The sequence below is a fragment of the Pseudomonas sp. BSw22131 genome (assembly GCF_026810445.1).
GTDB classification, from domain to species: domain Bacteria; phylum Pseudomonadota; class Gammaproteobacteria; order Pseudomonadales; family Pseudomonadaceae; genus Aquipseudomonas; species Aquipseudomonas huanghezhanensis.
Genome location: NZ_CP113949.1, coordinates 1,203,211 through 1,260,881, shown reverse-complemented (window position 1 = coordinate 1,260,881; position 57,671 = coordinate 1,203,211). Strand labels below are relative to the sequence as shown.

Below are 57,671 nucleotides of genomic sequence, written 5' to 3'. Positions count from 1 at the left end.
GGATCTGCTGATTTCCAGTACGGTGATTTCAGTGAACCGACTAAGGAAGTTCTCAAGCGGAATCGAGCTCCACGGCCGCCCACCCATCAACGAACCAGGCTCACCCTGTGCAACGATGTTCGAAAGCTGCAGACGCTCGACCCGTGAGTAGAAAAACCCTGGCAGTTGCTCAGGAAAATCACTCAACCGGGCTGATTCCAGACGTAAAGCGACGTTCGCTGGGACACCCGGCAAGCTGGTTGCCTGCCAATGTTGCAGGATCGCCTCACCGATCCGCGCCCTGCTGTTCATTCGGGATTCGCTGGGGGCCAGTATCTCGCTCGACGCCATGGCCCATTGATCCAGACTGGTGCGCAATGCCTGGCGCTCATCCTGCAACACATCCAGACGCGCGTTGATATCAGCATTGGACATCCCCTCAAGACGCAGACTGGTCAGCACGTCCTGGGCCGTGACATCAATCAGTTCCAGCAAGCCGATGCGGGTCAGCAGATGATCCTCGCTGATAAAGCCAAGCAGTTGGCCCATGCCGCTGAGCGCATACCCCATACGCCCCTGTTTCATGCGTTCAGGCTTATTGAATTTCAGCCGGCCATCGCGAATGCCTAAAAGGCGCGACGCACGGGCGCGATCGCCCGTGGCCAATGTTGCCAGCGCCGTATTGAGTTGCGGGCCTTGGGACACATGGGAAAAACCCAGCGCGCTGCGATGTGCGTCTGGCAGCGCATGCAGAATCGAAGCGCACAGATTGTTACCCGCTTTGGGCACGCTGTTGAGTTCGTTGCCCTGCGCATCGAACGCCTGGTACTGGCCATTGGACTTGACCAGCACCTTATGGACCGTGGCTTCAGGGACGCCGATGCTGTCGAGCAGGCTGCCTTCGGTTGAGCCCAGGCGCACTTCAAGGCGCACTTGATCGGACCAACCCGGCAGTTTTTCCAGCAAACGCAGGCTGAGGATTTCGGTGTCCGCGTTGCTGACGGACTTCAAATAAAAACCCTCGAATGCACGGTTTAGCCGAGTTTGCCGTTGCTGCCAGACGGCCGCTTCGCTGACGCGCAGAGGGAGGCGAGCGTTGTCCAGAATTTGCAGCGTTTGCGCCGATGTCAGGGTGCTGGCCAAGTCCTCTGCCACTGCGGTAGATACGCCGGGGAAATCTCGGCGAATCAGTTGCACCAGCGGATCAGACGACACTTCACTGGCCTCGTACTGCTGCCGGAACTGCTCGGCTCGCTGGCTGCCAGACGTTGCGATAGCCGCATTATCCAGGGCTGTGTCCAACTGAAAGCGTTTGACCGTATCGCGCAACTGCCCTGGCGGAACGGCATTTTCCACATGCACTTGGCGCAACAGCGATTCGTCGACGTCGGTCACGCGCAGAATTTGCTCAGCGGACGATTCCGACAGTCCCGACACCGTATGGCCGAGGCGCTTGAACAACTTAACCTTCGACCACTGCTGCGGCCTCTCACCCTCATGTCGGAAAGCGCCCACACCGTTGTGCTCCAGAACAGGCGAAAACTTCGCGTCTGGATGGGGGTGTCCGAGCTGCCATTTATTCAGGTCTTTTCGATGAATCACTTCGTACTGCTGCCCGTCGAGGGTCAGGTACTTTTTCCCTTCGCGCTCAAACACACCGCTGAGCTCAGCGCTGGTGTCTTGCGGGACATCAATGTTGACCTGAAAAGGCTCAAGGTCGGGCTTCCACAGGCGTGCCTGACCATTGGCCAGCTTGATGGGCACCACCTTCCCCACAAAGTTATTGCTGGCAAGCGGCGGCGGCTCTTTGGGCGATACGCCGTGCGCGGTCGTAGCCAACGCCGCCATGAAGGCGATGTTGGCACCTGCGCTGACAAGATGATCGAAACCCTCTTCCAGGTCGCCATGACTGAGGTCTTCCAGACCGTGATACACCTCGCTGACTAATTCCACACTGGCATACACCATCATCAGTTGGCCCAGAACAGGGACAAAGAATGAGGCGACATTGGCGATGTTCATGCCCACGTCGAACCAGGCCTGAAGTCGCTCACTGCGGCTTTTCGCATCTTCGTCTTCAGTAGGGACTGCCAGGAATCGAGCGTTGTCTTTGATCACCGCGATCTGCTGCTGGTGCATCCTCTGGAACAGCTCGGTGTCGATCGGTGCGCTCTGCAAACGCAGATCGGCGCGATGATCAGGCGTGTTGTGCCACAGCCCTTTGGTAAACCAACTGCCATCAACAGGTGCCAAAGGGAACAAGTGCCGGTTCAATTGACCGAAGAACTGCGCCCTTCCCCGCTCACCAATCAGCCGTGCAAAAAACGCTTGATACGCCTGACTCATCAATCGGCTTCGCAAGTCGTCTTCCAGCTCGCTCAGCGTGGCGAATTCCTTGAACGGCGTCACTGGGTCCTGCGGCACGTACAACACCAGCGGCACCTGCGTGAACGTCCAGGTTGCCAACGGCTTGATAATGACGACGCGAGGTATTTCGACACCCAACAGGGACAAGGACTCGAACGCGACGGGCAGACCGTTGAACATTGGACTGGCACGTCGCGTCACCACGTCCAGCACTGCCGCCAGTGCTTGTTCACTGATGTCCTTGCGCAGCGCTGCGGCTCGGGCATACAGCTCCATATCAGCCAGGTCGTTGGTAATGAAGATAGCGCGCGCGTTAAGCCGGGCAGCGTTGGGTGCATCGCCCGGCAGGGACATCGGCTCCAGCACATCCTTGAGATGGTCCTGATATTTACTGCCGATATTGAGGTGTCGGCAAACGTCAGCAAATTGGTCGGGGGGGATGTTTTTCGGGTGCGGGCCGTCGAGCCCCTTATCGACAGACGCAGAACGCAGAAACCCGCCTTTGATTGCTTCCTTACGCTCGAAGTTGTGCAGTGCGGCTTCGAGCAACGTCAGCTGGCTGGCCGAGCCTGTCGCACCGCTGGGCCTGAGCGTGGGGTGAAACAGCGTGTCGACCTTGGGCTCAAGCCCCGGTCCAAAGCGGGTATCCAGGGCCTGACGCAACAGCGGCTCGGCAAAATCGGACAGGCCTTTGAGCGGTTTGAGCAGAGTCTTCAGCGCATGGCGGGCGGATTTGCTGGCCAGCAGCGCACGCCGATAGTCTTGCTGCTGTTGCGTAGACGCGGCGCTGAAGGCTTTGGGCAGTTGGTGATGAATGACGCGCAGGACCGGGTCCTCGCTGAAGCGTTGCTGCAATTGAGTCAGGCTCGGCGGCTCGCTCGCCTGGGGAGTGTGTAACCTGGACGACAGAATGGTCATCGGGCAATTTCCTTATTGCTGAAAGATAAGGAAATGACGTTACACAGTGGTTTTCTGGCTGAAGCATAAATAGATATCGCGACCAAAATAACCTAGGGGCAATGGCCGGCTTTCGGCCGCCGGCAAACGTCAAGCCCCGCCGGCGGCACAAGGACTCACTCAGTCAGTCAGTCAGTCAGTCAGTCAGTCATGGCCGAGCCCCGCCCGGTGAGTAAGCCGCCTGATCAGGTCCAGGTCTTTTTCCTGTTTCTGATCAAGCAGCCGTTTGGCCTGCTCCAGGTATTGGTCGTTGAGCTCCGGGAAGTCGTCCTCAAGGCGTGAGCGCTGTTGATCGAAGGTCGCTTGCAACTCCTCAAACTGCGACGCGTACGTCTCTCGAAGCCAGTCGGTCCAGAAATCCCTGTTGGCCGCGTAATCCAGCAGCCCAGGTCCGTTTTGGCCTGCCATCACCTCACCCTGCACGCCAGCCAGCTCTTCGGACGTTACCCCGGCGATGGTTCGATACAACATGCTCGATGGCGCAAGCGGCAGATCGAGACGTTCGGCAAGCCCCAGTCGATAGGCCAGACGCACCTCGGCCTGATCCCGCCCGCGAGTGTTGGCAACCGCCAGACGATCCACCTCGCTCAGGCGGAATAGACGTCGCATCAGCTCATACAGGGTGGGGCCTCGCTCGCCGTCCGCCACGTTTAGCAGTGAACGACGGGTGAACACCTGAACCTCCATCTGGTTGAACTCCAGACGTACGCCGTCGGCGCAGGTTGGATTGCCGATGTCTTCGTCCTGCGCCATGCCATTGAGCAGCGCCCGCAACTCGGGGTCCTGCTCTGCCGCCTCCAACACATGCCAGACCCGTGGCGTCAGCGTAGCGCGCGCCCTGAGAAAATCCGCCGACTCGCGCAGGCGGTCAACCAAGGCCATCAGTTGCGGGGCATCGGCGGCCGTTTCAAGGCGCTCCCAGATCCCACGACGGGAAAACAACTCATCGGCTGTGCCTGTCAACCACGGGTCAACCAGCGGCCTTCGCGAGCTGACCCCGACCCGGCCGTGACCATGGACGGGCGAATCGGGCGAGTACTCAAGATCAGAGTCAGAGTCGGTATCAAAACTGTCACCCTCTCGCCGTTCCACAGGCATCGCGCGTATGTCCTCAGGCAAGTCCATGTAGAAACTGAAGGATGTATTGTTGCCGTGATCGCGGACGTGCATGGCAATCATCGACTCGCGTGACAACGGATTGCCTTCCAGCGAGATTTCCGTGTGTGCCAGTTCGTTACGAGGGTTCTCCATGATCTCGGCCGGCAGCGCAGTCAGTTGATTGCGGTTGAGCGACAGGGAATTGATGTGGGCAGGAAGCAGCTCGCTGAGCCATTCGGGCCAACTGGTCATGCCCACGTTATCCAGGGTCAGCGAACGCAGAGAACGCGCCGCCAACAAGGTCGTGTCCGAGATAATCCCGAGGCGATTGCCACTCACATTCAAGTGCTCCAGCCGGGGCAGTCGGGCGTAAAAATCCATGGCGCTTTGGTCCAGGGTCATTCCCTGATTAGTGATGTCCAGCTCCCTGAGGTTGCCCAGCTCGGTCAGCACCTGAGGCGGTACAACTAGCGCAGGGGAAAGCTCGGCCAGTTCCAGACTGGAAACTTGGCCAAACCTGCGCAAAAACTCCTCCAGCTGTAACGGTTCAACCCCCACCTCGCTCAAGGACAAACTGCTGACATTGCGATAAAAGCTGTCCGGCAGCGTGTGAGGGAAAACTGTTAGCGGCGAGGCCTCTACCGCCACCGCCAGCGGCGCGCGTCCCGACACCGCTCGCCCCCAGTGAGTGAGGAGCAACTCACTGGTTTCTCGTCGGGCCTGCGCGCGACTTTCATCTACAGACTCGGTTGATCCTGGTGCCTCGCTCCAGTCGCGCAATGCGTTCTGCAGCTCAGCCTGTTCACCCAAGAGCACATCGATGCGGGCTTGAAGCTCCGGCGCCGGCTCACAATCGAAGCTGACCGCACTGTCAGGCCGGGCCTCGTCCAGTTGCATTTCTATGAGGACGCTGCGGGGCAGTTGATTGCCTCTCAGCGAAATATGCGTTCGGGCAGGCGTACCGATGCCATTGCTCACCAAGCGCTCAGGCAACGCCGAGATACGGTTGTCGTTGAGCGAAAGTTCGCCGATACCTCCGGGCAGACGATCATTGAGCCAAGCGGGCCAGCTAATACCGGTGCGATCAAGCCCCAGGCGCTGAAGGCGGCGCTGGATAGGGAATTGCGTGGCGTCGGAAAAGCCTTGTAGCTGGCTGCCGCTCACGTCCAGCCGCTCCAGATCCTCAAGGCCATTGAGTGGAGCGAGGGTTATGGGGGTAATGATCAAATCCTGATTGATCATATTCAGCGTTCTGAGGCGGGGCAGTCGGATTGCTGCGATACGCGGCAGTTCGAAATATCCGGGTGACCGATAGCCGGCACTGGCCGTCCGGCCCACTTCAAGCGATGTGATATGGGCAAACCGGCTCAAGAATCCATCCAGCACCTGCTCCACTCGATCCCACGTAAGCCTTGGATTTGAGTGCAGTGTGCGAAACGTGTCGTGCAACTGGAGGCTGTTGACCCGGCGGTAAAAGAAAGCGGGCAACGGTTCGGGAAAGTCCACCAGCGCCACGTTTTCCAGACGCAAGACTGTGGCGGTTTCCTCAAGTACCAGGAGACTGCTGGCCTGCCAGTGACGCAAGATCGCCTCTGCGATGCGCGCTCGACCGGCGGCGCGGATTACGTTCAATTCCTGCAACGCGCTGGAGGCCAGTGCCCACTGATCAATGCTGGCACGCAGTGCCTGATATTCATCCTGCAATACATCCAGGCGAGCATTGATGTCGGGGTTGGATAATCCCTGAGCGCGCAGGCTGGTGAGTACGTCCATCGCAGAGACATCTTGCAGCTCAAGCAGACTGATCCGGTCCAACAGATGATCGTCGCTGACAAAATCCGGTAATCGGCCGACACCGCTCAGGGGATAACCGAGTCGCCCCCACTTCAGCCGCTCAGGCGTGTTGAATGTCAGGGTGGCATTGCTTATCCCCAGAATGCGTGATGATTGCGCCCGATCACCCATAGCCTGTTTTGCCAGCGCCGTATTCAGTTCAGCGCTCTGTGAGGCGTTAGGGAAACCGAGGGCACGACGAGGGTCGTCCGGTAGCGCGTGCAGGATCGAGGCGCACAAATTATTGCCCTCCCTCGGCACGCCATTGAGCTCGTTACCCTCGGCATCAAACGCCTGATATTGGCCATTGGATTTGACCAGCACCTTGAGCTTCGTTGCGTTAGGCCTACCGATGCTCTGGAGTAGCGTGCCCCTATAGGTATGCTGACGCACCTCAAGGCGCACATGCTCCGACCAGCCCGGAAGTTTTTCCAGCCAATGCAGGCTGAGGATTTCGGTGTCCGGTGAGCTGACCGCGTTCAGGAAAAAACCCTCGAACGCTCGGTTCAGGCGGGTCTGGCGCTGTTGCCAGGCTGCCGCTTCACCGACGCGCAACGGAATGCGACCGCTGTCGAGCATCTGCTGTTTTTCCGATGGCGTCAGCGTCGTGAGCAAATCCTCGGCGACTGCTTCAGGAACCGTCGGGAAGTCGCGTTGAATCAGTTGCACCCCTGGATCTTCCGAGCGCTCGCTGGCGACATACTCTTGATTGAACTGCTCGGCACGGCTGGTCGTGAGCCTTTCGGTCGAAGCGCTTTCGAGGGCCGCATCCAGCTGGAAGCGCTTGACCGTGTCACGCAACTGACCGGGCGCAACGGCGTTTTGCACATGCACCTGGCGCAGCAGCGACTCATCGACGTCGGCAACACCGAGTATCTGCTCGGCAGACGATTCCGATAGGCCAGCGACCGAATGCCCGAGGCGTTTGAACAGTTTGTTCTTGGCCCATTGTTGCGGCAGTTCACCCTCATGGCGGAAAGCCCCCGCGCCGTTGTGCTCCAGCACAGGGGAGAACGGATGGTTGTCACGGGGATGCCTGACCACCCACTTGTTGCGGTCGGGATCGTGTTGCACTTCATAACGCCGATCGTCGATATCCAGATACTTTTTCCCGTCATGTTCGACCACGCCGTTGATGTCCGCAGTGGCGCCAACGGGCAGCGCATGGGTTGACTGAAACGGCGTAAGGTCCGGCTTCCAGAGCCGCGTCTCCCCGGTGTTGAGCTTGATGGGAATCAGTTGCCCTACAAAATGGTTGCTCAGGATTTGAGGCGGCTCCGGTATTTGATGCCCCGCCACAAGCAGCGCCATGAACGCCAGCTGTTCGGTCACCGAAAGCAGGTGCTCAAGCCCTTCTTGCAGATCACCGTGACTCAAGTCCAGCAGGCCGTAATAGACCTCACCTACCAGTTCCACGGTGGACTCAAGCATCATCAACGCGCCCAGCGCCGGAACCGCGAATGAGGCGACATTGAGAATGTTCATACCGATATTCATCCAGTACGCCAACCGTTCCTGACGGCTTTTTGCGTCCTCCACTTCGGTGGGCACGGCCAGGAACTGTGCGTTGTCCTTGAGCAGGAAAAGTTGCTGGCGATGCATTCTGCTGAACAGGGATTCTCTGATCGGGTCGCAGTCGAGCACCAGATTGGCCTTGGGATCGGCGCGGTGATGCCACAACCCTTTGCTGAACAGTTTTGCGTCATCCGGCATCAGGGGGAAAAGGTGCTTGTTCAGGCGATTGAACACTTGCGCCCGAAGGCGCTCACCGATGAGTTGCGCAAAAAACGCCTGATAGGATTTGTCGGTCAGCCGCTGCCGAAGGTCGTCTTCAAGCTCAGTCATGGAGCCAAATTCTTTAATGGGGCTGACCGGGTCGTGCGGGATGTACAGGACAAGGGGCACCGGGGTCGTGGTCCAGGTGCGCGTCGGCGAAATCAACAATGCGCGCTGAATTTCCACGCCAAATATCGTCAGCCGCTGCAGCAATATGGGCTTGCCGTCGAATAACGGCTTTGGCTGTTGTTGCGCCAGCGCCAGCAAGGCGTGGCCGGCAGTTTCGCCCAGGGTCTTTTTGATCATCGCGGCGCGAACGCTGAGCTCCATCTCGGCTTTGTCGGCGGCGATGAATTTGGCTCGCGTGTTGAATCGGGCAACGTCCGAAGTGTCGCCAGGCGCGGTGTCAGGCTCCAGCGTTTCGCGCAGATGGTCAAAATACTTGAGCCCCAGATTCAAGTGCCGGCAAACGTCAGCAAATTGCTCCGGCGTTATGCCCACGGGGTGAACATCGCCCTGTTTGTCCAGGATCGCCGCGCTCTTCAGGAATCCCCCCGCAACCGTTTCCTTGCGCTCGAAGTTATGCAGCGCGGATTCCAGGAGCGTCAGTTGCGTGAACGGGCCGGTCGCGCCATCGGCGGTGAGCGTGGGGTTAAACAACGTGTCGTTGGTAACGTCCAGGCCAGGGCCGAACTTCGCCCGTAGCGCTTCGCTCAGCAACGGCTCAGCAAATTCAGCAATGCCCTTGAGCGGCTTGAACACCTGTTTCAGTTCTTCGCGGGCCAGCCGGCTTCTCAACAGCGAAGCGCAGTAGTCCTTGCGCGCTTGAGACGAAGCCTCAACGAACGCCGCAGGCAGATGGTTGTGGATGACTTTCAGAACGGGGTCGTGCATGAAACGCTGTCGCACCTGGTCGTACATGGCGGTAGACAACGGCGACATAATCGGTGGAACGGTAGGTATGGAAGACACGGTGCAACATCCTTATTGCAGAGAATAAGGATGCGACGTTATCGGGCACGCCCCGGAAAAAGGCCTAGATAGTTATTTAGAGGGGAGGACTTTCACTGGCTGGCCTGAAATGCCTTGAGCCCCTTGTGAGCCTGGGCACGGATGGCGTTTTGCACCATCGGCGTCCAGCCAAGCAAGGCACCCTTGGCGCCGAGGGCCTGTCGTGACCAGCGCCACAGGTCAAAGCTGTCGTGGTGCTCGCAGATCTTGCCGTCTCGAAAGACGAAACGTGCCTGGATGTCGTCGACCACGGTGCGGCCGGTCTGGGTGAACAGATACCTCGCGACCCAGTGAGCCGCGCCCGTACGCTCATCGGCGCGGATTTGATCGAAGGTGACCGAGAACTCTTTGGCGCGGGATGTGAGCATGCGCCACATGTCCCCCGCCTGGCGGCCGCGCAACTCACCGAAGACCGGATCGCTGAACAGCACGTCCTCGGTGTAGCAGGCCGCCATCGCTTCGGCGTCCAGTCGACTGAACGCCTCATAGAAGCGGGCAATCAGGTCAGCGTTTTCGTAACTCGGCGTTGTTTCGCTCATGCGTGCAGCGTCCTTGGGCAGTCGTTCAGAAGCCGAACGATAAGCGCCTATGAGCATCTTTACCACGGGCATTCGCGGCGCAAATATCGGCACTCACAGCTTTTCGCTGGTGACCTGTACGTAAAGCGATCGGCCGGCGCCAAGCCCGGCAAGGGTCGCGGCCACGCCAATCACACCGAAGATCCAGCCCAAGGCACTCCATCCCCCCGTCACGTCGTGAACGATGCCCACGGCAAACGGCCCCATGGAAGCGAGCGTGTAACCCACGCCTTGCGCCATGCTCGACAGGTTCGCGGCAACGTGAGAGTCCCGCGAGCGCAACACGATCAGGGTCAACGCCAGACTGAACGTGCCGCCCTGCCCCAACCCAAGCACAATCGCCCAGCCCCACAGCCCTTCAATCGGTGCGTACAGGCAGCCGAACAAACCCGTCAGCGTCAGGGCCATGACGATCACGATCGACAGGCGTTGGTCTTTACCACGGGTTGCGAGCCAGGGCGCGCTCAAGGAGCTGATGAGCTGAACCATGATCGAGCCGGACAGCAGCAGCCCCGCATCAACGGGCGTCAGACCTCGACTGATGAGGATCGACGGCAACCAGCCGAACACGATGTAGGCCAGTGACGATTGCAGGCCCATATAAAGAGTGACTTGCCAGGCGAGCGGATCTCGAAACAGTCCGCGCACACGGTAAGCCGCTTGATGCAGGCCATGGCCCTGTCGCGCTTGAGGAAACCAGAAGATGGCGGCCAGGATTGCAGGCACGATCCAGAAGCCCAGCCCCATTTGCCAACTGTCCCCGAACACGTGGCTTAACGGGACCGTGGCGCCTGCCGCGACGGCCGCACCCAGACACAACGCCATCGTGTAAACGCCGGTCATGGCACCGGCCTGTTTAGCGAAATCGCGCTTGACGATGCCCGGCAACAAGACACCAATGATGCCAATGCAGGCGCCGGCCAGGATGCTGCCGGCGAAGAGTCCGGCTTCGCCGAACAGGCTGCGCACCACGATACCGCTTGCCAGCACCAGCAGAACGCCCAGCACCACCCGCTCACTGCCGAAACGTCGGGCCAAAATCGGCGCCAGTGGCGCAAACAGGCCAAGGCACAACACCGGCAAGGTGGTCAGCAGCCCGGCCCTGGCGGCGGACAGACCCAGCCCGCTCGACACCTCGCTAAGCAACGGCGCCATGCTCGACAACGCCGGACGCAGGTTCAACGCCACGAACACCAGGCCCAGCAACAACAACCACGGGCGTTTCAACACCGGATGCGCCTGCTGCACCTGATTGTCGTCAGCTTCGCAGTCAATCAGCAATTCATCGATGTCGTGAGGGTGAACGGGTTTATTCCGGGTGTCGCTCGCCGTTGGCGCCTTGGTCGTCATGGGATTCTCGTGGGAGCAGGAGGTGTAACAGCGCATTGCGCAAAGAAGGCATCCTGTTGGAGAACAGCATGGAACACAAGTTTTGGGGCGGATTGGGTACAGCTTTAAGACCCGCAGAATTGCTTCTGCCCGAAGGGCGTTGGAGCGCACATACGCAATGCTGTAGGAGCGCGCTTGCCCGCGAAGACCTGGGTACGTCCAAACTGTCGTCATGGCCTGACAGATTTTTCGCGGGCAAGCGCGCGCCTACAGGGCAATCAACAGGCATAAAAAAACCCGGACCTGAGTCCGGGTTTTCTATGCGGTCATTTCAACCGATCAATGCAGGATCTGGCTAAGGAACAAGCGCGTGCGGTCGCTTTGCGGGTTATCGAAGAAGTCATTTGGCGCGGCCTCTTCGACGATTTCGCCTTTGTCCATGAAGATCACCCGGTTCGCCACGGTGCGGGCAAAGCCCATCTCGTGGGTCACGCAGAGCATGGTCATGCCTTCTTCTGCCAGGCCGACCATGGTGTCGAGCACTTCCTTCACCATCTCCGGGTCCAGCGCCGAGGTCGGCTCATCGAACAGCATGATTTTCGGCTTCATGCACAACGCGCGGGCAATCGCCACACGCTGTTGCTGACCGCCGGAAAGCTGCCCCGGAAACTTGTGCGCCTGCTCTGGAATGCGTACGCGCTCCAGGTAGTGCATGGCGATTTCTTCGGCCTTCTTCTTCGGCAGCTTGCGCACCCACATCGGCGCCAGCGTGCAGTTCTGCAGGATGGTCAGGTGCGGGAACAGGTTGAAGTGCTGGAATACCATGCCGACTTCGCGGCGGATAGTTTCGATCTGCTTCAAGTCCGACGTCAGCTCGGTACCATCGACGACGATGCGACCTTGCTGGTGCTCTTCCAGACGGTTCAGGCAGCGAATGGTGGTCGACTTGCCCGAACCCGAAGGACCACACAATACGATGCGCTCGCCCTGACGCACGTTCAGGTTGATGTCTTTCAGAACGTGGAACTGGCCGTACCACTTGTGTACGCCTTCCATCCGGATCATGCCTTCGGCGCCCAGAGGCTTGGTGATAACTTCACTCATGTCAAAACTCCTAACGCTTGTGGCCTGTGTCCAGCTTACGTTCCAAATGCATGGAATAGCGGGACATACCGAAACAGAAGATCCAGAACACCAGGGCCGCGAACACGTAGCCCTCGGTGGCCATACCGAGCCATTTAGGATCGGCGGCAGCTTGTTTGACGCTGTTGAGCAAGTCGAACAGACCGATGATGATCACCAGACTGGTGTCTTTGAACAGCGCGATCACTGTGTTGACGAGGCCGGGGATAACCATCTTCAAGGCCTGCGGGAGAATCACCAGCCCCATCCGGCGCCAGTAACCCAGCCCCATGGCAGCAGCAGCTTCGTACTGCCCCTTTGGAATGGCCTGCATACCCCCGCGCACCACTTCGGCCACATAGGCTGACTGGAAAAGAATCACACCAATCAAGGCGCGCAGCAGCTTGTCGAAGTTCATGCCTTCAGGCAGGAACAGCGGCAGCATCACCGACGACATGAACAGCACAGTGATTAATGGGACCCCTCGCCAGAACTCGATGAAGGTCACGCAGATCACGCGAATCGCCGGCATCTCGGAACGACGACCGAGGGCCAGCACCACGCCCAGCGGCAACGCGCCTGCGATGCCGACGGTGGCGATTACCAGCGTGAGCATCAGACCGCCCCACTGACTGGTGGCCACGTTTTCCATGCCGAAGATCCCGCCATGCAGCAGGAAATACGCCACGATCGGGTAGATCACCAGAAAGCTGAGACCGTAGGTAGCCTTGCGCGGCATCATCTTGATGAACAACGGTGCAGCACCGATGATCGCCAGCCAGACCGTCAGGTCGACCCTCCAGCGCAGTGCCTGAGGGTAGTAGCCGTACATGAACTGGCCGAAGCGCTGCTCGATGAACACCCAGCAAGCGCCAGCCTTGGTGCAGTCCTGTTGCGTTGTGCCGACCCAGTTGGCATTGAAGATCGACCAGCTCAACAACGGCGGTACGACCAGCCAGACCAGGTAAATAGCGAACAGCGTGAGAACGGTGTTCCACCAGTTGGCGAACAGGTTCTGGCGCATCCATGCCACGGGGCCGAACACTTTGCTCGGCGGCGGCATATCGGGTTTGAAAGTATGAGTCGTCATGCGCGTTTCCTCACTGCTCGATCAGCGCAATGCGCTTGTTGTACCAGTTCATCAGCAGAGAAATGCTGATACTGATCGCCAGGTACACACTCATGGTGATGGCAATGACTTCAATTGCCTGGCCTGTCTGGTTGAGCACAGTACCGGCGAACAGCGACACCATTTCCGGATAACCGATACCGGCCGCCAGCGAGGAGTTCTTCGCCAGGTTCAGGTATTGGCTGGTCAATGGCGGAATGATCACACGCATGGCCTGCGGAATGATGACTTTACGCAGCGTCGGGCCGGAACGCAGGCCCAGCGACCGAGCCGCCTCGGTCTGGCCGTGAGCAACCGACTTGATGCCTGATCGCACGATCTCGGCGATGAACGCCGCGGTATACACGCTCAAGGCCAGGGTCAACGCGAGCAACTCAGGGATCAACACCCATCCGCCGACGAAGTTGAAGCCCTTGAGCTCAGGCACTTCCCAATGCACTGGCGAGCCGAAGATCAGCGCGCAGAGTGCCGGAATCACAATGATCAGGGCCAGACCTGCCCAGAACTTGTGAAACGGAACGCCCGTCGCTTCAAAACGTTTATTGGCCCAGCGCGCCATCAACACGATCGCAACAATAGCCAACCCAATGCTCAGCAGAAACGGGAGCGTGGCGTCGTTCGTGACGGCAGCCGGCATGTTAAGGCCGCGGCTGCTGACGAAGAATGAGCCGAAGAAACCATGCGCAGCGCGCGGTCCCGGCAATGTCAGGAAGACAGCGAAGTACCAGAACAGAATTTGCAGAAGCGGCGGAATGTTACGGAAGACTTCGACGTAGACGGTCGCCAGCTTGTTAATGATCCAGTTGTTGGACAGTCGGGAAACGCCGACGATGAACCCCAGCAAGGTCGCCAGAATCACACCGATGAAGGTCACCAGCAGGGTGTTCAACAAACCGATGAGGAACACGCGTGAATAAGAGTCAGATTCCGTGAAAGGAATCAGATGTTGCGCGATGCCGAAGCCAGCGCTGTTTTCGAGGAAACCGAAACCTGAGGTGATACCCCGGTGTTGCAGGTTGGTTTGGGTGTTATCGAACAGATACCAACCCATGGCGACTACGGCGATAACGGTGATTATCTGAAATAGCCACGCACGCACTTTAGGGTCGCTGAGGGATAGCCTCTGCTTTGGTGCGCTGATTTGATTTTGCATGGAGAGCCCCAGGAAATATGCAACAAAGCGCCCGGCCACTGATCAGGTGGCCGGGCGCAGGTCAATCAACGCACTGGTGGTGCGTATTGAATGCCGCCAGCGTTCCACAGAGCGTTTTGACCACGGTCAATTGCCAGAGGAGTGGCTTTACCCAGGTTCTTCTCGAAGATTTCGCCGTAGTTACCAACTTGCTTCACGATCTGAACGACCCAGTCCTTCTTCAGTTTCAGCTGTGGGCCGTAGTCGCCGTCAGCACCCAGCAGACGAGCAACGTCCGGGTTCTTGGTCGACTTGGCTTCGGCTTCAACGTTTTTCGAAGTGATACCGGCTTCTTCAGCGTTCAACAGAGCGAAGCCAACCCAACGAACGATAGTGGTCCACTCTTCGTCACCGCGAGCGACGACCGGGCCCAGAGGTTCTTTGGAGATGGTTTCAGGCAGAACGACGTAGTCCTTCGGCGAAGCCAGCTTGGAGCGCTGTGCGTAAAGCTGGGATTTGTCGGAGGTCAGCACATCGCAACGACCGGATTCCAGCGACTTGGCGCTTTCGTCGGAGGTGTCGAAGGTGATCGGGGTGTACTTGAGGTTGTTGGCGCGGAAGTAGTCCGAGACGTTCAGCTCGGTAGTGGTACCGGCCTGAATGCAGATGGTCGCACCGTCCAGTTCCTTGGCACTTTTTACGCCCAGCTTGCTGTTGGCCAGGAAGCCAACGCCGTCGTAATAAGTGACGAAGCCCGGGAACACCAGACCCATGCTCGCGTCACGGGAGCTGGTCCAGGTGGTGTTACGCGACAGAATGTCGATCTCGCCAGACTGCAGCGCGGTGAAACGCTCTTTGGCGTTCAACTGGCTGAATTTGACCTTGGTCGCATCGCCGAAAACGGCAGCGGCAACAGCACGGCAGAAGTCGGCATCGATGCCTTGAATCTTGCCACTTGCATCTGGAACCGAGAAACCTGGCAGACCGTCACTCACGCCGCACTGGATGAAGCCTTTCTTTTGAATGGCGTCCAGTTTCGCACCTGCTTGAGCGAAGCCGGTGATCCCGAGCGCTGCTGCGGCGGCCACTAAAGCCAGGGTGGATTTCAACATCTTCATTCAAACCTCCAAGTTTGCTCTTTGTTGTGTAGGAGCTTTAGCCCCGCCGCACCCTTGTGAGGCGTTAACGACCCGTGCTGGCTTATTTTTGGGTCATTCGGCGTAAGACCAGAAGCTGGAACGGTCGCAAGATCATCTCACCAACCTTGTTTCAACTTCGATTTTGGCCCGTGGACTGAAACTCCCTGATGTTCCCCGGCCTGTGAGGCCTGAGACGAACCGTGCCTGGAGTCCTCCTGAATGGACTCCTTGCCGCCCGGGAAGGCACTATCAGTCGCCTGTTAGTGTTACCGACCAAGGTGAGCGCTTTCACTCCGCAGGTTTTATAGCAAAGCCCGTACCAGCATGCTGGCATTGTCGAATTAGCGACAGGTCAGGCGCTAAACTTGTAGTCTTGCGACATCTTCTTTCATCTAGCGAACCGCCATCCGCACCGCTTTAAAGCGCCGCGCCAGAGCCCTCGCACACAAATGGAGCACACATGACCGAACCTTTGATCCTGCAACCCCAGAACACCGCCGACGCCTGCGTTATCTGGCTCCATGGACTGGGGGCCGACCGCTTCGATTTCATGCCCGTGGGCGAAGCATTGCAGCGCTCACTGCTGACCACCCGCTTCATCCTGCCACAGGCCCCGACCCAAGCCGTCACCATCAACGGCGGCTATGAAATGCCAAGCTGGTATGACATCAAGGCCATGAGCCCGGCCAGAGCGATCAATGCCGATCAACTGGAGGCCTCGGCCCAGCGCGTTCTGCAGCTGATCGAGGCGCAACGCGACAGTGGCATCGATCCGGCGCGAATCTTTCTGGCCGGCTTCTCTCAGGGCGGCGCGGTGGTGTATCACGCAGCGTTTCTGCGCTGGCAAGGTCCGTTGGGGGGCGTGCTTGCGCTCTCCACTTACGCGCCCACGTTCAGCGATCAGATGAGCCTCTCGGCAAGCCAGCAACGCATTCCGGTGTATTGCTTGCATGGTCAGCACGACGAAGTTGTACAAAATGCGATGGGCCGCACGGCGTATGAGCAGTTAAAGGCTCAAGGCGTCACCGCGACATGGCAGGAATACCCAATGGGGCACGAAGTGTTACCGCAGGAGATCGCCGACATAGGTGTCTGGCTGGGGGATCGGCTGCGCTAAGCCGCTATCCGGTCCTTCCAATTGTTCAGCAGATTTGGTAAGGCACTACGCCGGGCCCTGTTCTTGCTTTACACTGCCCGGCGTACATTCCCTAATCAATTGACGAGATGACCGTGCTCAAAGCACTTAAAAAGATGTTCGGTAAAAGCGAGGCTGAGCAGCTCGCGCCAAGCCCAGTCGCTCCCCTCCCCGCAGCCAAAAGCCCGAATGAAGGCGCGCAGCGCGAACGCAGTGCAGCCGTTGCAGCGCCCGCTGCCACCGCACCCGAGCCTCAAGAGCAGGCCGCTCAGGTCGCCGCCCCCCAGCCAAAGTCCGAACGCCCCCGTCGCGAGCGCACGGTCAAACCGCCGGTCAAGCCCTGGAAGCTCGAAGATTTCGCGGTTGAACCGCAAGAAGGCAAGACCCGTTTTCACGATTTCGATCTGTCCCCGGAACTGATGCACGCCATTCACGACCTGGGGTTCCCGTATTGCACGCCGATCCAGGCGGGCGTTCTGGGCTTCACGCTCAAGGGCAAAGACGCCATCGGCCGCGCACAGACCGGCACTGGCAAGACTGCCGCCTTCCTCATTTCGATCATCACGCAACTCCAGCAGACCCCGCCGCCCAAAGAGCGCTACATGGGTGAGCCCCGGGCGCTGATCATTGCGCCGACTCGCGAACTGGTGGTGCAGATCGCCAAAGACGCCGAACTGCTGACCAAGTACACCGGCCTCAACGTCATGACGTTTGTGGGCGGCATGGATTTCGACAAGCAGCTTAAACAGCTCGAAGCACGTCATTGCGACATTCTGGTCGCGACACCTGGCCGTTTGCTGGACTTCAATCAGCGCGGCGAAGTCCATCTGGACATGGTCGAAGTGATGGTCCTCGATGAAGCCGACCGCATGCTCGACATGGGCTTCATCCCGCAGGTACGTTCGATCATTCGTCAGACGCCGCACAAGGGCGAGCGCCAGACACTGCTGTTCTCGGCAACCTTCACCGAAGACGTGATGAACCTCGCCAAGCAGTGGACGACCGACCCTTCCATCGTCGAGATCGATTCGGTCAATGTGGCCAGCGACAACGTCGAGCAGCACATCTATGCCGTTGCAGGCGCCGATAAATACAAGCTGTTGTACAACCTCGTGACCGATAACGGCTGGGAACGTGTGATGGTGTTCGCCAACCGCAAAGATGAAGTGCGCCGTATCGAAGAGCGCTTGGTGCGCGATGGCGTCAACGCTGCACAGTTGTCGGGCGACGTGCCGCAGCACAAGCGGATCAAGACGCTGGAAGGATTCCGTGAAGGCAAGATTCGTGTGCTGGTGGCAACCGACGTCGCCGGTCGCGGCATTCACATCGACGGGATCAGCCACGTGATCAACTTCACGCTGCCCGAAGTGCCGGACGATTACGTGCACCGCATCGGTCGTACCGGCCGTGCTGGGGCAGACGGCGTATCGATCAGTTTTGCGGGCGAAGACGACTCGTATCAGTTGCCCGCCATCGAAGAAAAGCTCGGTCGCAAGATCAGTTGCGAAACCCCGCCAACGCATTTGCTCCGCGCGGTAGTGCGTCAGCCCAAGCCTGAGCCCGCCGTAGAGTAATCACCCGCCCCGCTCGCGGCGACGTCCTGTTGCCGCGCAGCGCTTGGAAGGTCGGTTTTGCAGCCTCGCTGCCGGATCAGAATCAAACCGGATCTCCTTACTCCGTCCAGCCTGAAGCGAGAAAACGGTCTAACGGCGCATCTCACTTTTTACCCCCTCAAGCCGATACCTCCTCCAATGGAAGTGCCTTCAGGCTCTTAATTATTGGAATGTCCCCCATGAGTTTCTTTTCTCGATTCAAGTCAATCGCCTCTGACAAATCCGGGGTGCTGACTGTCGTGACCAGCGCCAGAGAGCTAAGCGCTCAGTTGGCGGCCATGCGTATCGAGCCTGTTTACCTGACCGGCTTCGTGTCACCCCACGTTGATCTCGAGCAAGCGGCCCGTGCAATCGCCCAACGCTTTCCCAATGCCACACTGAGCCTGTGCACCACCTCGGGAGAGCTGTATTCGGCAGGCAATGCGCTTTACTGCGCCACCGGTGACAACTGGGACAGGATTGTTCTGGCCATGTTTGACGCCAGCGTCATCGCATCAGCCGAATGCGTACACATTCCGCTGCACAGCGAAGACATCCGCGGTCAAGGCCGCGTGCTGCCGATGCGCGAGCGTCTTGCAAAGTTAGTGGATTCGATCAAACGCATCCAAGTGTCCACGGCTATTGATCACCGGGACACGCTGGCATATGTCACGTTCGATGGATTGTCGGCTTCCGAATCTTTTTTTATGGAGGCGCTTTACGAATCAGGCCGCTTCCCTTGCTTGTTCGTGGGCGGCTCGGCGGGCGGCAAAAGCGACTTCAAAACCACATCGATCCACGACGGCAAACGCACCTACGTCAACCACGCCCAAGTGGTGTTTCTCAAGAGTGCAAAAAATACCCGGTTCGGTGTATTCAAAAGCCAGAACTTCGAGCCGACACCGTTCAGCCTCAGTGTGCTGACGGCGTCCCTCGAAGAACGCTATATCAGTCAGGTGATCAATCCTCAGGGGGAAATCACCAGCATGGTGACGGCACTCTGTGAAAAATTCAGCTGCCTGCCTGGTCAACTCGACGAGCATCTGGCCAATTACTCATTCGCCATCCGAGTGGGCGACGAATTATTCGTGCGCTCCATCGCCCGGATCGACCCGCAGACCCAGCGCATTTATCTGTTCTGTGACGTCGCGCCCGGCGAAGAGCTGGTGATGGTCAAGCGTACGTCGCTGATCGATACGACGCGCAAGGACTTCGCGAAATTTCTGCGCAACAAGCAAGGCACGCCTCTGGTGGGTTTGCTGAGCGACTGCATCCTGCGCCGCCTCAACAATGGCGCCGAACTGGGCAGCATGGGTGGCGTGTTCGGCGAGATCCCTGTGGTCGGGTTCTCCACCTTCGGCGAGATACTGGGCCTGAACCTGAACCAGACTCTGACGGCCGTGTTCTTTTTCCGGGTTCCCGATAAAGCCAGCTTCGGCGACGATTACATCGACAACTTCATCGCCTACTACGGTGAGTTCAAGGCGTTTTTCCTGCGCAGACAGATCAAGAAACTTGCCGGACTCAACCATGTGGTGGTCAAGCAGATCGAGCAGTTCAAGGTGCGCAACTTCAACTCGGCAATCGACACAAAAGGCCTGGACGAACACATCAAACCGGTCTTTTCCGGGCTGTCTGATTTGGGCGAGGTCCTGCATCAGGCACACGCTGATCAAGCTGATATTTCAACTCAGTTGCAACGTTACTCCGGCGAACTGCATGTCTCGATGGACGAACTGGGTGGCACCATCGACCAGCAAGGGGGCGTGATCGGCAAAGCCAGTGCAACGGTCAATGCGCTGGCAGGGCAAGCCGATGACGTGGTGCTGAGTTCTCGGGAGCTGGCGCAGTCGAGCCTGCGCATTCAGTCAATCGTGCAAATGATCCAGCAGATTGCCGGGCAGACCAACTTGCTTGCGCTCAATGCCGCCATTGAAGCGGCGCGTGCAGGAGAGATGGGCAGAGGCTTTGCCGTGGTAGCAGACGAGGTGCGCAAACTCGCGGAGAAAACCACACAAAACGCCACCGAAATCGGCTCAGACATCGACCGTTTAAGCATCGAAATCCGCAAAGTGGCTGAACACATCGAACACCAGTCGACCGAAGTGGGCACGCTTACCGGCCTGTTGGCAGAGCTGGAAGGGTCAAGCCAGCAGACCGCAGGCACCGCGCAGCGCACTCGCCAAGTCGCCGATACGCTGATAGGCCTCACCCATCGTTGAAACATGCATTTAACTGTGTAGGAGCGAACTTGCTCGCGAAGCGTTTTAGCGGCGTGCCTGACAAGCCGCCTCGCCAACAAGTTGGATCCTACAGCGTGAGGCACTCACTTCCAGACGCTTTGTTGGGAAGACGCTTTCAGTCGGTACCGTACTTGGGCGAGCGTGGTCCGTACAGCAGACCTGCCGGGTGACCCGCAGACAACAGACGACCACTGGTGATACCGGCGATAGGGTGGGCAGCGTCGGTTGAGCTGTTAACGATCTGTTTAACAGCAGCAGTGATCAACATACCGACCAAACCGCCACCACTGTTATTGCCGCCCTCATCACTGGAGGCACTGGCCGTACCTGTCCACAGCGTAGTGCCGGTGCGCAGGTCAACGAGTTTGGCGGTGGCCGTCACCAGAGTCTGGCTGGTGATAACCATGTAAGTAGTGCCGTACTGCGTCACCTTGACGTACAAGGCCGAATCAGCGCCGAAGATCTCACGCAACTTGGCCGGCGATGTTTCCTGAATATCCGTGGCGTTGGTCAGACCGTTCTGCTTGAACGTCTCATCGACCAGTCCAACCGGCAGTACGTAATAGCCCGCCTCCGCCAGCGGGTACTTCACCTGAGAATAAAGGCTGTAGGTGGCCTTGACGTCAGGAGACTCGTTGACCGGCGGCATCACCAGAATAGAACGCGGTTTGCTTTCCTTGAACGCCGAATAGTCGACATTGGCTTTCGGTGCGACGCAGCCACCCAGAACGATTGCAGCCAGAAGACCGGCCGCCAGTTTCAAATAACGTGCGCTCATTTGGAGGCGACTCCTGTCTTGACGTTTCTAAGCAGAAAATCCATGTACGTTGCAGACTCTGGAAACAGCGCCTTCTCGGTACGCAGTTCCTGAACCATCTGATCATCTTTGCCCAGGCCGCCATACAGCATGCCCAGTTGCGCGTGATAACCCGGTGGCGGATTGCCGTTGGTCGAGCGGATTTTCTGCAAGTCTTCTTCCAGCTTGGCGACCTGCATCTCCTTGGACTCGCCCTTGAAGTATTCGTACACCTCAGGCTGATAGCTGCCCCACTGATACAAAGTCTTGGGCTGCTGCGCACAGCCACTCAACCACAAGCTTGCCGCTACGGCTGCGATAACACGCAACCCCATCACTTTCTTAGCCATGATGCTTACACTTCCTTGTATGAATCAGTTAACTGCTGGTTTCCAGGCGCCGCTATCGATCGCACGCACCATGTTGTTTACCGCTTCACGCATTGCCAGGTCCAAGACCTTGCCATTGAGCGTCGAGTCGTAGCTGGCAGTGCCGCCGAAGCCGATGATTTCGCGATTCGACAGTTGGTATTCGCCAGCACCCTGCGTGGAATAAACCACTTCGGAGGTGCTGATATTGACGATGTTCAGCGCGACCTTGGCGTAAGCAATTTGCTGTTTGCCACGACCCAGCAAACCAAACAATTGCTGATCGCCGACTTCTTTACGGCCAAACTCAGTCACGTCGCCGGTGACGACAAAGTCAGCGCCCTTGATGTGCTGAGCCTTGTTCTTGAACGCGGCTTCCTGGCCGATCTCAGCCATGTTGTCGCGGTCCATCACACTGAAGCGATTGGTCTGCTGCATGTGCGTGATCAGAATGGTCTTGGCCTGGCCACCGAGACGATCAACGCCGTCTGAGAAAATGCCGCGCATGTAGCTGGAGCGGTTATCGAATTTGCCCACAGCAATCGGCGTACGAACGCCGGAATAAGCGATACCCGCGGTTTCGACCTTCTCCACCGGCATTGAACGCGAACTCTCCGTTGCACAGCCGCTGACCAACGCCAGCGTTGCGGCCGCTATCCCTGAAACCAAAACCTTGTGCAGTGTGTTCACACTTATCTCCATGTTGTCGAAATCTGTAGCGTCACCCGCAGTCAATGAACACTTGTGTGCTCTCTGCGCGGGCGGTTGCATCGCTGTATCGGCAATGTTCACCGTTGCCGTAACACTCAATTGAATTTTTGGTTCAACACTCAAGCGGCCAGAACAAGCGCAGTGGCAAGCAAAGGTGATGAGATTTAATGATGGATGACGCGAACGGACCTGAAGGCTTGCGAGGTGCCTTAAACAGATGCTCGGAAAACGTTCTCACTCCTTGAGAGATATCATTTCGATATCACTTTTGCGGCATGCTAGTCCGCCGTTTTCCTGACGTCAACTATTTGAGCAATCGCGTTACTTCCAGCGCTCGGCCGCGGCATGATCGCTATCGCGCCCTTCTACCCAGCGCGGCCCCTCTGAAGTGCTTTCCTTCTTCCAGAACGGGGCGCGGGTTTTCAGGTAGTCCATGACAAAGTCACAGGCCTCGAAAGCCGCCTGGCGGTGGGCGCTGGCCACACCGACAAACACGATAGGCTCGCCCGGTTCCAGCGCGCCCACCCGATGCAGCACCTCAAGCTTGAGCAAAGGCCACCGCTGCTGCGCTTGCTCGACGATCTTGCCCAGTGCCTTTTCGGTCATGCCCGGATAGTGCTCGAGGAACATACCCGCCACTTCGCGCCCCTCATTGAAGTCACGCACGTAACCCACAAAGCTCACCACCGCGCCGACGCCTACATTGGCGGCGTGCATTGCGTTGACTTCGACGCCTGGGTCAAACGCTGTGGCCTGAACTCGAATGCCCATGTTCAACCCCCAGTGACGGTCGGGAAAAACGCAACTTCATCCCCAGGCTGAACGGGCTCGTCCAGCTGGCACAGCTCCTGATTACGCGCGCACATGATGTTTTGCTCGCCCAAAACATCCCACACGCCACCCCGCTGCAGTAAATGCTGGCGCACTGCGTCGACAGTTGCAAAAGAGCCTTCCAGACGCTCACTTTCGGTGCCGAGGGTTTCGCGAAAACGTGCAAAGAACTGCACTTGAACATGAATGGTCACTGGGCAAGCTCCTGCTCATCGGCAACGAAGTGGCCACTTTTGCCGCCCAGCTTCTCCAGCAGACGCACCTGCTCAATGACCATGCCGCGATCAACCGCTTTGCACATGTCGTAGATCGTCAGCGCAGCAACGCTGGCAGCGGTCAATGCCTCCATTTCAACGCCGGTCTGACCCGAAAGCTTGCAGCGCGCGATGATCTGTACGGTGTCTTCACCTTCAGCGCTCAGCTCGACCTTTACACCGGTCAGCATCAGCGGGTGGCACAGGGGGATGAGGTCACTGGTTTTCTTTGCCGCCTGAATGCCGGCGATACGCGCCACAGCGAACACATCCCCTTTGGGATGACCACCCGAGACGATCATTTTCAAGGTTTCGGGGAGCATGCGAACACGCGCTTGTGCCACGGCTTCACGGAACGTCACGGCTTTTTCGGTGACGTCGACCATATTGGCGCGACCTTGGGAATCGAGATGAGTCAGCACAACAGTACTCCTGAGCAGGAGCGGGGATTGTAGGTAGCTGGAGCTGCAAGCTGCAAGCAAGCTACAAGCAAAAGCAAAAGCAAAAAGCCAGGGAACGACTCACTCGCCCCTGGCTTGTAGCTAACAGCTTGAAGCTTGAAGCTGGCTTTACCTACAAATGACTCTCCGCATACTCGGCCAGGATCGAGCGTGGCACCCCTTGCAGGGTGATATGCACGCCGTTGGGGAAATCCTTGAAACGCTCCGTCAGGTAAGTCAGCCCCGAGCTGGTGGCCGACAGGTAAGGGGTATCGATCTGCGCCAGGTTACCCAGGCAGACCACCTTGGAACCGGCGCCGGCACGGGTGATGATGGTTTTCATCTGGTGCGGCGTCAGATTCTGACACTCGTCGATCAGGATCAGGCTTTGCTGGAAACTGCGGCCTCGGATGTAGTTGAGGGATTTGAACTGCAACGGCACTTTGCTGAGGATGTAATCGACGCTGCCATGGGTGTTTTCGTCGTCCATGTGCAGTGCTTCAAGGTTATCGGTGATGGCGCCCAGCCACGGCTCCATTTTTTCTGCTTCGGTACCGGGCAAAAATCCGATCTCCTGGTCCAGCCCTTGCACACTGCGCGTTGCGATGATGCGGCGATAACGCTTGGTGACCATGGTCTGCTCGATCGCAGCAGCCAGGGCCAGAATGGTTTTACCAGAGCCTGCTGCACCGGAAAGGTTGACCAGATGAATGTCCGGATCCAGCAGCGCGAACAGTGCCAGACCTTGATAAATATCCCGCGGCTTCAGACCCCACGCTTCCTGGTGCATCAATGGCTCCTGATGCATGTCCAGAATCAACAACTCGTCCGCCTTGACGCCTTTGACCCAGCCGACAAAACCTTGCTCATCAATGATGAATTCATTCATGTGCATCGGCGGCAGGCTTTCGCTCAATTGCACACGGTGCCAGGTGCGGCCACGTTCCTGGCGGGTTTCGACCTTGCTGACACGATCCCAGAACGAGCCGGTCATATTCTGATAGCCACGGGACAACAGGGAAACGTCGTCCACCAGTTGGTCGGTACTGTAGTCCTCCGCCGCAATCCCGCAGGCACGGGCCTTGAGGCGCATGTTGATGTCTTTGGTAACGAGCACGATGCGCAAGTCCGCTTTGCGGGCGTGCAGGTCAATCAATTGGTTGATGATGATGTTGTCGTTCAGATGCTCGGGCAGAAGGCTGTTGGGCTCTTCACGCCTGCTCATCATGATCGACAGATAACCTTTGAGAACGCCGGTACCTCGATCTATCGGTACGCCTTGTTCGACCTCCTCCGGGGTTGCTTCACCCAGTGTCTTGTCGATCAACCGGATAGCCTGGCGGCATTCTGCTGCGACCGAATGTTTGCCCGCCTTTAGCTTGTCCAGTTCTTCGAGGACCGTCATGGGGATGGCGACATGGTGTTCTTCAAAATTCAGCAGAGCGTTTGGATCGTGAATCAGAACGTTGGTATCGAGCACGTAGAGGATTGGCTGGTTAGAGGAAGGGGTGCGTCCGTGGTCATCCATACTCGCTCACCTTATTAGTAGCCAGATAACGCAGTACACGAGGGTGCTGCGCTAAGAAAGGCCGCCGAGGCTCTCTTCTTCAGGCAGAAGAGAAATGCGCAAAGTGGGGTCTGGGTGACGCCACCTGTGTTGCAGGGTTCGGCGGTCTGTTGTCGTAATACCGCAAAACCGATGACATAAAAACGCGTTTTACAGGTTTTTAATGTTTATTTTTCAGCATGACAAATACCCCTTGGCGCAGGGGGTTTACGCGTTTACAGTCGGAAGTCCGGTCGACGGGAATTGCTCGAAAAATCCACCGATTGCTCCTACCGATCTCCCCTGCTTATCAGTCACTCCCCCCCTTGTTTTTCGGGCTCCACAGCCTTATCCGTGCTGTCCTGCACACCCTCCTGGACTGGCTCATCGGTTTGTTCGTCCTGCTCGTCTTCTTCTGCGGGCGAAATGTCGGATTCGTCTGACAGCTGCTGCGGATAAATATGGCAGTCCTCCCAAATGACGCCTGACTGCGCTGTGTTCGCCATCAGCCATGGCACGGCCTGTTGCGCCAGCTTTTGAGCGTCGTGGAAGACCACCGTCCCTTTGCGCCACAGCAGCATCAGCGTCAAGACACGCTGGGACGTCTGCTCGGCATCCAGCTGCCCGCTGCTGTCTTGGGAGTCGATATTCCACAACGCCACACGCAGGTGCTGGTCTCGGAAAAAACCGGCGCTGTCGGCACGGCGATGACCGTAAGGTGGACGAAACAAGGGAACGAAATTATCCGGCAGCACCTGCTGCACCAACGCCGCGCTGCGCATGATGGAATCCTGCCAGTCCACCCAGTGCGCGTGCGAGCGGTACTCCCAGCCCTGCACACCCACGCACTGCTGTTTATATAGCGTCTGTAACGCTGTGGCTGACGTGGCGTCGATCCGGGCTTGCAAGGTTTTGCCGAGAACATAAAAGGTAGCGTTGATGTTTTGCTGCCGCATGAAGTCTGCCAGCCAGTCGGTGGCGCCATCGGCAACCGAGGGGCCACTGTCGAAGTTGAGCAGGAACGTGCGGTCAGGCATTTCCTCACCGCTCAGCTCATCGGAGTTATAGCGTTCAACTTCGCTGCTGGTGGTCGGAAACAGCGCCCCCATTCGCAGCAGCTCGTTCAGGTAACGCTGATTGAACGCCGCAGCAGGGGCCGCCCACCTGGCATAGAAGGAGTCATCGGCGACTTTGAACTCAGCCGCCCGCTGACGCAGCATTGGCAGATCGTCGACCAGCACGCAGAACGACGCGTCTGCTTCACAGCTTTTCTGGGCGAACTGATAATTGTCGAAAAGACGTGACCACAAGCGCGTACGGATCACGTTGATCGACGCCAGATTGATCTGACGCAAACCCAGACGCGCTGCCAGTTGCCCTTCTTCAAGCTGCTCGCTCTCAAGCAACTGATGGGCAAAACCGAGGATCTGCGCACGCGAAGCGACGTCGAACAACTCGGGCGTCACCAAAGCCTCTGGCCAGACGCTGCGGTCCAGGGTGGAGACGTCCATGGGCGCTGCCTGGGCAGTGAGCCCAACGAGACAAGCTGCGATCAATAAGACTCTGCGCAAAACGAAGGCTCCCCACCCTTGAAATCGACCTTTGAACCAAGCGGCGCACTATAGCGGATTTGAAGGGCTCGCCTGACTGCTGATCCTGTAACGCCGGACACCGATGCCCCTATTACCACCATAGCTGGAGTCACCTGCTTACAACCTCTAGAATCGCCGCACGATTAAAGGAGACGACCGCATGCTAATGGTGATTTCCCCAGCCAAGACCCTCGATTTCGAAACCCCGCCGACCACTGAACGCTTCACGCAGCCGCAATATCTGGATCACTCCCAAGAGCTGATCGCTCAACTCCGGGAACTGACGCCGTCTCAGATCGGTGAACTGATGCACCTCTCCGACAAGCTGTCAGGCTTGAACGCCGCACGTTTCGGCAGCTGGACCCCGGCATTCACGCCTGACAATGCCAAGCAGGCACTGCTGGCGTTTAAGGGTGATGTCTATACCGGCCTTCAAGCCGAGACGTTGTCGGAAGCTGACCTCGATTACGCGCAGCATCATCTGCGCATGCTGTCCGGCCTTTATGGTCTGTTGCGCCCGCTTGACCTGATGCAACCCTATCGACTGGAAATGGGTACAAAGCTCGCAAACGCTCGAGGCAAGGACTTGTACGCGTTCTGGGGCACCCGCATCAGCGAATGGCTCAATGAAGCGTTGGCAGAACAAGGCGACGACGTGCTGCTGAACCTTGCCTCCAACGAGTATTTCTCTGCCGTGAAACGCTCGGTGCTGAACGCCCGGGTCATCAATACAGAATTTCGCGACCTGAAAAACGGCCAGTACAAGATCATCAGCTTCTATGCCAAGAAGGCCCGCGGCATGATGAGCCGCTTCGTTATCACAGAACGCATCAAGCACCCGGACGCACTAAAACAGTTCGGCGTGCACGGCTATCGGTACAACCAGGATCAATCCACACCCACCAACTTCGTTTTTTTGAGAGATGACCCTGACCAATGACCGATTCAAGTCGCGCGAGTACCTCTCTCGCGCGACTCACTTCCATATAAAAATTCTAACGCAACATCTTTTTTTGACGACTTATTGGCGCCAATAATAAGGCGCACAGTCCTCCGGCCTGACTTTCTCAAAAAATTAACACTAAATTTTAATGCTGGCACATTGGGTTTTTTTCACTGATGGCAGAATTACATATAAGAGGCGCATCCCCTTTATAACTAGGGGCCAAACAGAAAGTGCCTGCACCCTCCGACTACCTCAACTTTCTTCCAGAGTTCCCAGATTCTAAAAAAGAGGACGAGTGGCCAGGAACTTATTTAGAATTATCGCGTTCCTACATCCCGTAACAATTCTCACCCCCTGCGTAAGCCATCTCTTACATGGAATCGGGACGAATCTGGAAGAAGTTGTCTGACAATGTTAGGCCGATCGGTCAAGTGGTACGTACAGGGAGATAACGCACCAGATTAGTTGAAGTACTTCAGGCAAGCACCGTATCGGAGCCTGAGCCAACCACGGGCAAGACAGACTGGCTGACTGAGGGCGAAACCCTTGATCCAGAGGCGCGGCAGGCGGCTCGACATCGACACAGGAGTGCTATGTCACATCCCAGACCGGGAACCCATATAACTATTTACGGGCTACTCGGCGTCCGTATTCTGTAGCATTTGAGCCAGCCTCCCGCTTGTAAGGTACTCATACTTAAATTCTGCCTGCATCCGTCTAACAACATTAATCTGTTGCGTGAGCGGGTGCTTGAAAGTTGATAACTGTATTTATATTCGGCCAACTAATGGCGTAAAAATCGAGGAGATTACGATGCATATCAGCATCTTTGGTTTGGGCTATGTCGGTGCAGTATGTGCTGGTTGCCTCTCTGCGCGCGGTCATGATGTTGTTGGTGTGGATATTTCCAGCGCCAAGATCGACCTGATCAATCAGGGCAAGTCTCCAATCGTGGAACCAGGGCTCGGCGAGCTTCTCGAGAAGGGAATCAAGACCGGCAAACTGCGCGGTACCACTGACTTCTCAGAAGCCATTCGTTCTACCGATCTCTCGATGATCTGCGTCGGCACGCCAAGCAAGAAGAACGGTGACCTGGAACTCGATTTCATCGAATCGGTGTGCCGTGAAATCGGCTTTGTCCTGCGTGATAAAACCTCCCGTCACACCATCGTAGTGCGCAGCACGGTCCTGCCGGGCACTGTTGCCAAAGTGGTTATCCCGATCCTCGAAGATTGCTCCGGCAAGAAAGCCGGCATCGATTTCGGCGTTGCAGTGAATCCTGAGTTCCTGCGTGAAAGCACCGCGATCGCAGACTACGATCATCCGCCAATGACCGTGATCGGCGAGTTCGACAAAGCCTCCGGCGACGTTCTTCAGTCGCTGTACGAAGAACTGGACGCACCGATCATCCGCAAGGACATCGCCGTTGCCGAAATGATCAAGTACACCTGCAACGTGTGGCACGCGACCAAGGTCACGTTCGCCAACGAAATCGGCAACATTGCCAAGGCAGTCGGTGTGGACGGTCGCGAAGTGATGGAAGTCGTCTGCCAGGACAAGACGCTCAACCTGTCGCAGTACTACATGCGCCCTGGTTTCGCGTTTGGCGGTTCCTGCCTGCCGAAAGACGTTCGCGCCCTCACCTACCGTGCCAGCTCGCTCGACGTCGAGGCGCCGCTGCTCAACTCGCTGATGCGCAGCAACGTATCGCAGGTACAGAACGCGTTCGACATCGTCGCCGCCCACGACTCGCGCAAAGTGGCACTGCTGGGCCTGAGCTTCAAAGCCGGGACCGACGATCTGCGTGAGAGCCCACTGGTCGAGCTGGCAGAAATGCTGATCGGCAAGGGTTTCGAACTGAGCATCTACGACAAAAACGTTGAGTACGCTCGTGTTCACGGTGCGAACAAGGAATACATCGAGTCGAAGATCCCTCACGTCTCGTCCTTGCTCAACTCGGACTTCGACGCAGTGATCGAAAACTCCGACGTGATCATCCTGGGCAACCGCGATGAGCGCTTCCGTGCACTCGCCAACAAGACGCCTGCCGGTAAACGCGTCATCGATCTGGTCGGTTTCATGGCAAACGCCACCGAAGCGAACGGTCAAACCGAAGGTATTTGCTGGTAAGGCAGCCGCAAGCTTCAAGCCACAAGCTGCAAGTTCCAAGCCTCAGGTCTCACCCTCAAGCACATCGTCTTGAGCTTGAGACCTGCAGCTTGCGGCTTGAGTTTGCAACTGACTCAGGGATGCACACTATGCAAAGTCTCAAGCACGGCCTGCTCCAGGCCGCCGGCTGGCTGTTTTATCTGAGTTTGCTGGCCGCCATCGCATTGGCTTTGCCTGCAAGCATCTTCGATTCGCAATCGAAGGACTTCATTTTCCTGATCGGGATCGTCGGTATCTGGCGTTACTCGATGGGCGCAACGCACTTTGTGCGGGGCATGATATTTCTGTACATCGTTTACCCGCACCTGCGTCGCAAAGTACGCAAGCTGGGTAAGTCGGCTGATCCCTCCCATGTGTTTCTCATGGTCACCAGTTTTCGTATCGACGCGCTAACCACCGCGCAGGTGTACAGCTCCGTGATCCGCGAGGCCATCGAGTGTGGCTTCCCCACCACCGTGGTGTGCTCGCTGGTAGAAATGTCGGACGAGCTGCTGGTCAAGGCGCTGTGGGCCAAGCACAACCCGCCTGACCACGTGAAGCTGGATTTCGTGCGCATCGCAGGAACCGGCAAACGTGACGGGCTGGCCTTCGGCTTTCGGGCGATATCGCGGCACATGCCCGACGACCGCGCAGTAGTTGCAGTTGTCGATGGCGACACCGTGCTCAGCGAAGGCGTCGTACGCAAAACGGTTCCGTGGTTCCAGCTGTTCGGCAATGTCGGCGGCCTGACCACCAACGAGTTCTGCGAAGTACGCGGCGGCTACATCATGGCCGAATGGCACAAGCTGCGTTTTGCCCAGCGCCACATCAACATGTGCTCCATGGCCCTGTCCAAGCGCGTGCTGACCATGACTGGCCGCATGTCAGTGTTTCGCGCAACCGTTGTTACCGACCCGGCTTTCATCGCCGACGTTGAAAGCGATTCGCTGCAGCACTGGCGCCTGGGCCGTTTCAAGTTCCTGACCGGCGACGACAAGTCCAGCTGGTTCAGCCTGATGCGCCTTGGCTACGACACCTTCTATGTACCGGACGCGGCAATCAACACGGTTGAGCATCCACCTGAAAAGAGCTTTTTGAAGGCCAGCCGCAAACTGATGTATCGCTGGTATGGCAACAACCTGCGCCAGAACTCTCGAGCTCTGGGCCTGGGCGTCAATCGTCTCGGTGTGTTTACCAGCATCGTGCTGTTCGACCAGCGCGTGTCGATGTGGACCTCGATCCTGGGCCTGACCGTCGCGATGATCGCGGCCTTCAAATATGGCTTCGCCTTTCTGCTGGTTTATCTGCTGTGGATCGGTATCACCCGCCTGATTCTCACACTGTTGCTGTCGCTGAGCGGGCACTCCATCGGACCGGCTTATCCGGTGATTCTTTATTACAACCAGATCGTCGGCGCGCTGATGAAGATTTACGTCTTCTTCCGCCTTGACCGCCAGTCCTGGACTCGACAGGACACAAAGCTCAGCCGCGACATGGCCAGTTTCCAGGGTTGGTTCAACACCTGGTCGTCTCGGACCATGACGTTTTCGGCTGGCAGCATCTTCGTTGCCGTGCTGCTGACAATGGTCTGACACGGTCATTTGACCGAACCAATGGATCAATTCGATTAATCAGGAACTCTCGCCATGAACACAGCCATGAATGCCAACGTCGTACACGAATCCGAAGCCCAGCGTCAGCACGCCCGTGTCCGGATTCCAGCCAAACTGCGCCTGCTGGGCAATGACAAAACCCCTGTCGATGCCAAGGTCGATGACCTTTCTGCGGGCGGTCTGGCCTTCAGTGTCGGCCAGCACAAACTGACCGTTGGCCAGGTGTACAAAGGTCGCCTGCAATTCGTCATCGACAACCTGGGTCTGGCGATGGACGTCGAGATTCAGGTGCGCTCGTTCGACAGCGCCACCGGTCGCGTTGGCGCGCAGTTCCAGAACCTCGATACACAAGACATCTCGACCCTGCGCCACCTGATCACCTCGCACCTGAGCGGGGAAGTCGTCAGCATGGGCGAAGTGCTCGCCACGTTGCAGCGCGACAACTTCACCAAAGCACGCAAAGTGAAAGACGGCGGCAGCGGCATGAGCGCCTTTGGTCGCTTGCGCGCAGTCACCTTCAGCGCCGGTATTTTCATCGTGGGCCTGGCGGCGTTCGGTTTTGTGTTCAAGTCGGTGTACGGCATGTACTTCGTGAGCCACTCCACCGCAGGGCTTGTCAGCGTCCCGACCATGGACGTGACCATGCCACGCGAAGGCACCGTGACCAGCCTGGTTGGCGCGGACGGTGGCGTCGCCAAGGGTGCTCCGCTGGCGTCGTTCACCACCAACATGCTGGAAATGCTCAAGGGCAACCTCGACCCTGATGAAATGCAGCCGGCCAAGATCGAAGAACTGTTCGGTCGCCAGATGGCAGGCACCCTCACCAGCCCTTGCGACTGCGTAGTTGGCAAGCAACTGGTCGCAGACGGTCAGTACGCCGCCAAGGGCCAGGTGATCTTCCAGCTGACGCCACGCAACGTCGCCGCCAATGTCGATGCCCGCTTCACGTATCGCCAGTTCGCCGATGTCCAGCCTGGCGCCCGCGTCAACTTCCAGGTCGCCGGCGAGCCAGGCACCCACGGCGGTCAGATTGTCAGCGCCGCCAGCCTGAACCCGGTGGATCTGTCTTCAGACATTCGCGTCCAGATCAAACCTGATGACTCCATCAGCAGCAGCCTTGCAGGTCGCCCTGTTGAAGTGGTGAGCGACCGAGGCCCGTCCTTGAACTGGCTGATCGACAAAGCCACGGCCGCAGGTCTCTAAACATGGCTAGCCCACTACGAAGCTTGTCAGCCCCTACGTTATTGAGCCTGGCGATCGCCATCGGCATCGGCGGCTGCGTCGGTCTGCCCGATCAACGCCTGGCCAATGAAGCCCTGAAGCGCGGAGACACCGCGGTCGCAGAGCAAAACTATCGGCAACTGGCGGACCTGGGTTATAGCGATGCACAGGTTGGTCTGGCTGACATTCAGGTTGGCACGCGCGACCCTGAACTGATCAAGCAGGCCGAGGCCACTTATCGCGCTGCCGCTGCGACTTCCCCGCGCGCGCAATCGCGTCTGGGCAAGCTGCTGGCTGTCAAGCCGAACGCCACCGAAGCCGAGCAGCACGAGGCTGAAGGTCTGTTGAAACAAGCCTTTGCCAACGGCGAACAGGGCGTGTTGATTCCGCTGGCCATGCTTTATCTGCAATACCCGCACAGCTTCCCGAGCGTCAATGCGCAACAGAAGATCAGTCAGTGGCGCGCCGAAGGTTATCCTGAAGCGGGCCTGGCTCAAGTACTGCTTTATCGCACTCAAGGCACTTACGACCAGCATTTGGCGGAAGTGGAAAGCATCTGCAAACAGGCGCTCAACACCACCGACATCTGCTATGTCGAGCTGGCGACCGTCTACCAGAAGCAAGGCGCGGCGGACAAGCAGGCAGATTTGCTGGACCAGTTGCAAAAGGGTTATTCAGTCGGTGCCGTGACCGCACAGCGCGTGGACAGCATGGCGCGTGTGCTGTCCGACGCGACGCTGGGCAAGCCTGACGAGAAAACCTCGCAGCAATTGCTCGAGAAAGTCGCACCGGTCTATCCCGCTTCATGGGTGAGCCTGGCGCAACTGCTCTACGACTACCCGGAACTGGGTGACGTCGACAAGATGATGGAATACCTGGACAACGGCCGTGCAGCCGACCAACCCCGCGCAGAACTGTTGCTGGGCCGCCTGTATTACGAAGGCAAAATGGTGCTCCCTGACGCCCATAAAGCTGAAGAGCATCTGCAAAAAGCCGCTGCCACCCAACTGTCCGCCCACTATTACCTGGGGCAGCTTTATCGCCGTGGCTATCTGGGCAACCCGGACCCGCAAAAAGCCGTCGACCAATTGCTGACCGCTGCGCGCGGTGGGCAGAACAGCGCCGACTTCGCGATTGCGCAGCTGTTCTCCCAAGGCAAGGGCATCAAGCCAGACCCTGTAAACGCATGGGTGTTTGGTCAATTGGCGCTGGCCCAGGGCACACCTGAGGCCACCGACCTGGCGCAACAACTCAACGATCAATTGCCGTCGGAGCAACGTGCCACCGCGCAACGCCTGCTCCAACAAGAGCAGCAGGTGCGCGGCGCGAGCGCTCGGAACGCGTTGGCCATGCAAGCCCTGCAACCCGAAAAAGACGGCGAGGACGCACCCCTATGAAGCTGAAACTGAAACCCTTGATGGCCGCTGGCCTGGGCTTGGGTTTTTCCCTGATCTGGGCAACTCCGACGCTCGCCGCCCTCACCGAAGACAAGAACTTCGGCATTGAAGTGAAGCTCACCGGCCAGGCGGAAGATGATCGCGACCTCGGTACCCGTGAGGGCGGCGACGTCAACGGCATCGGCCTGGACGTTCGCCCGTGGATGTATGGCCAGTGGGGCGCCTGGAGCGGTTACGCGATGGGCCAGGTGGTCACGGCCACCGACACCATCCAGACCGACCCCCTGCAACAGGAACAGACCGACAGCAGCGGCCAGAGCACTCAGCGCGCTCGCAGCACTGCCAGCAGCCGCAAGGTCTCTGACAGCTACGCAGCACTGCGCGAGTTCTGGGTCGGCTACAGCGGCTTCACGCCCTACCCTGGTGAAGCTTTGAAGTTCGGTCGTCAGCGCCTGCGCAATGACGATGGCCAATGGCACGACGTCAACATCGAAGCGCTGGACTGGAAATTCGACACCACGCTGCTGAAGGCTGAAGTCGGCGCCGCGCAGCGTTTCAGCGAATACCGCACCGACCTGACCGAGCTTGATCCGCAGGACAAAGATCGCCAGCACCTCTATGGCGACGTCAGCTACCAGTGGACGCCGGGGCATTGGGCGGGCATTCGCGGGCATTACAGCCACGACGACGGCAGCCTCAAAAACCAGGGCGAAGTGCTGGACGATCTGGACAAGACTTCGACCGGTGATCTGACCTGGCTGGGCCTTGAAGCCAACAGCGACGCCTACAACTATCGCAACACTAACCCCATCAATTACTGGGGGAGCGTGACCTGGCTCAACGGCAACCGCGATCGTATCGGCGCTGCCTACGCCGCCACCACCGATCAGTATCTGGCCGGCGCCAAGGACAAGAGCAACGTAAACGGCTGGGCCAGTGATCTGGGCCTGCGGTTCCGTCTTGATCCGATGTGGCAGGTCGGCGGCGCTTATTCACGCGCCAGCAAAAACTATGAGCAGAACGGCCTGGAGAGTAATCGCTCCAACTGGACCGGTACTCGCTCGCGGGTTCATCGCTTCGGTGAAGCCTTCCAGGGCGAAATGGCCAACGTGGAATCCGGCTCCCTGTTCGCCTCCTGGCAACTGCGCGACGAGTACGACGCGTCGCTGATCTACCACAAGTTTCGCCGGGTCGATGGCCACTCCGGCATCGGCGGCGCAGGCGTGAATCCGGCTCGCGACAACGTCGATGCCAACGGTATCAGCACTGGCAACTTCGACTCTCTGCCGCTGGAAGACGGGCGCAAGGATCTGGGTCAGGAAATGGATCTGGTCGTCACCAAGTACTTCAAGCAGGGTCTGCTGCCCGCCTCCGTCAGCCAGTCGTTCGATGAGCCATCGGCGCTGGTGCGTCTGCGCGCAGGCGTGTTCAAGCCAGGCGATGCGTATCACAACGGTGTGGACGAATACATGCACCGTGCCATCGTCGACGTCATCTGGCGCTTCTGATGCAAGCCGCGAAGGGAGTGCGATGAGATGAATAGTCAACCAAGCAGTCTGCGTCAACGGGCATGGGCGTACGCCCTGCTCGAAAGCGCAGTGTTGAGCAGCGCCTTGCTGCTGGCGAGCACTGCTGCCATAGCCAACAGCGTGCCGTCAGCACCTGCGGCTGCAGCCACCAAAGAGGCCGGCAAACCTGTCGTGGTCAAAGGCCTGCAGCAAGCCAAGAACTACACCATCAGCAGCCCGCCAAGCGAGCCACTGATGATGGACAAGCCCACGCTGCCGGACCTGTCGGGTTACACCGCACAGGCGGTAGAGAAGAAGATCGTGCGCAGCAAAGCGGGCAAGGTATCGATCAAGCGCATGATGCAGGAAGACTCGCTCAAGGAATTCATCGGCGGCGACAACAAGATGGCCGAGTGGGTGGCGCGTCAGCACGGCATCCCTCAAGCCATCTTCATCGACGACGGCTACATGAACCTTCGTGATCTTGCCAAAAAGGTGCCTAACCAGTACCTGAGCGAAACATCACCGGGCGTATTCGTGGCACGCCTGCCAATTGTGGTGGGCAAAAAAGGCATTCTGGAAGTCGACAAAAAGACCCAGGAACTGCGCCTGTCCCAAGAGGCCGGTGCGTTCATCGTCAACGACAACCTGCTGTTCATAACAGACACCAAAGTGACCGGCTGGAGCGAAAAAGCCAACGGTCCGTCGACCTACAAGGCAGCCAAGGAGTTTCGTCCGTTCCTGCTTTCGTGGGGCGGCACCCAGACCTACATCGTCAATACCAAGGTGGCGAGTCTGGGTTACAGCAACAGCAAGTCGTACGGGATCAGCATTTCCCAGTACACGCCCAACATGAAAGCGGCGATGAACCGCCCGGACCCGACCGGCTGGATCATCAACTCCGAATTCTCTGACATGTGGTACGGCTTCTATTGCTACGAAACCCGTGACTTCGTTGTCAAGGGCAGCACCTACCGCGACAACATCGTCTACGGCATCGACCCGCACGACCGTTCATACGGCCTGATCATCGCCGAGAACTCGGTCTACGGGACCAGGAAGAAGCACGGCATCATCATTTCCCGTGAGGTGAACGACAGTTTCATCTTCAACAACAAGAGCTACGACAACCACTTGTCAGGCGTCGTGCTGGACCGTAACAGCGTGAACAATCTGGTGGCCTACAACGAGATTTACCGCAACCACGCAGACGGCATCACGTTGTACGAAAGCGGTGACAACCTGATCTGGGGCAACCACGTATTCGCCAACAAACGCCACGGCATCCGGGTGCGTAACAGCGTGAACATCAAGCTGTACGAGAACTTGTCCATGGGCAACGGCCTGATGGGCGTGTACGGCCACATCAAGGACCTCGGCGACACCGACCGCGATATCAAGCTCGATCCGTTCGACGCCGAAGTGTCGTTGATCATGGTCGGCGGCAACCTGGCCTCCAACGGTTCCGGCCCGCTGTTCATCGATTCGCCGCTCAGCGTCGAGCTGTACAAGGTGGCGATGCTGTCGCCGACCAAGGCCAGCGGCATCACGTTCAACGGGGTGCTGGGTGATCGTCAGGATGAGATTCTCGACCTGCTGGTGCGCCAACAAAAAGCCGTATTGATCGACCCGGTCGAACGTCAGACAGACTTGCGGGACTGAGGAAGGTATTTTTTATGCACGCTCAACTGATCAAGTTTCTCAGCCTTTCCGGCCTTGCCGCAGCCATGTTCGCTGCGGGTAATGCCTACGCCGACGATACAGCCCTGCCCGCCTTCAAGGCCGAGCCCTGCTGCAACCTCTGCCCGGAAGCGCATGACGAGAAAAACTACGTTTCCCGCTACCAGCAGAACTTCACCACGCTGGTCCAGGCCCAGGGCGACTGGCTGTTCCGGACCAAGGAAGACCTGCGCACCGAGTTCGATACCACGCCTGAAGGCTATGCGCGGATGAAAGAACTGCACGATGCCTTCAAGAGCAAAGGCGTCGAACTGGTGGTGGTTTATCAGCCAACGCGTGGCCTGGTGGATCGCAACAAATTGTTCCCGGCCGAACGCGACAAGTTCGACTACGACACCGCTCTGAAAAACTACAAGGCGATGCTCGGCAGGTTCGCAAAAATGGGCTACACCGTGCCGGACTTGTCGCCACTGACCAACGAGCAGCAGGCGCACGATTTCTACTTCCGCGGTGACCAGCACTGGACCCCTTATGGCGCCCAGCGCACCGCAAAAATCGTCGCCGGGTCGGTGAAGAAGCTGCCGGAGTTCGCCAGTGTTCCCAAGCGTGAGTTCGAGTCCCACATCTCTGGCCGCATGGGTAAAAAAGGCACCTTGCACAACATGGCCGGGCAATTGTGCAACTCCAGCTACGCGATCCAGTACATGGATATGTTCGAGACCGAGCCCAAGGGCGAAGCCGCCGATGGCGACTTGTTCGGCGATTCCGGCACCCCGGAAATCACCCTCGTGGGTACCAGCCACAGTGGCAAGAACTACAACTTCGCCGGGTTTCTCCAGGAATACATGAGCGCCGACGTCCTGAATGTCTCTTTCCCTGGCGGTGGCCTCGAAGGTTCGATGCTGCAATATCTGGGCAGTGAAGACTTCCAGAAACACCCGCCGAAGATTCTGATCTGGGAGTTCTCGCCGCTGTACCGCCTGGATCAGGAGACCATCTACCGCCAGATGATGTCCTTGCTGGACAACGGCTGCGAAGGCAAACCGGCGCTCATGAGCACCAGCACCTCTCTCAAGCCTGGGACCAACGAGCTGTTGGTCAATGGCAAAAACGGCATCAAGGACGTGCGTAACGGCAGTAATCAGATCGATATCAAGTTCGCCGACACCTCGGTGAAGACCCTTCAGGCCCGACTCTGGTACATGAACGGCCGCCATGAAGATTTGAAAATCGAGAAACCTGAAACATCCGATACCGATGGGCGCTTCGCCTTCGAACTGCGCGATGACAAGGACTGGGCTGACCAGCAATTGCTCGCACTGGAAGTGCAGGGCCCCGAAGCGGGCACTGCGCCACAGCAAGTCGAAGCCAAAGTATGCAAACGCAACGTGTTCCCGAATGTCGCGCGTAGCACCGCGCAAGCCGGGTTATGAGGCTCTTATGCACACTCCAAAAATGATGTTACCCACCCTCCTCTCGCTGGCCATGCTGTCATCCACAGTATTTGCCACCAGCGCCAGCGCCGCCGCGACCCTCGTGCCGCCGCAGGGCTATTACGAGAGCATCGAGAAATTCAAGACCGGTGAAAACAAGTTCACCTGTGAAGCCATTCCGCAGCCTTACACCGACAAACTGGTGTTTCGCAGCAAATACGAAGGCTCGGACAAAGCCCGCGCCACGCTGAACAAGGACTCGGAGCAAGCGTTCAGGGATGCCACGAAAAGCATCACCACCCTTGAGCGCAACACCAGCAAAGTGGTAATGCAATACATGCGTGACGGCCGTCCCGAGCAACTCGACTGCGCGCTGAATCTGCTGACCACCTGGGCCAAGGCCGATGCGCTGGAGTCCACAGACTTCAACCACACCGGCAAGTCCATGCGCAAATGGGCCTTGGGCAGCATGGCCTCGTCGTATCTGCGCCTGAAGTTTTCAGACTCCCATCCGCTGGCCACGCGTCAGCAGGACGCGAAAGTGATTGAAGCCTGGTTCAGCAAACTGGCCGATCAGGTGGTCAGCGACTGGAACGACCTGCCGCTGGAAAAAACCAACAACCATTCGTACTGGGCAGCCTGGTCGGTGATGGCAACGTCTATCGCCACCAACCGCAAAGACCTGTTCGACTGGTCGGTGAAAGAGTTCCGTGTTGCCGCCAATCAGGTTGACGAGCAAGGGTTCCTGCCCAACGAGCTCAAGCGCAAACAGCGCGCCCTCGCCTACCACAACTACGCGTTGCCGCCGCTGGCGATGATCGCCAGTTTCGCTCAGGTCAACGGCGTGGATCTGCGCCCGGAAAACAACGGCGCACTGAAACGTCTGGGTGACCGGGTACTGGCCGGCGTCAAGGATTCCGATGATTTCGCCGCACGCGGTGGCGAGAAGCAGGACATGACGGACCTGAAAAAAGACATGAAATTCGCCTGGTTGGAACCGTACTGCTCGCTGTACGACTGCAGCCCGGATGTCACTGAACAGAAACACAAGATGCAGCCTTTCAAGAATTTCCGCCTCGGCGGCGACATGACCCGCACCTACGACCCGACGCATGAAAAGGGCGAGAAAGGCGGTTCGTAAGGACGGCACCTGATGTACCTGGGCGTGTGACTTTGTAGGAGCGCGCTTGCCCGCGAAAGCGATTTCCAGACGACACAACTGTGTCTGATGTACTGGCCTCATCGCGGGCAAGCGCGCTCCTACAGGTTCAAAGCTTCATGTGTTACCTCCCCCGCTCTGGAGCTGGGGGGTTTGGGGGGGCTTCGGCCCCTGGATGCTGGACAAACGGAGAGATAAGGATGGTTTTCTCATCCAACGTGTTCCTGTTCCTGTTCTTGCCGATATTTCTCGGCTTGTACTACTTGAGCGGGCAACGCTATCGCAACCTGCTGCTGCTGATCGCAAGCTACGTGTTCTATGCATGGTGGCGCGTGGACTTCCTGGCACTGTTTGCAGCGGTCACGCTGTGGAACTACTGGATCGGTCTCAAGGTGGGCGCAGCCGGTGTGCGGACGAAACCGGCGCAGCGCTGGCTGCTGCTCGGCGTAGTCGTCGACTTGTGCATCCTGGGCTACTTCAAGTACGCCAACTTCGGCGTCGACAGCATCAACGCAATGATGACGTCGGTGGGCCTTGAGCCGTTCATCCTGACCCACGTGCTGTTGCCGATCGGGATCTCGTTCTACATCTTCGAGTCCATCAGCTACATCATCGACGTCTACCGTGGCGACACACCGGCAACACGCAACCTGATCGACTTCGCAGCATTCGTCGCGATCTTCCCGCACCTGATTGCAGGCCCGGTGCTGCGTTTCCGTGATCTGGCCGATCAATTCAACAACCGCACGCACACGCTGGACAAGTTCTCCGAAGGCTGCACTCGGTTCATGCAGGGCTTCATCAAGAAAGTGTTCATCGCCGATACGCTGGCGGTGGTCGCCGATCACTGCTTCGCCTTGCAGAATCCGACTACGGGTGATGCATGGCTGGGCGCGCTGGCCTACACCGCGCAGTTGTATTTCGACTTCTCGGGTTACAGCGACATGGCCATCGGCCTCGGCTTGATGATGGGTTTCCGCTTCATGGAAAACTTCAAGCAGCCTTATATCAGCCAGTCGATCACAGAGTTCTGGCGGCGCTGGCACATCAGCCTTTCCACCTGGCTGCGTGACTACCTGTACATCACGCTGGGCGGCAACCGTAGCGGCAAAATCGCCACCTACCGCAACCTGTTCCTGACCATGCTGCTGGGCGGCCTGTGGCACGGCGCCAACATCACCTACATCGTCTGGGGCGCGTGGCACGGCCTCTGGCTGGCGATTGAAAAAGCGCTGGGCATCAACACCACGCCACACAGCTTCAATCCTGTGCGCTGGGCCCTCACCTTCCTTTTGGTCGTGATGGGCTGGGTGATCTTCCGCTCGGAAAACCTGCACGTCGCCGGCCGCATGTACGGCGCGATGTTCAGCTTCGGCGAATGGCAGCTCTCGGAACTCAACCAGGCCAGCCTGACAGGCCTGCAAGTGGCAACGCTGATCGTCGCGTACATCACGCTGGCGTTCTTTGGTCTGCGCGACTTCTACCAGAACCGCGCGCCCCTGAAGACCGACCGCGACAAGCCTGTGCAAGCCGGCGGCGATGTTCGAGCCGATAGCCCCGCAACCGCGCAGCCTGGGATGATCAAAGCCGTGCCGGGCGACAAGCCGGGCAGCATCCATCAGCCGGGTTACACCGTGGGCGTCGAAGCGCAGGTACAGCCGGCCTACTGGACGTTGGACTGGTCTCGCTACGTCATGCGTGGATTGATTCTGCTGATGTTCGTGGCGTCGATTCTGAAACTCTCGGCGGCCAGTTTCTCGCCGTTCCTGTACTTCCAGTTCTGAGGAGCCTGACATGACCCGTTCATTACGAATCCTCTACATCGCGCTGTTTCTGGCGGTCCTGCTGGCACTGGGAATCTGGTCGCTGCGCAGTTTCAGCGGCTTCTCGACGTCGCAGGAAACCACGGTCCTCAACGGCCGCTGGACCAAAGCGGTCGAGACCCACTACGACGAAGAGTTTCCGATCAAGCGTCTGGGCACCAACCTCTGGGCTGCGATGGATTACAAGCTGTTCAACGAAGGCCGTCCCGGCGTGGTGCTGGGCAAAGACCAGTGGCTCTACACCGACGAAGAGTTCGATGCAGTGGCCAACAGCGAACAGAATGAAGCGGACAATCTGGCGTTGATCCAGGGCGTACGCGACCAGTTGAAGACACAAGGCACTGAACTGGTGCTGGCGATCATTCCGGCCAAGACCCGTCTTTATCCGGAGCACATCGGCCGCAACACGCCGGCAACGCTGCACACCGATCTGTATCAACAATTCCATGCGCAAGTGAGTCAGGCCGGCATCTTTGCCCCCGATCTGCTCGCGCCACTGGAAACCGCAAAAAACAACGGTCAGGTGTTCCTGCGCACCGACACTCACTGGACCCCGATGGGCGCCGAAGTGGTCGCGCAGCAACTGGGGGCAGCGATTGCTGCCAAGACGCCGATAGATGGCGATCCGCAGACCTTCGTCACCGAAGCCAAGGCAGCGGAACCGTACAAGGGTGACCTGACCAACTTCCTGCCGCTGGACCCGCTGTTCACCAACCTGCTGCCCAAGCCCGATGAGCTGCAACAGCGCAGCACCAACCCTGCCGAGACACAGACGGACAGCGGCGATGCACTGTTTGCCGACAACCAGGTGGCAGTCGGTCTGGTAGGCACCAGCTACAGCGCCAACCCAAACTGGAACTTCGCAGGCGCCCTCAAACAGGCGCTGCACAGTGACGTCGTCAACTATGCCGAAGACGGCCATGGCCCGATCTTGCCGATGCTCAAGTATCTGCAGACCGACGCCTTCAAAAGCAGCCCGCCGCAGGTGCTGATCTGGGAATTCCCGGAGCGCTACCTGCCTGCTCACAACGACCTTGGCGAGTTCGATCCGAAGTGGATCGCCGAACTGAAAAAGGCGCGTGATCCGCAACAAAATCTGGCGCAAAACGCCGCTAACTCCGAGTCGCCCAGCCGGGCGCAAAACTGAGAGGACTACCCAAATGACCTTACAGCACCCAGCTCACACGACTGCTCGCAAAAACAAAAGCAGCCTGCTCAAAACCTGTGTCCTGGCGGCCAGCCTGGGCTTCGTGTCACTGCACGCATTTGCCGGTGACTCCGCGCTTTACGGCCCCACTGCACCGAAAGGCTCGACCTTTGTGCGTATCTACAACGCCAGCAACGCTGAAGTCAGCGCCAGCGTCGGCAACACCAACTTAAGCGAAGTCGGCCCACTGGCCAGCAGTGACTTCAGCTTCATGCCACAAGGCGATTACAGCGCCAAGATCGGCAGCCAGACGCTGCCGGTGAAACTGGCGGGTGATCACTACTACACCATCGTCAACAACACTGCGGGCGCTCCGCAGTTGATCGAAGAACCACCGTTCAAGAACAAGCAGAAGTCCCTGGTGCGTTTGCAAAACCTCAGCGACAAGTCACTGACCCTGAAAACCGCTGACGGCAAGACCAATGTCGTGGAAGCCGTTAAATCCAAAGGCACCGGCGAGCGCGAAATCAACCCGGTCAAGGTCAGCCTGGCCCTGTACGAAGGCGACAAGAAAGTCAGCGACGTCAAGCCTGTTGCACTGGAGCGTGGCGAAGCCGCCGTGCTGTATGTCACCGGCAGCGGCACCAGCCTGTCGCCAGTCTGGGTAAAGCGCCCGACAGCGACTCGATAAGCGATTTCTGATTCTGGCAGACGGCTTCTGATTCTGGCCGGAGGCCGGAGGAGTAGGGCTTGCCCACGATCTGGCGCGAAGCGGCAGTAAACCAGTCAACGAGGTGATTCAGACACACCTCGATCTCAGGTTTAGGCCTTCGGCAGAAGCGATATATACGGTCGATGCCAGGCCTTGTTGCCAAGAGGGCGCCGACCGATGCAGGACAACAATAAGCAAGACGAAACGACAGACCGACGTACAGCCCATTCGAACGCTTTTGCTATTGGAGAAACAAAATGATTCCAGTGATCTTGTCAGGTGGCAGCGGTTCCCGACTCTGGCCGCTTTCGCGTAAACAGTTCCCGAAACAGTTCCTGGCTCTGACCGGCGAACACACCCTGTTCCAGCAGACCCTGCAGCGCCTGGTGTTCGAAGGCATTCAGCAACCCATCGTGGTCTGCAACAAGGATCACCGCTTCATCGTCAACGAACAGCTGGGCGCTCTGAAGCTGGAGACTCAAGGCATTATCATGGAGCCGTTCGGTCGCAACACGGCCCCCGCCGTTGCACTGACCGCCATGATGCTGGCCAACGAAGGTCGCGATGAGCTGATGCTGGTGCTCCCGGCCGACCACGTCATCGAAGACCAAAAAGCCCTGCAACGTGCGCTGGCTCTCGCTACCGTTGCCGCTGAACGCGGCGAAATGGTGCTGTTCGGTGTCCCGGCTACCAAACCGGAAACAGGCTACGGCTATATCAAATCCACCTCTGATGCGCTGCTGCCCGAGGGCGTGAGCCGCGTGTCGCAATTCGTCGAAAAACCCGACGAGCAACGCGCCACAGAATTCGTCGAAGCAGGCGGTTACTACTGGAACAGCGGCATGTTCCTGTTCCGCGCCAGCCGCTTCCTGGAAGAACTGAAAAAGCACGATCCGGACATCTACGACACCTGCCTGCTGACGCTTGAGCGCAGCACCAGGGAAGGCAGTAACGTCGAGATCGACGAGGCCACCTTCGCGCAGTGCCCGGACAACTCCATCGACTACGCAGTGATGGAAAAAACCCAACGCGCCTGCGTAGTACCCCTCTCGGCAGGCTGGAACGACGTCGGCTGCTGGGCTTCGCTCTGGGCCGTGCACGACAAAGACGCCAACGGCAACGTCACCAAAGGCGATGTCATTCTGCAGGACAGCCGCAACTGCATGGTCCACGGCAACGGCAAACTGGTGTCGGTGATCGGCCTGGACGACATCGTCGTGGTCGAAACCAAAGACGCCATGATGATCGTCCACAAGGACAAGGTTCAGGGCGTCAAGCAGATGGTCAACACGCTGAACGAGCAAGGCCGCAGCGAAACCCAGAACCACCTCGAAGTCTATCGTCCGTGGGGCTCTTACGATTCCGTGGACATGGGCGGCCGCTTCCAGGTCAAGCGCATTTCGGTCAAGCCGGGTGCCAGCCTGTCGCTGCAAATGCACCACCACCGCGCCGAACACTGGATCGTGGTGTCGGGTACGGCTCAGGTCACGTGCGATGAAAACGTGTTCCTGCTCACCGAAAACCAGTCGACCTATATCCCTATCGCCTCGGTCCACCGCTTGCGCAATCCAGGCAAGATCCCGCTGGAAATCATCGAAGTGCAATCAGGCAGCTACTTGGGCGAAGACGACATCGAACGCTTCGAAGACGTCTATGGCCGCTCCAACAACAGCGTAGAGGCGGGCGTAAAAACCCAGACCATCTCGCGCTGATTCTCGCAGCCCACGAGTAACTCCGGCCTGCGCCGACCCTCTGCGTTTACCCCATACGCAGAGGGCTGGCGCAGGCTTTTTTTGTGCTGCGCCGATAACAGTCGTCGCGTTGGAGACTTGCCCGCGAATCGACTGCCCGAGCTACGCTTATCCGGGATTGGCGGTGTCAGCTTCACGGGCAAGCCTCCAACAGTGCCCATGTGCACTCATAGATTTGGTCTACCTCTCCCCTTTCGGTACGATGCCCACATCTGCCCGTTTCGGACGCACTCCCATGATTTTCGGCGCCATACTTTTGCTCACCTGGCTTGTGCTGCTTTTGCGTTATCCGGCCAAGGCGTTGCCGGTCTCACTGGCGGCGGCATTGGGCCTGGGGCTGGTCGCCTTGTTTGTGGTGTGGGAAGACAGCCGCGACGCACAGCGCCTTGAACGGCTGCAATTGCGTATGGACTACGCGCCGCAGCAGTGCCCGATTGGTCGGCCGTTGCTGGTCTTGATCGACAACGGCAACAAGGTGGCGTTGAGTGAATTGCGCTGGAAAGTGGCCGCGTACACACCGGGCGACACCGTCAATCTCGCTGAAGACACCTACACCGCACCGCGCTACCGAGGCCCGGGCGAGCTGCTGCCCGGCAGTCAATGGCAGGATTGCCTGCCGCTGCCGCCACTGCGCGCAGGCTACCGGCCGCAAACGCTGGAGTTTCGTGCCGAACGCTTGCAGGGCAAGTTTTCGGATTAACGCATCGATTGCCCCTCCAACACCGCTCTACGCAAGGAAAATCACGGCATGCCCGTTGTTCTCATTACCGGTTGCTCCAGTGGCATGGGTCGCGCCATGGCCGACGCTTTCAAGTCGGCCGGCTACAGCGTCTGGGCCACAGCACGTAAATCTGAAGACGTTGCCCAACTCAGCGCAGCGGGTTTTACCGGTATAGAACTGGACGTCAATGACGCAGCGGGGATTGACCGGCTAGTGGCTGCACTTGAGCAGCACAACACAACAATCGACGTGCTGATCAATAACGCAGGCTATGGCGGTATCGGTCCATTACTCGACGGCGGTGTGGAAGCGATCCGCAGGCAATTTGAAACCAACGTGTTCTCAATCGTCGGCGTGACGCGCGCGTTGTTCCCGGCCCTTCGCCGCAGCAAAGGACTGGTCGTCAACATCGGCAGCGTTTCGGGTGTGCTGGTGACACCTTTTGCTGGCGCTTACTGCGCTTCCAAAGCCGCCGTGCACGGGATGAACGAGGCGCTACGCCTTGAGCTGGCACCCTTCGGCATCCGGGTAATGGAAGTGCAGCCCGGCGCCATCGACACACAATTCGCCAATACCGCAAGGCGCGAAGCCGAGCAGGTCATTCATGAGGGCTCGGCGTGGTGGCCTTTACGGGACAGCATTCTCGCCCGCGCCAACGCCTCGCAAAACAACCCGACGCCTGTCGCCCATTTCGCGCAGGACGTGCTCAAGGCCGTGCAAAAAGCCAAACCGCCACGTCTGCTGAGGTCCGGCAATGGCAGCCGCGCGTTGCCATTGCTGGAGCGCTTGCTGCCCAAGGGCTTGCTGGATCGGATACTGAGCAAGCGCTTCGGACTGAACGGCAGGCTGTAAAAACCCCGGCCAACCCCTATTCCCTGCAGGAGCGCGCTTGCCCGCGATTGGCCAGTACATCCGATACAAATGCAGCGTCGGAACCTTGCAATCGCGGGCAAGGGCGCGCCTACAGTTCCGGCGTTACAACGTCGAACGGGCCGTTTCAGGATTCACAATCACCGTACACGTGATCCCCGCCGCCAACACCACGCCCGCCGGTACGGAATCCAGATGGATATGTACCGGCACGCGCTGCGCCAGTCGCACCCAGTTGAACGTCGGGTTGACGTCGGCAATCAACTCGCGGCTCTCGGGGTTGTCGCGGTCGTAGATGGCGCGGGCGATGCTTTCGACGTGGCCTTTGATGACCTCACCGCTCATTAGCTGCATGTCTGCCGGATCGCCCACCTTCACGTGAGGCAACTTGGTCTCCTCGAAGAAGCCATAAACCCAGAACGAATTCATGTCGACGACCGCCATCTTGGCCTCGCCGATGCGCGCGTAATCGCCCCGATGCACATTGAGGTTAGTGACGTAGCCATCGACCGCGGCCAGCACGCGGGTGCGTTTGAGGTTGAGTTCGGCGGCCTCCAGTTGCGCCTGGGCCAACTGGTAATCGGCTTGAGCGGAGCTGGCGACGTTGGAGGCGTCTTCCCGGCTTTCGGCCGATATCACCAGATTGTCCATGTCCGCACGGCGGCTCGCGTTGACCTTACGCATCTCCCACGTCGCTTTGCGCGAGGCAACCAGCGCCTGCGCCTGCTTGACCGCCAACTGATAGTGCTCGGGATCAATCTGCATCAACAGATCGCCCTTTTTTACCTGCTGGTTATCACGCACCGGCACATCGACCACGGTGCCGGTCACATCAGCGGCAACGTTGATCACGTCGGCACGTACCCGTCCGTCGCGGGTCCAGGGCGTGTCCATGTAGTGAACCCATAACGACCGGCCTAACCACAGGGCCAACGCGAGCACCAACAACGTAGCGATCAGACTGAAAAGCTTTTTCATCTCAAGCAACGAGCCTCAACGGTAAACAGTGAGCGCCATGGCGGCAAAAATGCAGCTGAACAGGCTCAGACGCAGCAGCGCCGGATGCCAGAAGAAACGGTACAGATCGAACCCGGCCATCAGCCGATCCAATGCCCAGGCGATGACCATCGCGACCACGAACATCACTGTCACGGTGGGCATGTAAACGCCATTGAAAGCAATTTCACGGGGCATGCAGAAGTCCTTGCGGCTCGTGGTGAGGGGCGTAGGCGGCGAGCGGCGATTGCGGATCGAGCAGCGAGGTGCGAATGAAATGCAGGTGGCTTTTGACCCGGCGTAGCGGCGAGGTGTCGAAGTGCGGCGCGAAGGGCTCATCGGTATGCGCCACGCAATTGATCGCATGGTCGACGGCCCTCAAACTACGCGACAGATTGCTGCCATCGGGCTGTATGAACAGACGGATCAGCGAGCGCCCCATGGCCCGGATCGCCTGACGCCAGTGCTGCGATTCGGCGTAGCTGGGGTGCACCGGCAGCAGCGTTTGCTCGCGGCGCAACTCGATGATCGCCTGACCGATTTCCAGCACCACGAACATCCAGCGCAACGCACTGCGCTGCACCTCGGGCCGCCCCGCCGCCAGACCGTAGGCTTGATGCATCAAGTCACGCGTGCGGCTCTCGAAGCCCGAGCGCATGCCGCGCAGCGGCGCACTGATCGCAAACACCACTTGCCGACGCAGGTCATCCTCAAGCCGCGACCACAACCAGCGACTGTTGGGCGGAAGAATGATCGCCCCCGCCGCCGCGCACAGCAGCATGCCGACGACCATGGCGATGTAGTCGTTGATGAATGCATATGGGTTGTAGACGGTCAGGTTGTCCGGGGCCGATCCGATGCAAAAGAAGATCAACAAACCCAGGCCATACCCCGCCCACTGAGGGCGCGAGGTGAGAAAGGCGCCGAGCATGAATACCGGCGCCAGCACCATGCACAACAGTGCAAAACCATCGATCTGCGGGAACACGAAAAACGTCTCGAAAAAGCCCAGCACGGCCCCCAATCCCGTACCGCATGCCATCTGAAACGCCATGCGTCGCGGGTTTGGCGTGGTCGCAGAGAGCGCGACGGTCGCCGCAGAAACCATCGTCATGGTGGCGCCACTCGGCCAGGCGGTCGCCACCCAGTAGACCGACATCACCCCCAGAATGAAGGTGGCGCGGATGCCGGATGCCGCGCACGCCATCCAGTTGGTTTTCGGCACGAACGGTTCGACCCACTTTTCCCGCTCATGGTTGTGATCCGCCAGTGAGGCATGGGTTTGCGCGTAGTCATGCATGTCTTCGACGAAGCGATAAAGCAGCTCGTAGGCGGTGTGAAAATCCAGCTGCTGATCATCGCTTGGCGCATGCCTCATGAACTCGGCGCGCAGCGAACGCACGTGTTCCGGCAGCTCGCTCTTGAACGCACTCAGTTGGCGGGCCAACACCGCTGCATCCGCATCGATCAGCGGCCGGTCGGCAAATGGCGTCAACCTGTCCACCAGCGCCTTGAGTCCCGGCTCTATCGCATTGAGCACCACCGTTTCGTCCCGGCTACGCAGCCGCTCCAGCAATTGGTGCAGCGCGTTGAAGCGCGTGGTGAGGGTCATGAATTCGCTATTCAATCTATTGAGACGACCGTTGCGCCGTCGCATGTGCGGGTCTTCGAACACCGTGACCGCGCGCAAACCTTCCAGCCCTACGGCCTCAGCGATAAAGCGCACGTTATGGGCCTCGAACGCCGCCGGATCCGTGGTACCGCGCAGGCCATCATTGACGAACGCGGCGAACACGCCGAAGCGCTGATACAGCGCGTTGCGCATAGACGCACCGGCGCTTTGCGGCAGGATCGCGGCGGTGACGAGTGTCGAACAGGCAATGCCGAGGGAAATTTCGAGCACCCGCCACATGGCCGCCATGAACGAAGTTTCCGGGTGCGCCAGGGCGGGTAAGCCGGTCATGGCGGCGGTGTAGCCGGCGAGCACAAAACCATAGGCGCGAAAGTTGCGATAACGCGCAGCACCGGCGCAGCATAGGCCCACCCAGAGCGTCAGGCTGCCGAGAAACAGCTCGCTGTTCTGCGCGAACAAGGCCATCAGCAACACCATCACCACCGACCCCGCCAGCGTGCCGAGCAGGCGATAAAAACTCTTGGCGAATACATGCCCGCTCTGGGGCTGCATAACGATGAACACGGTGATCATCGCCGTACGCGGTTGCGGCAACTCCAGACGCATCGCCAGCCAATAGGTGAGAAAAGCCGCAATCAGGACTTTGAAGATGTAGACCCAGGTCACGCCATCGCTGCGCGCCCAACCGTTGAATTCACGGCGCCATGGGAGGTGGGTGATGCGCCGCAGGAGGGAAGTCATTCAGTGCATGACCTGAGGTGACCGGCACACTGCATCGCGAGCAAGCTCACTCCCACATTGAATTTTGCGCTGGCCGATAAAGCGGGCACTGCGTGCACACTGTGGGAGGGAGCTTGCTCGCGATGACGCCGTGACCGGCGACAGGTCTCTATCTGCTTCACCGCTCAAACACTGCCAATATAGCGGGCGGCTTGGGCGCGACGGTCTTGTCGTCAGCCGGCGAGTCATTGCCCGCCATCAAGCCACCGCCCAGCGCCACCACCAATTCGGCATGCACCGTCAAACGCGCGGCCTGCACCTGTTGCTGCACCTGTTGTTGGTGAAACAGCAGCGTCTGCGAGTTCAGCACATTCAGGTAATCGGTCAGCCCGCGTTTGTACGCAATCATCGCAATGTCATAGGTCTTCTGCGCAGCCGCCACCGACTCATCGGCGAACCGTTGCTGCTTGTCCATCGAGGCACGGTGAATCAACTGATCTGAAATACTTTTGAGCGCATTCACCAGTGTCTGGTTGTACTGCGCAACGGCCTCGTCATAGCCAGCCGAGGCCTCGCCCAGCTCTGAACGCAGCCGCCCGCCATCGAAGATCGGCAGCGTGACGGCGGGGCCAACGCTGTAGTTGAATTTCTTGCCAGCCAAAAACTCCAGCATGCCGCCGCCCGTGGCCATGTAACCGAGGCTGCCGACCAGATCGACGTTGGGATAAAAACCAGCGTGCGCCACGTCAATTCCCCGCGCCTGCGCCGCCACGCGCCAGCGGCTCGCGACCACATCGGGACGCTGCCCCAGCAACTCGGCCGGCAGAACCGACGGCAACGTCAACGGCGCTTGCAGCGACAATGTCGGGCGTCGCAACTGCGCGCCCTCCCCCGGGCCTTTGCCGGCAAGCGCTGCAATCTGATTGCGGCTCAGGGCAATCGCTTCCTCCAGTGCGTCGATCTGGCGATGGGTTTCCGGGAGTGGCGTCTGAGCCTGACTGACCTCAAAGTGCGTGCCGATCCCGCCCTGCAAACGGCGCTGAGCCAGATCGAGCATCTGTTGTTGCTGGGTCAGCGTTGCCTGAGCGATATCGCGCTGGGCGTAATTGAGCGAGAACTGGATGTAGGCGCGGACCAGATTGTCCTGCAACTCCAGTTGCGCCTGCCGCTCCTGCGCAACGCTCTGGTGTGCAAGGTCCAGCGCACGCTCGGTGCTGTTGCTCTCGCGGCCCCACAGGTCCAGGGAATAACTCAGACCCAGCGACGCATTGTTGTCCCACGTGCTGGTGTTCGATAACTCACCCGGACCATAGAACTGATCCGTCGGCCAGTTGTGGCGCTTGAAGGTGCTGTCGGCGTTGATGTGCAGCGATTCTGCAGATTCAGCCAGCCCGGCCATGGCCTTCGCCTGACGCACACGTGCCGCCGCCATCGCAAGGCTTGGGCTGCCTAGCGCCGCCAGGTCGATCCAGTGGTTGAGCTGATCATCGCCAAACGCTCGCCACCACTGACCTGCGGGCCAGTGAGCATCTTGCGCGGCGTGCTCGATGGCCTCATCGGTGGCCAGCGCATTGGCTGGCAATGCGCTGTCTTGAGGTGCAATCCCGCCCGTTCCGATGCAGCCGCTGATAACTAACGATAAGCCCCAGACAGTAAGGGGCTTGAGCACTCTGATGATGCGACGCGGCACAGCTGCATTACCTGGATGAAAGGGGGCATGAATCGAGCCGCGATTCTAGGATGCGTCCGGGACGGCGATAAGCGGGGAGTTTTGTGATTCTTTGTTACCGAACGGAGGATAATCCTGCGGCAAGGCTGACACGGATAAGTAACTTCATGTCACAATTTGCTATCTCACCAGAGAACGGCCAATGGACACTCTGCAAAACATGCGCGCCTTCAGTTGCGTAGCACAAGCGGGCAGCTTCACTGCGGCAGCAGTTCAGCTGGACACCACCACCGCAAACGTTTCGCGTGCAGTCTCCAATCTTGAAGCACACCTGCAAACACGGTTGCTCAACCGCACCACACGACGGATCGCCCTGACTGAAGCCGGCAAGCGCTACTTGCTGCGTTGCGAACAGATTCTGGGCTATGTCGAGGAAGCCGAAGCCGAAGCCAGCGACGCCCATGCGCGCCCTGCCGGACAGCTCAAGGTGCATTCGATGACCGGCGTTGGCCAACATTATGTGATCGACGCTATTGCGCGTTATCGACGTAATCACCCGGACGTCTCGTTCGACCTGACCATGACCAACCGCGTGCCGGACTTGCTCGAAGAGGGTTACGACGTGTCGATCGTGCTGGCCAGCGAACTCCCGGACTCGGGCTTCGTCTCTCAGCGCCTGGGCATCACGTACAGCATCGTCTGCGCCTCGCCCGCTTACGTCAAAGCGTTTGGCATGGCCCATAAACCAGCGGACCTGTTGAATCACGCGTGCCTGCGGCTGGTCAGCCCGGTTTTTCCGCTGGAGAAATGGGCATTTGATGGTCCGGATGGCCAGGAGATGGTCACCATCGCCAGTTCGCCGTTTCTGGTGAACTCCGCCGATGCTATGACAGCGGCGATAAGCAGCGGCATGGGCATTGGTATTTTACCGATCTATTCGGCTATCGAAGGCCTGCGAAACGGCACGCTGGTGCGGGTGTTGCCGCAATATCGCTCCCATGAGCTGAACCTCTACGCCATCTACCCTTCGCGCCAGTACCTGGATGCAAAGATCAAGACGTGGGTCGAATACCTGCGCGGTTCACTGCCGGAGATCATGGCGGCGCACGAAGCGGATTTGCAGACGCACGCGTTGCTTGAGTCGGTCTGACGACTAAGCAACTGCTTGTGTGGGAGGAAGCTTGCTCGCGATAAAAACCAGATCCGACAAAGATCTGTCAGCTGGACCGGCCTCATCGCGAGCAAGCTCCCTCCCACAATCGGACAAGGCACCGCCTCCCGCTGCCAATCCTGCGGCAAGAATGTTAGCGTGCTACGCACTTTCCATCCGAACCGCCCGAGAGAAGCTATCCGATGAAAAAGACCGTCCTTGCCTTCAGCCGCGTATCCCCTGAAATGGCCGAGCGCCTGCTGCAAGATTTCAACGTGATCATCCCCGATCCGAAAAAAGGCGACCTCAATCAACAATTCGACGAAGCGCTGCCGCACGCCCACGGCATGATCGGCGCAGGCCGTGCGCTGGGACGTGAACAACTGGCCAATGCCACGCAGCTGGAAGTGGTGTCGAGCATCTCGGTCGGTTACGACAACTACGACGTCGGTTACCTGAGCGAACGCGGGATCATGCTGACCAACACCCCGGACGTGCTGACCGAAAGCACTGCCGACCTGGGCTTCTCATTGATCATGAGCAGCGCCCGCCGCGTCGCCGAACTGGACGCCTGGACCAAAGCCGGCAACTGGAAACGCAGCATTGAGGCGCCGCACTTCGGCACCGATGTGCATGGCAAAACGCTTGGGATTGTCGGCATGGGCAACATCGGCGCAGCGGTTGCGCGTCGCGGTCGTCTGGGGTTCAACATGCCAATCATCTACAGCGGCAACAGCCGCAAGACCGAGGTCGAGCAAGAGCTGGGCGCACAATTTCGGACGCTGGATCAACTGTTGGCAGAAGCAGACTTTGTTTGCCTCGTAGTGCCGTTGAGCGAGAAGACCCAGCACATGATCAGCACGCACGAGCTGTCGCTGATGAAGAAAAGCGCAATCCTCATCAACATCGCACGCGGGCCAATTGTCGACGAGCCGGCGCTGATCAAGGCGCTGCAGGACGGGACGATTCGCGGCGCCGGGCTCGACGTGTATGAGAAAGAGCCAATGGCTGAGTCGCCGCTCTACCAACTGAGCAACGCGGTGACACTGCCGCACATCGGCTCCGCGACCACGGAAACCCGTCAGGCCATGGCCGACCGCGCCTACGCAAACCTGCGCGCCGCGCTGCTGGGCGAGAAGCCGCAGGACCTGGTGAATCAGCAGGTCTGGAAAGGCTGATCGCGCCATCAGGAACGCACAATCTCTGTAGCCAACTTGTTGGCGAGGCGTCTCTTCGGCCAAAACCGTTATGGCGCCTCGCGAATGAATTCGCTCCTACAGAGAGATCACGCCAGCTTGCCCCCCACCGGCACCAGCGCTTTGGGCTTTCTGAAGACCAGCACGTTTCCAACCATCACCAGTACCAGCCCCATCAATGCCGGCGTGGTCCATTGGTAGCCCTCAAAAAGCGCCGAGACATTCAGCGCCACCACAGGGAACAAGACGGTGCAGTACGCCGCGCGCTCCGGCCCCATGCGCCCGACGAGCGTCAGGTAGGCGGTAAAACCGATCACTGACCCCGGAATCACCAGATACAACAGCGACCCCACGTAACGCGTGTTCCACTCAAAGGCGAATGGCGTGCCGCTGATCACGCAATAAATGCTGAGCATCGCCGCGCCATACAACATGCCGTAAGCGTTGGTGGTCAGTGGGCGCAATCCGGCCTTCTGTTGCAGGCTGGACAACATGTTCCCTGCGGAAAAACACAAAGTCCCCAACAGCGCCAGGCCCAGACCGAGAAGGGTTTCGGGGCTCGCGGCATGGCCGGACAGCTCGGGCCAGAACATGCAGGCCAATCCCACCAGCCCCACTGCGCCGCCGGTTATCACGTTGCGTGCGACCTTCTGCTTGAAGAAAATCCGGGCATTCAGCGCGTTCCACAACGTAGCGGTGGAAAACACCACCGCAATCAACCCGCTGGGGATCCACTGACTCGCGGTGCAGAAGCACACAAAGTTGACGCAGAACAGACACAGCCCCTGAGCGAGGCAAATCAGCTGTCCGCGACGATTGACCGGTTGAAGTCTGCGGCTGATCAGCAACACCGCAAACAGGATCAACGCCGCCAGTCCAAAGCGGTAAACGATGGAAACCGGGATCGCCACCTCACCCAATTGAAGTTTCAAGGCAATCCAGGTGGTGCCCCAGATCAACACGGTCAGCAGATACAGCGAGAGGTTCATGGCGGGCTCCTTGATGAGGCGCCAGTCTGGACAACCGCCTCGTCGCGCACTTGCACAATCTTGCGCATTTGATCGGCAGGTGGCTGGCAGCGTGGGCGCTACAGCGTAGGATGCTTCTAACCCGTTTGTAGGCGCGAATTTACTCGCGAGGCGGCCTGGGTGATCAGCGCGTAATCCGTCTGGCCAACAAGCTGGCTCCTGCAGAAACACACCCGAACCGAGATCCCATGCCGCCCCTAGAAACCCTCCAGGTGTTTCAGTCCCTGAACAGCTCGCCCAATGCTCAACTTGAGCAGAGCGCTTCGCTGGGCGACGGGACGGTGGCGGCGTTATGGAATAACCGGCACGACGCCCAGGAATATCAGGCGCCTAGTCACCACACGCTGTCGTGCTACATCGACGGCGGTCTGGGCACGTTTCGGCGCGACCAGCCGGGCAACAAAGGTTCGCCGGGGAAACTGTGCATTCTGCCCGCAGGTCATCAATCAGCGTGGGTTATCAACGGCGAAATCCGCCTCGCGCATCTGTACATCAGCCCTGAGCAGTTCGCACTCACCTGCGTGACGATGCTCGACAAGGAACCCCGTGAACTGGCACTGCGCGAAGCCACGTTTCTGGAGGATGCACCGCAAGCCCTGCGCTTCCAGCAGCTGATACGAATGAACTGGAACGAGCCTGGCGAGCGCCTGCTGACCAGCAGCCTGGCGCACGAAATGCTCAGCCACACGGTCCTCAATCAAGTGGGCAAGCGCGACGGTCTGCGCTTGAAAGGCGGGCTGGCGCCGCACCTTCGGCGTCAGTTGATCGAGTTCATCGATAACCAATTGGCCGAGCCACTTAGCCTGGGGCAACTGGCCGCGTTGTGTGCGTTGTCCGAATACCATTTTGCCCGGATGTTTCGCGAAAGCTTCGGCTTGCCGCCTCATCAGTATCTGCTGGCGCGGCGTCTGTTTCGCGCACGTGAACTGCTGCGCAACACGCGTCTGGCGTTCGGCGAAATCGCCATGGACTGCGGCTTCGCCAGTGCCAGCCATTTCAGCAACCGCTTTCGGCAGGCCGTTGGCGCAACGCCGGGCGCCTATCGGCTGGCGTTCGCCTGACGCACCCCGCAAGGCCGTAAGTGCTCAATTGTTGGCGAAGCGGGCCCTGAGCGTTGAACCCGCCCCATAGCCGCGCGAATGAATTCGCGCCTACAGAGCCACAGTCTGTAGGAGTCGCCCACTCCCCGGGACAGACTTGACCGCGAGCCAAATCTGGCAAACGCCACAAAATCTGTAGGAGTTGACGAGCCTGGGCGAGGCCGCGATGGGCGCGAAGTGTTTGATGTCAGAGCTGCAGGTGCCCTTTAAAACTCCAGGGTCGTCGCGATCTGTATCTGCCGGGCATCGCCTATCGACACAAAATACCGGCTCACCGCAGAGCTGTAATACGTGCGGTCAAACAGGTTTTTGACGTTGAGCTGAATCTCGACCTTCTGTCCTTCGAGTTTTGTTTCATAAGTGGCAAACGCGTCGGCGACTGTGTAGCCGGGCAGGCTGAAGTCGTTATCCGGGTTGCCCGCCCGCTCACCGACGTAATGCGCGCCCGCGCCCAGCCGCAAACGGTCGCCACCGATCACTGAACCCACGTCATACACCGCCGACAATGAGCCGCTGTGCCTGGGTACATTCTGCAAACGATTGCCCTCAAGCAACGGGTCCGTCGTCACCTGAGCGTCGGTCAACGCGTAGCTGCCCATCATGCTCCAGCGTTCGGACACTTCCCCGCTGACATCCAGTTCAAGCCCTCGCGAACGCACCTCCCCCGCGGTGCTGTAAACAGTGGACGCCGTGAGCGAATCGAAATTGGCGACCAGTACGTTGCGTTTCTTGATATCGAACAGTGCCAGATTGGCGCTCATCCCGCCCGGCACCTCCCACTTGGCGCCCAGTTCCCAGGATTTGGCCTGCTCGGGCAGCGTGCCCGAGTCCAGCGTCGTGCCACCCGCCAGCGCAGCGATGCTGGAATTGGGTTTGAACGACTCGGTGTAACTGCCGTAAAACGACAGTTCATCGTCGACGCGGTACACCAGGCCCGCGCGCGGTATCCACTTTTGGCCGTTGAGATGGGTATTGACGGTAAACGGCCGTCCTTTACCGGCGAGCTGGTCGTACGTCTGAAAACGCGCGCCCGCCACCAAAATCCAGTGTTCGTCCAGATGGATCGAGTCCTGCGCGAACACAGAATCGCTG

General features: G+C 58.7%; 42 protein-coding genes and 2 pseudogenes (2 of these 44 only partly in view). 22 read left to right on the top strand and 22 right to left on the bottom strand.

Translation table 11 applies throughout. From position 1 onward, the window contains the following. The 8 genes from OYW20_RS05600 to OYW20_RS05565 all read right to left on the bottom strand — a co-directional run. On the bottom strand, positions 1-3,264 hold the 5' portion of the coding sequence (locus OYW20_RS05600; RefSeq protein ID WP_408005469.1) for an NEL-type E3 ubiquitin ligase domain-containing protein. It extends 2,298 nt beyond the left edge of the window; the window shows 3,264 of its 5,562 coding nt (coding positions 1-3,264); its start codon is at positions 3,262-3,264; its stop codon lies off the left edge, out of view. Positions 3,265-3,447: 183 nt separating this feature from the next. Further along, complete coding sequence (locus OYW20_RS05595; protein ID WP_328284806.1) at positions 3,448-8,982, bottom strand: NEL-type E3 ubiquitin ligase domain-containing protein; 5,535 nt, start codon at positions 8,980-8,982, stop codon at positions 3,448-3,450. Between the two features lie 92 nt (positions 8,983-9,074). After that, the gene (locus tag OYW20_RS05590) at positions 9,075-9,560 is read right to left on the bottom strand and encodes a nuclear transport factor 2 family protein (protein ID WP_268799731.1); all 486 of its coding nucleotides are present in this window, start codon (positions 9,558-9,560) and stop codon (positions 9,075-9,077) included. Between the two features lie 93 nt (positions 9,561-9,653). Beyond that, entirely contained in the window at positions 9,654-10,949 is a 1,296-nt protein-coding gene (locus OYW20_RS05585; protein WP_268799730.1) for an MFS transporter, read from the bottom strand. Between the two features lie 318 nt (positions 10,950-11,267). Beyond that, the gene (locus tag OYW20_RS05580) at positions 11,268-12,032 is read right to left on the bottom strand and encodes an amino acid ABC transporter ATP-binding protein (RefSeq protein ID WP_268799729.1); all 765 of its coding nucleotides are present in this window, start codon (positions 12,030-12,032) and stop codon (positions 11,268-11,270) included. 10 nt (positions 12,033-12,042) lie between these two features. Further along, positions 12,043-13,140 (bottom strand): amino acid ABC transporter permease, encoded by a 1,098-nt coding sequence (locus OYW20_RS05575; protein ID WP_268799728.1) that lies wholly within the window; start codon positions 13,138-13,140, stop codon positions 12,043-12,045. A 10-nt stretch (positions 13,141-13,150) separates the two neighbouring features. Continuing rightward, entirely contained in the window at positions 13,151-14,332 is a 1,182-nt protein-coding gene (locus tag OYW20_RS05570) for an amino acid ABC transporter permease (RefSeq protein ID WP_268799727.1), read from the bottom strand. Between the two features lie 65 nt (positions 14,333-14,397). Then, on the bottom strand, positions 14,398-15,429 hold the full coding sequence (locus tag OYW20_RS05565; RefSeq protein ID WP_268799726.1) for an amino acid ABC transporter substrate-binding protein: 1,032 nt from the start codon (positions 15,427-15,429) through the stop codon (positions 14,398-14,400). A gap of 481 nt (positions 15,430-15,910) precedes the next feature. On the opposite strand from OYW20_RS05565, the gene OYW20_RS05560 reads away from it, so the two are divergent. From OYW20_RS05560 to OYW20_RS26095, 4 genes and pseudogenes are all read left to right on the top strand, one after another. Continuing rightward, a complete protein-coding gene (locus OYW20_RS05560) occupies positions 15,911-16,567 on the top strand; it encodes an alpha/beta hydrolase (RefSeq protein WP_268799725.1) in 657 nt (218 codons plus the stop codon). Positions 16,568-16,674: 107 nt separating this feature from the next. Further along, positions 16,675-18,159: an ATP-dependent RNA helicase RhlB gene (rhlB, locus tag OYW20_RS05555; RefSeq protein ID WP_268799724.1), complete on the top strand. Its 1,485-nt coding sequence runs from the start codon at positions 16,675-16,677 to the stop codon at positions 18,157-18,159. Between the two features lie 209 nt (positions 18,160-18,368). After that, a pseudogene (locus tag OYW20_RS26100) lies at positions 18,369-19,484 on the top strand (FIST signal transduction protein); the annotation flags it as partial. A 534-nt stretch (positions 19,485-20,018) separates the two neighbouring features. Next, positions 20,019-20,399, top strand: a pseudogene (locus OYW20_RS26095) (methyl-accepting chemotaxis protein); the annotation flags it as partial. 136 nt (positions 20,400-20,535) lie between these two features. On the opposite strand, the gene OYW20_RS05545 reads toward OYW20_RS26095, so the two are convergent. The 8 genes from OYW20_RS05545 to OYW20_RS05510 all read right to left on the bottom strand — a co-directional run bounded on the left by OYW20_RS05545 (position 20,536) and on the right by OYW20_RS05510 (position 26,937). Continuing rightward, the gene (locus OYW20_RS05545) at positions 20,536-21,198 is read right to left on the bottom strand and encodes a DUF799 domain-containing protein (RefSeq protein ID WP_268799722.1); all 663 of its coding nucleotides are present in this window, start codon (positions 21,196-21,198) and stop codon (positions 20,536-20,538) included. Beyond that, positions 21,195-21,566: a DUF4810 domain-containing protein gene (locus OYW20_RS05540; RefSeq protein ID WP_268799721.1), complete on the bottom strand. Its 372-nt coding sequence runs from the start codon at positions 21,564-21,566 to the stop codon at positions 21,195-21,197. Before OYW20_RS05540 ends, OYW20_RS05545 begins: the two co-directional genes overlap by 4 nt. 24 nt (positions 21,567-21,590) lie before the next feature. After that, positions 21,591-22,274, bottom strand: a complete 684-nt coding sequence (locus tag OYW20_RS05535; protein ID WP_408005468.1) for a CsgG/HfaB family protein — start codon at positions 22,272-22,274, stop codon at positions 21,591-21,593. Between the two features lie 342 nt (positions 22,275-22,616). After that, the gene (moaE, locus tag OYW20_RS05530) at positions 22,617-23,066 is read right to left on the bottom strand and encodes a molybdopterin synthase catalytic subunit MoaE (RefSeq protein WP_268799719.1); all 450 of its coding nucleotides are present in this window, start codon (positions 23,064-23,066) and stop codon (positions 22,617-22,619) included. Positions 23,067-23,068: 2 nt separating this feature from the next. Beyond that, positions 23,069-23,314, bottom strand: coding sequence for a MoaD/ThiS family protein (locus OYW20_RS05525; protein ID WP_268801051.1), 246 nt, complete (start codon positions 23,312-23,314; stop codon positions 23,069-23,071). Positions 23,315-23,316: 2 nt separating this feature from the next. Next, complete coding sequence (gene moaC, locus OYW20_RS05520; protein WP_268799718.1) at positions 23,317-23,802, bottom strand: cyclic pyranopterin monophosphate synthase MoaC; 486 nt, start codon at positions 23,800-23,802, stop codon at positions 23,317-23,319. Between the two features lie 151 nt (positions 23,803-23,953). Further along, positions 23,954-25,348: a PhoH family protein gene (locus OYW20_RS05515; RefSeq protein ID WP_268799717.1), complete on the bottom strand. Its 1,395-nt coding sequence runs from the start codon at positions 25,346-25,348 to the stop codon at positions 23,954-23,956. A gap of 332 nt (positions 25,349-25,680) precedes the next feature. Next, positions 25,681-26,937: a polysaccharide deacetylase family protein gene (locus OYW20_RS05510; protein ID WP_268799716.1), complete on the bottom strand. Its 1,257-nt coding sequence runs from the start codon at positions 26,935-26,937 to the stop codon at positions 25,681-25,683. A 181-nt stretch (positions 26,938-27,118) separates the two neighbouring features. On the opposite strand from OYW20_RS05510, the gene yaaA reads away from it, so the two are divergent. The 15 genes from yaaA (at position 27,119) to OYW20_RS05435 (ending at position 47,069) form a co-directional block, all read left to right on the top strand. Continuing rightward, positions 27,119-27,898, top strand: coding sequence for a peroxide stress protein YaaA (yaaA, locus tag OYW20_RS05505; RefSeq protein ID WP_268799715.1), 780 nt, complete (start codon positions 27,119-27,121; stop codon positions 27,896-27,898). An 819-nt stretch (positions 27,899-28,717) separates the two neighbouring features. Continuing rightward, entirely contained in the window at positions 28,718-30,034 is a 1,317-nt protein-coding gene (locus OYW20_RS05500; protein ID WP_268799714.1) for a nucleotide sugar dehydrogenase, read from the top strand. A 128-nt stretch (positions 30,035-30,162) separates the two neighbouring features. Further along, positions 30,163-31,644 (top strand): mannuronan synthase, encoded by a 1,482-nt coding sequence (gene alg8, locus OYW20_RS05495; protein ID WP_268799713.1) that lies wholly within the window; start codon positions 30,163-30,165, stop codon positions 31,642-31,644. Positions 31,645-31,698: 54 nt separating this feature from the next. Beyond that, positions 31,699-32,868, top strand: a complete 1,170-nt coding sequence (locus OYW20_RS05490; protein ID WP_268799712.1) for a PilZ domain-containing protein — start codon at positions 31,699-31,701, stop codon at positions 32,866-32,868. Positions 32,869-32,870: 2 nt separating this feature from the next. After that, positions 32,871-34,283: an alginate biosynthesis TPR repeat lipoprotein AlgK gene (algK, locus tag OYW20_RS05485; RefSeq protein ID WP_268799711.1), complete on the top strand. Its 1,413-nt coding sequence runs from the start codon at positions 32,871-32,873 to the stop codon at positions 34,281-34,283. 2 nt (positions 34,284-34,285) lie between these two features. Next, the gene (locus OYW20_RS05480) at positions 34,286-35,791 is read left to right on the top strand and encodes an alginate export family protein (RefSeq protein WP_268801050.1); all 1,506 of its coding nucleotides are present in this window, start codon (positions 34,286-34,288) and stop codon (positions 35,789-35,791) included. Positions 35,792-35,818: 27 nt separating this feature from the next. Continuing rightward, the gene (algG, locus tag OYW20_RS05475; RefSeq protein ID WP_268799710.1) at positions 35,819-37,453 is read left to right on the top strand and encodes a mannuronan 5-epimerase AlgG; all 1,635 of its coding nucleotides are present in this window, start codon (positions 35,819-35,821) and stop codon (positions 37,451-37,453) included. A 14-nt stretch (positions 37,454-37,467) separates the two neighbouring features. After that, the gene (locus OYW20_RS05470; RefSeq protein ID WP_268799709.1) at positions 37,468-38,904 is read left to right on the top strand and encodes an alginate O-acetyltransferase AlgX-related protein; all 1,437 of its coding nucleotides are present in this window, start codon (positions 37,468-37,470) and stop codon (positions 38,902-38,904) included. 7 nt (positions 38,905-38,911) lie between these two features. Next, positions 38,912-40,045: a mannuronate-specific alginate lyase gene (locus OYW20_RS05465; RefSeq protein WP_268799708.1), complete on the top strand. Its 1,134-nt coding sequence runs from the start codon at positions 38,912-38,914 to the stop codon at positions 40,043-40,045. A 218-nt stretch (positions 40,046-40,263) separates the two neighbouring features. Further along, a complete protein-coding gene (locus OYW20_RS05460) occupies positions 40,264-41,847 on the top strand; it encodes an MBOAT family O-acyltransferase (protein WP_268799707.1) in 1,584 nt (527 codons plus the stop codon). Positions 41,848-41,857: 10 nt separating this feature from the next. Then, positions 41,858-43,033, top strand: coding sequence for an alginate O-acetyltransferase (locus OYW20_RS05455; protein ID WP_268799706.1), 1,176 nt, complete (start codon positions 41,858-41,860; stop codon positions 43,031-43,033). A 13-nt stretch (positions 43,034-43,046) separates the two neighbouring features. Next, on the top strand, positions 43,047-43,724 hold the full coding sequence (locus OYW20_RS05450; RefSeq protein ID WP_268799705.1) for an alginate O-acetyltransferase AlgF: 678 nt from the start codon (positions 43,047-43,049) through the stop codon (positions 43,722-43,724). Between the two features lie 278 nt (positions 43,725-44,002). After that, entirely contained in the window at positions 44,003-45,457 is a 1,455-nt protein-coding gene (locus OYW20_RS05445) for a mannose-1-phosphate guanylyltransferase/mannose-6-phosphate isomerase (protein WP_268799704.1), read from the top strand. Between the two features lie 274 nt (positions 45,458-45,731). Then, positions 45,732-46,196: a multidrug transporter gene (locus OYW20_RS05440; protein ID WP_268799703.1), complete on the top strand. Its 465-nt coding sequence runs from the start codon at positions 45,732-45,734 to the stop codon at positions 46,194-46,196. Positions 46,197-46,244: 48 nt separating this feature from the next. After that, positions 46,245-47,069 carry an SDR family oxidoreductase gene (locus OYW20_RS05435; RefSeq protein ID WP_268799702.1) on the top strand — a complete coding sequence of 275 codons (825 nt, stop codon included), beginning with the start codon at positions 46,245-46,247 and terminating at the stop codon, positions 47,067-47,069. Between the two features lie 123 nt (positions 47,070-47,192). Here the strand turns inward: OYW20_RS05435 and OYW20_RS05430 are convergent, their stop codons facing one another. The 4 genes from OYW20_RS05430 to OYW20_RS05415 all read right to left on the bottom strand — a co-directional run bounded on the left by OYW20_RS05430 (position 47,193) and on the right by OYW20_RS05415 (position 52,126). Further along, a complete protein-coding gene (locus tag OYW20_RS05430; protein ID WP_268799701.1) occupies positions 47,193-48,065 on the bottom strand; it encodes an efflux RND transporter periplasmic adaptor subunit in 873 nt (290 codons plus the stop codon). A gap of 15 nt (positions 48,066-48,080) precedes the next feature. Beyond that, positions 48,081-48,281, bottom strand: coding sequence for a DUF1656 domain-containing protein (locus OYW20_RS05425; RefSeq protein WP_268799700.1), 201 nt, complete (start codon positions 48,279-48,281; stop codon positions 48,081-48,083). Next, on the bottom strand, positions 48,271-50,457 hold the full coding sequence (locus OYW20_RS05420; RefSeq protein ID WP_268799699.1) for an FUSC family protein: 2,187 nt from the start codon (positions 50,455-50,457) through the stop codon (positions 48,271-48,273). Before OYW20_RS05420 ends, OYW20_RS05425 begins: the two co-directional genes overlap by 11 nt. 157 nt (positions 50,458-50,614) lie before the next feature. Further along, complete coding sequence (locus tag OYW20_RS05415; RefSeq protein WP_268799698.1) at positions 50,615-52,126, bottom strand: efflux transporter outer membrane subunit; 1,512 nt, start codon at positions 52,124-52,126, stop codon at positions 50,615-50,617. A gap of 181 nt (positions 52,127-52,307) precedes the next feature. Between OYW20_RS05415 and OYW20_RS05410 the strand changes: the two genes are divergently transcribed. Both OYW20_RS05410 and OYW20_RS05405 read left to right on the top strand, forming a co-directional pair. Beyond that, on the top strand, positions 52,308-53,255 hold the full coding sequence (locus OYW20_RS05410) for a LysR family transcriptional regulator (protein ID WP_268799697.1): 948 nt from the start codon (positions 52,308-52,310) through the stop codon (positions 53,253-53,255). A 203-nt stretch (positions 53,256-53,458) separates the two neighbouring features. Then, entirely contained in the window at positions 53,459-54,433 is a 975-nt protein-coding gene (locus tag OYW20_RS05405; protein WP_268799696.1) for a 2-hydroxyacid dehydrogenase, read from the top strand. A 107-nt stretch (positions 54,434-54,540) separates the two neighbouring features. On the opposite strand, the gene OYW20_RS05400 is transcribed toward OYW20_RS05405, so the two are convergent. Then, a complete protein-coding gene (locus tag OYW20_RS05400) occupies positions 54,541-55,440 on the bottom strand; it encodes a DMT family transporter (protein ID WP_268799695.1) in 900 nt (299 codons plus the stop codon). Between the two features lie 227 nt (positions 55,441-55,667). Between OYW20_RS05400 and OYW20_RS05395 the strand changes: the two genes are divergently transcribed. Next, positions 55,668-56,540: a helix-turn-helix domain-containing protein gene (locus tag OYW20_RS05395; RefSeq protein ID WP_268799694.1), complete on the top strand. Its 873-nt coding sequence runs from the start codon at positions 55,668-55,670 to the stop codon at positions 56,538-56,540. A 245-nt stretch (positions 56,541-56,785) separates the two neighbouring features. Here OYW20_RS05395 and OYW20_RS05390 read toward each other — a convergent pair whose 3' ends face one another. Then, a protein-coding gene (locus OYW20_RS05390; RefSeq protein ID WP_408005467.1) for a TonB-dependent siderophore receptor crosses the window boundary here: on the bottom strand, positions 56,786-57,671 show its 3' portion. The gene runs 1,499 nt beyond the window's last position; only the last 886 of its 2,385 coding nucleotides appear in the window; its start codon lies off the right edge, out of view — the gene reads right to left on this strand; it ends in the stop codon at positions 56,786-56,788.

Excerpts from the sequence above, each read along its gene's own strand:
- OYW20_RS05590 (WP_268799731.1), bottom strand. The coding sequence starts at position 9,560 with ATGAGCGAAACAACGCCGAGTTACGAAAACGCTGACCTGATTGCCCGC.
- OYW20_RS05585 (WP_268799730.1), bottom strand. The coding sequence starts at position 10,949 with ATGACGACCAAGGCGCCAACGGCGAGCGACACCCGGAATAAACCCGTT.
- OYW20_RS05580 (WP_268799729.1), bottom strand. The coding sequence starts at position 12,032 with ATGAGTGAAGTTATCACCAAGCCTCTGGGCGCCGAAGGCATGATCCGG.
- OYW20_RS05575 (WP_268799728.1), bottom strand. The coding sequence starts at position 13,140 with ATGACGACTCATACTTTCAAACCCGATATGCCGCCGCCGAGCAAAGTG.
- OYW20_RS05570 (WP_268799727.1), bottom strand. The coding sequence starts at position 14,332 with ATGCAAAATCAAATCAGCGCACCAAAGCAGAGGCTATCCCTCAGCGAC.
- OYW20_RS05565 (WP_268799726.1), bottom strand. The coding sequence starts at position 15,429 with ATGAAGATGTTGAAATCCACCCTGGCTTTAGTGGCCGCCGCAGCAGCG.
- OYW20_RS05560 (WP_268799725.1), top strand. The coding sequence starts at position 15,911 with ATGACCGAACCTTTGATCCTGCAACCCCAGAACACCGCCGACGCCTGC.
- rhlB (WP_268799724.1), top strand. The coding sequence starts at position 16,675 with ATGACCGTGCTCAAAGCACTTAAAAAGATGTTCGGTAAAAGCGAGGCT.
- OYW20_RS05545 (WP_268799722.1), bottom strand. The coding sequence starts at position 21,198 with ATGAGCGCACGTTATTTGAAACTGGCGGCCGGTCTTCTGGCTGCAATC.
- OYW20_RS05540 (WP_268799721.1), bottom strand. The coding sequence starts at position 21,566 with ATGGCTAAGAAAGTGATGGGGTTGCGTGTTATCGCAGCCGTAGCGGCA.
- moaE (WP_268799719.1), bottom strand. The coding sequence starts at position 23,066 with ATGGGCATTCGAGTTCAGGCCACAGCGTTTGACCCAGGCGTCGAAGTC.
- OYW20_RS05515 (WP_268799717.1), bottom strand. The coding sequence starts at position 25,348 with ATGGATGACCACGGACGCACCCCTTCCTCTAACCAGCCAATCCTCTAC.
- yaaA (WP_268799715.1), top strand. The coding sequence starts at position 27,119 with ATGCTAATGGTGATTTCCCCAGCCAAGACCCTCGATTTCGAAACCCCG.
- OYW20_RS05500 (WP_268799714.1), top strand. The coding sequence starts at position 28,718 with ATGCATATCAGCATCTTTGGTTTGGGCTATGTCGGTGCAGTATGTGCT.
- alg8 (WP_268799713.1), top strand. The coding sequence starts at position 30,163 with ATGCAAAGTCTCAAGCACGGCCTGCTCCAGGCCGCCGGCTGGCTGTTT.
- OYW20_RS05490 (WP_268799712.1), top strand. The coding sequence starts at position 31,699 with ATGAACACAGCCATGAATGCCAACGTCGTACACGAATCCGAAGCCCAG.
- algK (WP_268799711.1), top strand. The coding sequence starts at position 32,871 with ATGGCTAGCCCACTACGAAGCTTGTCAGCCCCTACGTTATTGAGCCTG.
- algG (WP_268799710.1), top strand. The coding sequence starts at position 35,819 with ATGAATAGTCAACCAAGCAGTCTGCGTCAACGGGCATGGGCGTACGCC.
- OYW20_RS05470 (WP_268799709.1), top strand. The coding sequence starts at position 37,468 with ATGCACGCTCAACTGATCAAGTTTCTCAGCCTTTCCGGCCTTGCCGCA.
- OYW20_RS05465 (WP_268799708.1), top strand. The coding sequence starts at position 38,912 with ATGCACACTCCAAAAATGATGTTACCCACCCTCCTCTCGCTGGCCATG.
- OYW20_RS05460 (WP_268799707.1), top strand. The coding sequence starts at position 40,264 with ATGGTTTTCTCATCCAACGTGTTCCTGTTCCTGTTCTTGCCGATATTT.
- OYW20_RS05455 (WP_268799706.1), top strand. The coding sequence starts at position 41,858 with ATGACCCGTTCATTACGAATCCTCTACATCGCGCTGTTTCTGGCGGTC.
- OYW20_RS05450 (WP_268799705.1), top strand. The coding sequence starts at position 43,047 with ATGACCTTACAGCACCCAGCTCACACGACTGCTCGCAAAAACAAAAGC.
- OYW20_RS05445 (WP_268799704.1), top strand. The coding sequence starts at position 44,003 with ATGATTCCAGTGATCTTGTCAGGTGGCAGCGGTTCCCGACTCTGGCCG.
- OYW20_RS05440 (WP_268799703.1), top strand. The coding sequence starts at position 45,732 with ATGATTTTCGGCGCCATACTTTTGCTCACCTGGCTTGTGCTGCTTTTG.
- OYW20_RS05435 (WP_268799702.1), top strand. The coding sequence starts at position 46,245 with ATGCCCGTTGTTCTCATTACCGGTTGCTCCAGTGGCATGGGTCGCGCC.
- OYW20_RS05430 (WP_268799701.1), bottom strand. The coding sequence starts at position 48,065 with ATGAAAAAGCTTTTCAGTCTGATCGCTACGTTGTTGGTGCTCGCGTTG.
- OYW20_RS05425 (WP_268799700.1), bottom strand. The coding sequence starts at position 48,281 with ATGCCCCGTGAAATTGCTTTCAATGGCGTTTACATGCCCACCGTGACA.
- OYW20_RS05420 (WP_268799699.1), bottom strand. The coding sequence starts at position 50,457 with ATGACTTCCCTCCTGCGGCGCATCACCCACCTCCCATGGCGCCGTGAA.
- OYW20_RS05410 (WP_268799697.1), top strand. The coding sequence starts at position 52,308 with ATGGACACTCTGCAAAACATGCGCGCCTTCAGTTGCGTAGCACAAGCG.
- OYW20_RS05405 (WP_268799696.1), top strand. The coding sequence starts at position 53,459 with ATGAAAAAGACCGTCCTTGCCTTCAGCCGCGTATCCCCTGAAATGGCC.
- OYW20_RS05400 (WP_268799695.1), bottom strand. The coding sequence starts at position 55,440 with ATGAACCTCTCGCTGTATCTGCTGACCGTGTTGATCTGGGGCACCACC.
- OYW20_RS05395 (WP_268799694.1), top strand. The coding sequence starts at position 55,668 with ATGCCGCCCCTAGAAACCCTCCAGGTGTTTCAGTCCCTGAACAGCTCG.